The following is a 55,944-nucleotide window of genomic DNA, read 5'->3' on the forward strand; positions in this document are numbered from 1 at the left end:
CGATCTGGGCGCGGCAGGTGAACTGGACGGCGGTGTAATAGCTGGTGGGGACGCCGTCGGCGGGGGGAGTGCCAGGAGCGGCGCGCCAGGGGCCGGGGATGAAGGCGTAGTCACCGAGGACGGTGAACGTGACGTTCGGGTCCTGCTCGATCGCCTTCCAGACCGGGTTGGGCCGGGCGAGGTGGATCAGGAGATCGCCTCCATCGCTGGAGAAGTGGGTGGGCACGGCGACGGGCGGGTGGCCGGGCCCACCGTTGACGCTGAGCTGTCCGAAGTCATGTCCTTCGGCGATCCAGGCCTGCCATTCGGCTTCGTCGAGGCCGGCGTCCCAGGGCTGGATGAGCATGGTGGTCTCCTTGCGTCGTCTTTGGGGGTGGGTACTGGACCACGGGGGCCGCTCAGGTCAGGGCGAGGAGGCTGACGGCGACGACGGCGGTGCCGAGGCCGACGAGCTGGCCGCGGTGAATGCGTTCGGCGAGCACACCGCGGGCGAGCAGGACCGTGCCGACCGGGTACAGGGCGACGATCACGGCGACGACGGCGAGGTCCCCGCTGCGGGCGGCGAGCAGGAACAGCAGGTTCGCCACGGAGTCCAGCACACCCGCGGCTGCCGACATCGCGTACGCGGGCCGCTCCGGACCCAGCCTGCGATACATCACCCCGGCCGCGGCCAGAGTCATGGCCGAGGAGACGGCCCGGCCCACGATCAGCGGCGCCACCCCGCTGTCGGACGGCGCCTGGTGGAGGAAGACCAGCTGGAGGGCGATGGCGGCGCCCGCGCCGAAGGCCAGCAGCAGCGCCGTACGGGAGGGGCGCGCCGCCCCGGCGCCGTGTCCGGCGCTCACCAGGACGACCGCCACCAGCGCGAGCGGCAGACCCACCAGTCCGGCGATGGTCAGGTGCTCGCCCTGCACCAGGCCCACACCGACGGGCAGTGCGGCGGACATCAGCGCGGTCACGGGCGACAGCACGTTCATCGGGCCGATCGCCAGCGTCCGGTAGAGCAGAGTGAACGCGGCGGCGGAGGCGATTCCGGACGCGGCACCCCAGCCGAGGGCGCCGGCGCTGAACGAGGCGCCGAGCACCGGCCACAGCAACAGCTCGATCGCGAGAGAGGCCGGGGCCGCGATCATCACCGTACGCAGCACATGAGCCTTGCGTGCGCCGAGACCGCCGAGAAAGTCGGCGCAGCCATAGGCGAGTGAGCTGCCCAGAGCAAGCAGCAGAGCGATCACAGCACATCCCTTACAATCATCCGAACGACCGCACCGTACAACGCAACGACCGGTCTCTGTCAACAGAACGACCGCACGGTGCATTGCAGTGGTCGATGGAGAGGAGGGAGCTCAGATGGCCGAGACAGCCGCAGCTCTGCGGACGGTGGCGCACAACGTCCGGGCGGCCCGCACCCGGGCGGGCCTCTCCCTGGAGGAACTCAGCCGACGCTCACAGGTCAGCAAGGGAGCCCTGGTGGCGCTGGAGAAGGCCCAGGGAAATCCCAACCTGGCCACCCTGGTCCGGCTGGCCGACACCCTCGGCATCTCCGTGTCCGCCCTGATGCAAGGACCGCCCGAAGGCCGCGTCCGCGTCGTCGCCGCCGACACCGTGGCACCGCTGTGGACCGGCGACCGAGGCAGCGAGGCCCGGCTCATGCTGACGACCTCGGGCCCGGCCCCTGTCGAGGTCTGGCGCTGGCGGCTGGAACCGGGCGAGGAGTACCCCAGCCACCCCCACCAGGCCGGCGTCGTGGAAACCGTCAGTGTCATCTCCGGCCGGATGGCCTTGGTCGTCGACGGCACCGAACACACCGTGGAAGCCGGACAGACCGCCACGTTCGACGGCGACACCGCTCACACCTATCGCGGCTCCGGTACCGAGACCTGCCACCTGGTCATGACGGTCCACCTGCCGCCCGGTCCCGCTGCCACGACCTGACCCGCACGGCGCGGGCGCGCAGCGGCGCATCCGCCCGGTCATGCCCGCGGTGGCGGGTGTGCGCGGAGCGGCGGAGGAGAGGGGCCCGAACAGCCTTCCCGCACGCCCCCACCAGCCTGCGCATGGCATGGACCAGGATCCTCGATCGAGGCGGGTGCCGCGATCATCGAGGAGGGCGGGTGCGAGGCTTTCACCATCGCGGCTGTCTGCGAGCGCGCCAAGGTCGCCCCACGGGCCATCTACGACCGTACGACCAGCAAGGAGGCCCTCTTCCTGGCCGTCTAGGAGCATGGTCTCAGCCGTATCCGCGTCCACGAGGAGGTCCTGGACCGCGACACACCCGCGCAGACGCCCGTGCCTACACCCGCGCAGATGGCGGACCGGTTCACTGCCGTGGTGCTCGGCGCCGCTTCAGCGCGGTTCTCGCCTCGCTCATGATGCGGGTCGGCTACGGCCCCCGAGTTCGCCGCACCCGCCGCCGACACCGACGCCTTCGTGCGACACCTCATCCAGACAGCGGTGCGGTACCTGTTCGGCCGTGTGGGAGCCGCCTGGCGGCGCGTCTGCCCTGAGCGCGTCGAGCTCGCCGCGCTCTCGACGAGGGTACGGCCGCCTCCGGCGCCTCAGGCCGGGTTGCGGCCGGTGAAGAACTCGCGGAACGGGTCCATGCTCGGTTCGAGGCCGGCGTCGACGAGGCCCTTGCGCAGTGCGTTCATCTGGGCGTCGTGAATGCGCTGGGTGGGCATGCGCAGGGGGCCGCCGTTGTAGCCCTGGAGCCAGCCCTGGAACTTCCATGCCTGGCGGTTGATGAACGCACCGCCGTGCAGGGCCGGGGCGAGCCCTCCCTTGACCTTGCGAGCCGGGTGGAGCTGCCAGTAGATGTCGGCGGCGTCGTCGTACTTGCCCTCCCGCAGGAGCTGGAAGACGCGCGGGATCATCGGGCCGTAGTACTCGTGGTCGCTGGTGGCGGAGAACTGGAGCGGCATGATCTGCGACAGCGGGATCAGCTCGCCCTCGATGGGCATCGAGATGACGACCTCGTCACCGAAGTGACGGTGGCACTCGATGACGCTCTGGATGCTGGGGAAACCGCCCTCGGCCTTGATGGCGACGATGTTGGGGCAGTCGTCGAGCAGGCGCCGGATCAGGCGTACGGGGATGTCGGAGGGGTGGATGCGCGGGCTGAAGCCCCACAGGTACATCGGGAAGAGCATGACGCCGAGGTTCGTCGCGTCGCAGACGGCCTTGGTGTAGTCGTAGATCTCCTGCTCGGACTCTGGGTAGAAGTTCGGCGGGTACGACAGCAGCACCAACTCGGCGCCCGCCTCCTCCGCGCCCTTCACGGCCTCGATGTTCTGCTCCAGGTTGTTCCAGCTGGCGTGGTGGGTGAGCAGCAGCCGGTCGCCGGCCTCGTCCTTGATGACGCGCAGGAAGTCCAGGTACTCGGGGAGCTGGATGGAGACCTCCGAGACGCCGAGGGTGCCCATGAAGCCGTGCTCGATGGCGAGGCGGGTGTCGTGGCGGATCGCCTTCTCGTTGATCGCCTTCAGGTCGGCCGTGAAGGAGGGGATCGTGCAGTTGACGACGCCTACGAGGTTCTCGCGCGCCCAGTCGCGGGCTTCCGCGCGGGTGTAGCGGGCCATGGTGGTGTGCTCCTTGCGGTGTTGATCAGATGGGTTGGTGGGCGGAGGCGGGGGTCTTCGCGCCTTCCCAGGCGAGGTACTTGAGCTCCAGGAACTCGTCGAGGCCGTAGACCGAGCCCTCACGGCCGATGCCGGACTGCTTGACTCCGCCGAAGGGGGCTGTCTCGTTGGAGATCAGGCCGGTGTTGATGCCGACCATGCCCGCCTCCAGGGCGGCGGCGACGCGCCAGATGCGCTCGGCGTCCTTGGCGAACAGGTAGGCGGCGAGGCCGAATTCGGTGTCGTTGGCCATGCGGACCGCGTCGCTCTCGTCGGTGAACCGCACCAAGGGGGTCACCGGGCCGAAGGTCTCCTCGCGGGTGACGGCCATCTCGGCGGTGACACCGGTCAGCACGGTCGGCTCGTAGAAGAGTCCGCCGCGTGCGTGGCGCCTGCCGCCGTGCAGGACCACGGCCCCGTGGGCTACGGCGTCGGCGACGTGGGACTCCACCTTCGCCACCGCGTCCTCGTCGATGAGCGGGCCCTGCTGGACGCCCTCGTCGAAGCCGTCGCCGACGGCGAGGGTGCCGACCCGCTCGGCGAGCTTCCTCGCGAACGCGTCGTAGACGCTGTCCTGTACGTAGACGCGGTTGGCGCTGATACACGCCTGGCCGGTGTTGCGGTACTTGGTGGCGATCAGGCCCTCGACCGCCTCGTCGAGGTCGGCGTCGTCGAAGACGAGGACGGGCGCGTTGCCGCCCAGCTCCATCGATGTCTTCTTCACCGTCCGCGCCGACTGGGCCAGCAGTAGCCGGCCGACCTCGGTGGAGCCCGTGAAGGTGATCTTGCGAACCAGGGGATTGCCCGTCAGCTCGGGGCCGATCTCGCGCGGGTCACCGGTGACCACGTTGAACACGCCCGCCGGGATGCCAGCCCGGTCGGCGAGTTCGGCGAGTGCCAGGGCGGTCAGCGGGGTCTGCTCGGCGGGCTTGAGGACCATCGTGCAGCCCGCGGCCAGCGCGGGCCCCGCCTTGCGGGTGATCATCGCGGCGGGAAAGTTCCACGGGGTGATCGCCGCGCACACACCGACCGGCTCCTTCAGGACGACGATCCTGCGCGAGGCTTCCGGCGCCTCCATGACGTCACCGCGGATGCGCTTGGCCTCCTCGGCGAACCACTCCAGGAACGACGCCGCGTACGCGACCTCGCCGACGGCCTCCGCGTACGGCTTGCCCTCCTCCAGGACGATCAGCCGGGCGAGGTCCTGCGCATGCTCGGTGACCAGGTCGAACCAGCGCCGCAGGAGCCGGGACCGCTCCTTGGCCGGGCGTGCTCGCCAGGCCGGCAGCGCACGGTGCGCCGCGTCGATCGCGGCGGTGGTCCGCGCCCGGTCCAGGAGCGGCACTTCGGCCAGCAGGTCGCCGGTGGACGGGTTGTGTACGGCGAGGGTGGCGTCGGTGGTGATCCAGGTGCCGTCGACGTACGCGGCGGTCTTCAGCAGCAACGGGTCGTCGAGTTCGCTGCGCACGGCCTTGCTCACGGTGTTCCTCACGGGGGCGCTCACTTCGAGACCGGGGAGATGGTGACGGGCAGTTCGGTGCCCAGGGACAGTTCGGCGGCCCGTCGGACGCACATCGCGGCGACGGCGAGGTCCTGCGCCGCCGAGCCGACGGACTTGTAGATCACGACCGCGTCCGGGTCGTCCGCCGGCCTGCCGGGCGCGCGACCGGAGACGACATCGGCGAGCGGGACCACCTTTCCGGTGAGGTCGACGCCCGCCTTCCTCGCCGCGATCAGGTCTCCCGTGTCCTCGGCGACCTCGTCGGCCATGTCGGCGACGATCACCTCGGCGCGGGCGATCACCTCGGTCGCCAGTTCGCGCTGCTCGGGAAGGGTGGATCCGATCGACACGATGGTCACGCCGGCCGGAGTCTCCCGCAGGGTCGGCTGCTCGTCCCGGGAGCGGGCCGCGCAGATCACCAGGTCGGCATCGGCTACGGCCGCCTCGGGGCTCTGCGCGGTGGCGAGCGATAGACCGAGGTCGGCGAGTTCGCGGGTGAAGCGGGTGCGGCTGGCCGGGTTGGGGCTGAACACCGTGACGGAGGACAGCGTGCGCGTCGCCGCCAGGGCACGGACGTGGTTCTGCGCCTCGAAGCCGGATCCGATCACCCCGACGCGCAGGGCCCCGGCGGGGGCGAGCAGGTCGGCGGCGAGCGCCGAGGTGGCGGCGGTGCGGAAACCGGTGATGGAGTGGCCGTCCAGGAGTGCCGTCAGTTCCATGCTCTCCTGGTCGAACAAAGAGATCAGATACGAGGCGCGCCGGTGCCGGGGTGAGGCGGCGATCAGCTTGGCCCCCATGGGGCCGCCGTCGCCGGGCACGCCGCTGAGCGTGCGCAGCCACAGGCCCTCTCCGCGAGCCATCGTGCGCGACGGGAAGCGAGATTCGTCGGGCGGTGCGGCGTAGGCGCTGCGCAGTGCCGCGATGGCGTGGGTCCACTCGAAGGCGGCTCGGACGTCGGCGTCGGTGAGAAAGAGGGTCATCGTGGGGGCTCCCTGCGGGATGAAGGCGTGAAGGGGATCAGCAGGCGGCTGAGAGGGCGTCGGTGTTCAGCGGCGCGCCGGTGCGGGCACGGATGTCCTCGACGGTGACCCCCGGTGCCGTCTCGACGAGCGCGAGGCCGGTCGGCGTGACATCCAGGACGCTCGGTGATGATCCGGTGGACGCACTCGCCGGTTAGCGGCAGCGAGCATTCCCCGACGATCTTGCCGGTGCCGTCCTCGGCGGTGTGGTCCATCAGGCCGATGACGCGCCGGGTGCCGTGGACGAGGTCCGTGGCGCCGCGCATGGCCTTGACCAGGTGACGCGGATTCCACGCGGTCCGAGTTCCAGCGCGGCCGCCTTGGACCGCCTCCGCAGGGCCCATTAGCCGGCGGTGTACGCCACTGGGTAGTGGGCGATGAGCGCGGCGGAGGACCCGACGTTGACGATCGAGGCGCCGGGCGGCATCAGCGGGGCGAGGTGCTGGATGCCGAGCAGCGGGCCTGTGACGTCGACGGCGTGGACGCGGTCGAAGTCCTCGGGGCGTACGTCGCCGAGCCGGGCCCGCCCAGGTGATGCCCGCGTCGTTGACCAGGCCGTGGACCTGCCGGTACGCCTCCTTCACCTCGGCGACGAGACCGGCCCGGTCCTGCTCGCTGGTGACGTCGAGGCGACGGCAGCCAGGTGCCTCGGTCACATCGGTGGCGATCTCCCGGGCTCCTTCACGGGTCAGTGCCTCGGCTTCAGCGGCACCCTGGCCGCGCGCCGCGCCGGTGACCACGACCACCTTGGTGCTCAGGTCCGTCATGGCCGCTCCCGGCTGCGGCGCCGACCGGTCGGCAGGTGTACGGGATCGACGCCGGGGACCACGGCGTTGGTGAGCGTGCCGATGCCCTCGACGGTGAGCGAGACGGTGTCGCCGGGCGCCAGTGGCGGCGGCGTCCGCTCGCCCCGCAGTCCCCACAGCTCGGCGAGGCAGCCGCCGTTCCCGCACGTCCCGGAGCCCAGGACGTCACCCGGCACGACCCGGGTGCCACGGGAGGCGTAGGCGACCATCTCCTCGAAGGTCCAGCTCATGTTGGACAGCAGGTCCTCGCCGACCACCTGCCCGTTGACCTCGGCGGTCAGGGCCAGCCGCAGAAAGCCCTCCGCGTCCCGGTGCGGCTCCAGTTCGTCGGCGGTGACCAGGTACGGACCGAGGGTGGTGGCGGTGTCCTTGCCCTTGCAGGGGCCGAGGCCGACCTTCATCTCGGCGGACTGGAGGTCGCGCGCGGACCAGTCGTTGAAGACCGTGTAGCCGACGATGTGCTCACGGGCCCGCTCGGGGGTGAGGTCGCGGCCCTCGCGGCCGATGACGGCGGCGACTTCGAGTTCGAAGTCCAAGACCTGGGACCCCGGGGGCATGGGAATGTCGTCGTACGGCCCGAAGACGGCGTGGGGATTGGTGAAGTAGAAGGTCGGCGCGGCGTACCAGGCGTCCGGCACGCCACTCGCCCCGTCGACCGAGCGTCGTACGCCCTCGACGTGCTCCTCGAAGGTGACGAAGTCCCGTACGGAGGCCGGTCGCAGCGGCGCCAGCAGCCGCACTTCGGAGACATGCGGTCCGGCCGGGGCGTCGAGGGCCGTTGCCCCCGCTTCGGAGAGGGCGCCTGCTGTGATCAGTTCGGTGAGTGTGTGGTCGCCGGGGACCGGGTGGAGGCGGCCGTCCTCGCCGACGACGGCGACCTGACGCTGGTGCCGGTGCTCGTACGCGGCGAAACGCATGTGCGGCTCCAGGCTCTGGGATACGGGGTTCTCGGGGGCGGGAGGAACCGGGGGCACGGCGGGCAGTCGGCGCAGGACAGGACCTGCCGCGCCCCCGGAACCGAAGGGGAGTCAGACCGGCGGGGCGACGAACACGCCGGGGTCGACGTCGTTGAACGACTCCTTGGCGACGAGTTCGTTCATCGGGTTGGCCGTGCCCCACTGGTCGGCGACCTCGGGCTGGGAGAAGTCGTAGACGTGCGGGTGCCAGGTGTCCTCGTCGACGACCTCCAGCTCGGTCGTGTACTCGACGGTGTTGCCGTGCGGGTCGAGGAAGTAGGTGAAGGTGTTGTCACCCGCCGTGTGCCGGCCGGGGCCCCAGACCTTGTGGACTCCGGCCCGCAGCAGCCGTCCGGTGCCGCGCAGGTATTCGTCGATGCCGCGCATCTCGAAGGAGACGTGGTGCACGGAGGTGTGCGGGCCCTGTGCGACGGCCATCGAGTGGTGCTGATTGGAGATCCGCATGAAGTGCATGACCTCGCCCATGTGCGGCGAGCTGAGCGTGTCGGTCAGGCGGAAGCCGAGGTGGCGCTCGTACCACTCCCGGGTGCGGTTGAGATCCGGGGAATTGAGGACGACGTGGCTCAGCCTGACCGGGATCGACTCCTTCTCCTCGATCCTGCGGTGCTGTCGGGCCTCGACCTCCGCGGAGACCTCGATGGTGCGGCCGTCGACGTCGAAGAAGCGGAAGCCGTAGCCGCCGCCGGGAGTGTCGACCTTGCCCGGCTGGGAGACCAACCGCACACCGTCCGCGAGGAGTTGTTCGGCGAGGGTGTCCACGTCGGCCGGGCTCGCGGCGCCGTAGGAGACCAGGTCGAGGCGCTTCTCCTCGGCCTTGCGCAGCCGCACCACGTACTGCTCGGGGCTGCCCTCGGCGGCCAGGAAGGAGATGCCGGAGTCCTCGGCGACCTTGGTCAGGCCCCAGACGCCGGCATAGAAGGCGAGCTGTTTGTCGTAGTCCGGTACGGCGAGGTCGACGTGGCGGAGGTGGGTCAGCAGGCGTGCACTCATGAGGGGTTTCCTCCTGTGGGGGCAGGTGAGCGTGGGGGTCCGGCGAGCCGCAGCAGCGCTGCCGCGTTGCCCCCGCGTACGGCGTGGAAGTCGGCTTCGGGCAGGTGGGCGGCGCGCAGCGCCCCGAGAGGGTCTTCGGTGCCCATGTCGAAGGGGAAATCGGAGCCGAGCAGGACCCGGTCCGCGCCCGCGGCGGCGACGAGCGCGCGCAGGACGCGGGGGTCGTGGACGAGGGAGTCGAAGTGGAGCCGCTTGAGGTAACTGCTGGGCAGGTGGGCGCAGTCCGTGCCCGCGTCGGCGCGGACGGACCAGGCGTGGTCGGCGCGCCCGATATGGGTGGGGAGGTAGCCGCCGCCGTGCGCCGCGATCAGTTTCAGTCCCGGATGGCGGTCCAGGACCCCGGAGAAGACGAGGTGGGACAGCGCGACCGCGTTCTCGGTGGGCTGTCCGACGCTGTTGGACAGGTACCACCGGTCCAGCCGCTCGTCGAGGGTGCAGCCGAACGGGTGCAGGAACAGCACCGCGCCGGTTTCCGCGGCCCGCTGCCAGAAGGGCTCGTAGGCCGGGTCGGACAGTTCGCGGCCCGGCGCGTGACTGGAGATCTCCACACCCAACAGGCCCTGTTCCAAGGCGTGTTCGAGTGCCGGGACGGCCAGGTCGGGATGGTGCAAGGGGACCAGGCCCAGCCCTTTGAGCCGGTCCGGTGCGGCCGAGCAGTGGGCAGCGGTGCCTTCGTTCGCCAGCCGGCACACCTTGTCGGCGGTCGCCTCGTCCGTCCAGTGGTGGTAGTGCGACGGGGACGGGCTGACCAGCTGCACATCGACGCCCTGGGCGTCCATCGCGGCCAGCCGTACACGGGCGTCGATGAGCCGGGGGATCCGCTCGCGCACCATGGGCCCGTTGACGGCGAGCGCGGCCGGTCCGTTGCGGCGGGCGTCGAGCGCCCTTGCCTCGGCGAGACCCGGCGAGCCGTCCACCAGCGCCTCGACGGCGGGCAGCAGGACGTGGGCGTGTACATCGACCGTCGGCCAGGGGTATGGGTCGGTGCTCGTCGTGGGCTGCTGGCCGGGCGGCGCATGGGAGGTCACGGCAGGTCCCTGAGCATGGTCGACATGCGGTTGACCAGGCCGGGCAGATCGGCGTCGCGTACCCCGTCGAGCTGCCACTGCCCGATCTGCATGGAGGCGTCCACCACCGGGCGAACCCGCGCGATGCGGCGGTCGTAGTACGTCTGGAACAGTTGGTCGTCCCAGTCGTCGGTGCCGGTGAGCAGCTCGGCGAGGACCAGCGCGTCCTCCAGGGACATCGCGGCGCCCTGAGCCAGGGTGGGCGGGCAGCTGTGGGCCGCGTCGCCGATCAGCACGATCCGTCCGCGGTGCCAGGAGCCTTCCACCAGCAGCCGGTGGTACCACGTGTAGTTGACCTTCGCCGGATCGTCGATGTGTTTGACGATCTCGGTCCAGTGGCCGCCGTACCCCTGGACGAGGCTGCGCATCTCGTCGGCGTAGCTCTCGGGGCGGATGGACGCGCGAGCGCGGTTGGCCTCGACCGCGTAGGCGTAGATGGTGTCCCGGCTGGTGGGGCAGTAGCCGGCGATGTAGGCAGGGCCGCCGTAGGCGAGGTCGGTGCGCTCCAGGCCCTCGGGGCGAGGGGCGGCGATGCGCCAGATGGCCATCCCGGTCGGCACGGGTCGGTCGGCGATGCCGATCGCGGCTCGTGTGCTCGATCCCATGCCGTCCGCGGCGATCACCAGGTCGTAGCGGCCCTCGCTGCCGTCGGTGAAACGCACCCGCACGCCGTCGGCGTCCTGGTCGAAGCTCTCGGCGCGGGTGCCGAGCCGCACCGAGGCGCCGCTCGCCCGGACGGCGTCGATGAGGATGCACTGCAGCTGCGGGCGCTGTATGCCGATGGTGGCGGGCAGGTCGTCACCGCCGGTGCGGATGTCCTCGACGACGTGCAGGACGGTGCCGTCCGGGCCGGTGATGCCGAGCGATCCGAACCCGAACCCGGAGGCCCGCACCTGCTCCCACACGCCCAGCTCGCGAAGGACCCGCAGGGCGTTGCCCTGCACGGTGATGCCGGACCCCGCGGTGGCGTTCCAGTCCTCCTTGGCCTCGATGAGGTCGACGGTCAGTCCGGCCCTGCGCAGCAGGATGGTGACGGCGTTGCCGGCCGATCCGCCGCCGACGACCAGGACGGTGCGGGGTGTTCTCATGAGGGAAGTCCTTTGTTCCTGGGGTTGCTCCGCTGCGAGAGAGAGAAGCTGACGCCCCGGCGTATGAGGGCCGCGCCCTGGCGCCGCTCGGGCTCGTCGAGGGAATTGAGCGTGCCGAGCACGTCGACCTCACCCCAGCGACCCCGGTTCGAGTACGCCTTGGCGGCCTCGGCTATCGCGCCCTCGGGGGCGGGGCGGTTCACGTCCCCTCCCCGACACACCGGGTGCGCTGCACACCCAGACCGGTGATCGACCCCTCCATGACGTCGCCGTCGCGCAGCAGTCGCCCCCAGTGGATGCCGTTGCCAGCCGGGCTGCCGGTCAACACCAGGTCACCGGGCAGGAGTTGGGAGGTCTGCGAGATGTACGAGACCAGCCGAGCGATGTCGAAGAGCATGTCCTTGGTCGACTCGTCCTGCATGGTGTCGCCGTTCAGCTTCAACGTGACCCGCAGGTCGCCCGGGTCGGCGATCGACCCGGCGGGAACGATCCACGGCCCGAGCGGGGTGAAGCCGGGGGCGTTCTTGCAGCGCAGCCAGTCCGTGCCGATGGCCTTCATGTCGCGGCGGAAGACGGTGGCGCGGTCGGTGAGGTCGTTGGCGATCGTGTACCCGGCGACGTACTCCAGGGCCTCCTCGACGGACACCTGATGCGCGGGCCTGGCGATGACGGCCGCCAACTCCAGCTCCCAGTCCGGCTTTTCGGCCCAGGACGGGAGGACGACATCGTCGTACGGGCCGGTGATCGCGCTCGGCAGTCCGATGAAGACGTACGGCAGGTCCTCGGCGACCCGGCGGTCCATGACCGCGGCGATCTCCGCGCGCGCCTCCTCGGCCGTACGCGGGTCGTCGGGGGGGCGGTGGGCGACCTCCAGGTCGATCACGTGCTGCCGGTAGTTGGCGCCGGACTGAAAGATCTGGCGGGGTTCCACCGGAGCGTGCACCCGCAGGCCCTTAAGAGGCTGCCAGGCGGCCCTGTCGTCGCCGGCAAGGGCGTTCAGGCGGGGCGGGGCCTCGTCCCAGCGCTCCAGGAGCGTACGGGTGGTCAGCTCCCGCTCGCCGAGCGCGGCGCGCAGGTCGAGGGCGCGGCCGTCCGGCGTGATGAGAGCGGGAAACGGGATCCCGTCAGGGGCGGAGAGGGTGCCGAGGGCAAAAGGCCCGGCGAAAGGGGCGGCCATGGCTGCGGGTTTCACGAACGTGTCCTCCTGATTGCGACGGGACTAATGTGGCGGCAGCCCTTGGCATAGGGGAAATCGATTATTTGAATGCCGCTCATCCGTCTGACTTATCGCGCCACCGATGTCGCACGCTGGGAGTGCAGCCGTGAACCTGGCAAGCCTTGATCTCAATCTGGTCGTCGCCCTGCGCGCCCTGCTGGAGGAGCGCAACGTCACCAGGGCCGGCCGTCGCGTCGGTCTGAGCCAGCCCGCGATGAGCGGCGCGCTCGCCCGGCTGCGCCGACACTTCGACGACGACCTGCTCGCCCGCGTCGGCGGACACTACGAACTGACGGCCCTCGGCCAGGTACTGCTCGACCGCACCTCCACCGTCTGCGACCAGCTGGAACGCCTCTTCACCAGCCAGGCCGACTTCGATCCGGCGACGGAGTCCCGCGAATTCACCCTCGGGGTCAGCGACTACTCGGTGGCCGTCTTCGGGGCCGAGCTCACCCGGATCCTTGACCGTGAGGCGCCCCGCGTCCGGGTGCGCTTCGTCCAGATCCCGGCCGGCATCACCGAGATGGCCGGTGCCGTGCTGAGCACCCTGGACGGCGTGGTCATGCCGCACGGCATCATCAGCGACTTCCCCGCCACTGAGCTGTACGAGGACAGCTGGGTCTTCCTCGTCGCCGAGGACAACCCCGAGGTGGGCGACCGTCTCTCCCGCGACGACCTGGCGCGGCTGCCGTGGGTGACATACCTGCGCGCCTACGACAGCCCGGCGGTCCACCAGCTCGGCATGCTCGGGATCGAACCGCGGGTGAGCGTCTCCGTCGACAGCTTCACGGTGCTGCCCTTCCTGGTCGCCGGCACCCACCGGATCGCCCTCGTCCCGGCACTCCTCGCCGAACGCCTGCACGGCACCGCACCGGTGCGGGTCATGACGCCGCCCTACGAGACCGTCCCCCTGCGCGAGGCACTCTGGTGGCACCCCGTCCACATGCACGAAGCCGGACACATCTGGCTGCGGAACACGGCCGCCCGCGTGGCGTCGGCCGTGCAGGCACTCCCCATCCGCGGCACGGATGGCGAGGATCCGGCAGTGCGATCACGTGAGGGGTAGTCGCCGGGAACGGTCTGGCTCATAGTCGGGGCAGTCCCCGACGCCCGCTGTCCCAGGCGTGCTCCCTCCGGGTGCGCCGGTGCCCGCGCTGCGTGGCCAACCGCAGCGGTTCGGTGCCGCACCCCTGCCACCACAACGTGGAGTTCGGCATGTCCAGACCCCTTTCCCCGCCCACGCCCGTCGACAGCCTCCCCCCGAGCACCGAGAGCGGGGGAGGCTGCGCGCCCTGCTGCTGATGGCGGGCAGCTGTCTGCCGGTGCTGGGCGCCGTGCTGATCGCACCGGTCCTGCCGAAGATGCAGGAACACTTCGCGGCCGTTCCCGGCGCGAAGACCCTCGTCCCGGTCGTCCTCACCGTCCCCGCACTGGCACTGGTGCTGCTGGCCCCGTTCGCGGGGGTCATCGTGGACCGTCTCGGCCGGGTACGGCTGCTGATCGGGGCGACGCTTCTGTACGCGCTGCTCGGTACCGCCCCTCTGTGGCTGGACTCGCTCGGTGCCATCGTGATCAGCCGAGTGCTGCTCGGCATCGTCGAGGCGGCCATCATGATCTGCTGCACCACGTTGATCGGCGACTACTACAGCGGTCGGACGCGCGAACGCTACCTGGCCCTGCAGACCATGTGCGCGTCCATCTCCGCCACCGCTTTCTTCGTCATCGGTGGCGCCCTCGGTTCGGCGGGCTGGCGCGCGCCCTTCTGGATCTACGCCGTGGGCCTGCTGCTGGCCCCCGCCATGGCGCTCACCCTGTCCAAGCCCCGGCCGGCGGGCGACGCGGCACCCGAAGTTCCCGGAGGCGAGAAGAAGCAGTTCCCCGTGCGCCGGCTGGCGGGCATCTGCGCACTCACCGTGTTCGGCGCCATGGTCTTCTACCCCGTGCCCGCCGAAATGTCCTACCTGCTCGACGACCTGGGTGTGAAGTCCCCCGGCGTCATCGGCCTGGCCACCGCGATCGCCAGCGCCGCCACCGTGATCGGTTCCATCGCCTTCACCCGACTGTCCGGTGGCGCGGCCGGCAGGCTGCCCCTGGTCTTCGCCGTGTGCGCGGCCGGGTTCCTGGTGATCGCCCTGGCGAACAGCCGGTGCTCGTGATCGTCGGTGCTGTGCTCAACTGCCTGGGCACCGGGATGCTGTTGCCCTCGCTGCTCACCATCGCGATGTCCAGGCTCAGCTACGCCGACCGGGGACGCGGTACCGGTCTGTGGACGGCCGCCTTCTTCGCGGGCGAGTTCGTCTGTCCGCTGGTCGTGATCGGCCTGGAATCGGCCACCGGCAGTATGGCCCACGCCGTCGGCCTCCTCGGTCTCGCCTCGGCCCTGACGGCCGGCGGCCTGCTGCTCGCCCGTCGCCGACCGGCGCCCCGGCTCGGGACAGCGGCGTAGCGCACGCCCAGGACCGTGAGTCCTCCCGCCGTCCGGGCCTGCTCGCCGTTCCGAGGCGGCTCGCACGGTCACAGGGTCCGGTGGTGGCTGCGTCGATCAGCGCCTGAAGGTCGGAGGGTGGGGTCCTTGTCCGTCCAGGCTCGCCACCATCGGTTGAGGGTGACGGCGGGGGTGGGCCAGGAACGGACGGCCCGTAAGAGCCTGGGCCCGCGGGGCTGTTGGGGCTGGTGGTGTCCGGTTGGCCCCCTCTCCGGCCCCGCGTCGGGGCACGGGCCCGGCGCGCCGGCGTCCAGGGGACCGGGTCGCATCGACGGCCGGCTCGACGGCCCGCCCGACCCTCCCTCCCCGCAGCCAGGAAGGGGCGGGCCTCGCCCAGGCGGTTTCTGAAGGCCCCTTCGGCCCAGGGTCGCGAGTACCAGCGGTAGCGCCCAGATGGATGCTCGATGTCGTGAGGTCGTCGCGAGTCTGGTGACGCCGCGACTACCGGTCGTCCCGGTGTTCCCCGTCGAGAAGCAGGCGGACGAAGTCGCCCAGTGGTCCGATGATGTCGAGGTCCTGGTCGAGGACCCACTGCAGCTGGAGGCCGTTGAGCACCGCATGGAAGAGAGCCGCGGCGCTCTCGGGGCTGAGGCCCTCGCGCAGTCGGCCGCGGGCGGCCTCGTCGAGGAATCCTTCGGCGAACTGGGTGCGCCCGCGTTCGTAGCGCTCGACGAAGTAGCTGTGGGCGGGATGATCCGTGCGTGAGGCCGCGGCGGCGAGCTCGATCCACAGACGCATGAGCTCCGGGGACTTCTGGTGGTGACGGACGAGCTCACCGAGGTAGGGCGCGAGCTGATCGAGGCTGCCGACCTGGGCCACGCCGTGCTGCCATTCCTCGGAGTCCCGCTCGGCGAGCACCGCGGCGAGGAGCTCGTCCTTGTTGCGGAAGTGGTGGAGGAGTCCGGCGTGGGTGATTCCCGCCCGCTCCGCGATGTCCCGCAGGGAGGCCTTGGCGTAGCCGTTCTCGGCGAAACTGTCGCGCGCGGCCCGTACGATCTCTGCTCGACGGGCCGGCGTCTTGGCGTACGGCCCGCGCGGTGTTGCCTGACCCACGGTGCGCTCACTTTCCCGGCGAAGCCGGTTCGGACAGGTCGTGCGCAGCGATTGAACGCCAGAAATCTACCATATGGTTGGGATTCATTCGCCCTGCCCCGGCGCTGAGTGAAGGACGGCGCTCCGGTCGCGACGGCCTCCGGTCGCGACGGCCGGCCGAACCTCCGGTGTTCGCGGCAACCGGGCCACGGTGGTACGAACCTGCGGAGCGGACGCTGTCGGCGGTAGACATCTCCCGCCCGGCGCCGTGGCTTGCCCGGCCGGAACCGTCAGGCCCGACGCCGACGTGCACTCAGGCCCGACGCCGACGTGCACTCAGGCCCGACTCAGGCGCGTACATGGCTCAGTCGGTCGCTCCTTCGGAACGCACCAACGGCTCGTCTCCCGGGGCGCGGGCAGAGCGAGCCGACGAGGCACACGTGATACGGCGGGTGGCACGGAAGGTGCCTGTCGTGGCGGTCTCGGTCGTGCCGTCGGGGAAGACGACGCGTGCGGTGGTGGCCGGCGGAACGTCGACGGCCAGAGTCAGCTCGTCGCCGGTCGTCCGCCACTCGACGGCGATCGTGCCCTGCGGGGACTCGTGTGTGCCCCGGGCCCAGGTCAGCGACGGGTGGGGGACGGGCGCGACCTCGACGGACTCCCAGGCGACCGACCCCGGTGCCTGGCGCAGCCCCAGCGTGTGGGTGTGCAGGAAGCGGATCACCGCGCCCTTGCTGTAGTGGTTCAGGGAGTCGTGGGCGTCTCCGTTCTCGTCGATGCCCTCCCAGTCCTCCCAGATGGTCGTCGCGCCGTGGTCGAGCATGTAGAGCCAGGACGGTGCGGTGCGGCGCAGGAGCAGCTCGTAGGCCATGTCGGTGTGGCCGGTGTCGGCCAGGACGGGGAGCAGATCGCCGGTGGCGAGGAAGCCGGTGCCGAGGTGGGTGCCGGCGGACCGGATCAGTTCGACCAGTCGTGCGGCGGCGGCGGGGCGCAGCTCGGCGGGGACGAGCCCGAGGGAGAGCGCGCGCACATAGCCGGCCTGAGTGTCGCCGGTGGTGCGTCCGTCGGGGGTGAGGAACTCGGTGCGCCAGGCGTCGCGCACGTGCTCGGCGGTTTCGGCGTAGCGGGCCGCGTCTTCGGTGCGGCCCAGCACCCTTGCCACGTCGGCGAGGGTCGACGTCGAGCGGTACAGGAACGCCGTGCCTACCTCGCCCTTGTCTGCCATGAACCAGGCGACCGGATCGGTCTTGACCGGGTCGATGCGGGTGCCGTCGGCGGTCTTCGTCCTCGGCTCGGTCCACTCGCCCCAGTGGAAGGAGCCGTCCCACAGGTACCGCTCGTGCGGTCGCGGCTCGGCCGAGCGCTCGCGCCGGGAGTGGTGGCGGGCGGTGCGGGCAGTCCGCAGGGCCCACTCGACCCAGCGGACCATCGCCTCCCAGTTCTCGGCGAGAATCTCCTGGTCGCCGTAGGACTGGTACAGCTCCCAGGGCACGGCGACGATCGCGTCGCCCCAGCCGGCGGAGCCGGTCATCATGGCGAACTGGTCGTCGAGGTGATGCTTGATGCGGCGGCCGTCGGGCGAGAAGTTGGCGATCCGGCCGTCCGGCAGCTGGTCGTCGCGGACCGAGCGAAGCCATTTGCGGCTGAAGCCGAGGACGTCGTACAGGCGCGTGGCGGTCGGTGCGAAGACCTGGTAGTCGCCGGTCCAGGCGAGGCGTTCGCGAGTCGGGCAGTCCGTGGGGACATCGACGGCGTTGCCCCGGAAGCTCCAGTCGGCGATCTCGTGAAGGCGGTTGAGGTCGTCGTCGCTGCACGCGAAGCTTCCGGCGCGGCGCAGGTCGGTGTGGACGACGCGCATCGTGAGGCTCGCGGGGTCGAGAGGGGCGCCGTCGCGGCGGATGCGCGCGTACTGGAACCCGTGCACGGTGTGGCGTGGTTCGAACGTCTCCCCCCGCCCCATCGAGACGACCTCGTCGCGCTGGACGAAGGGGATCGGCTCCTCGCCGGGGCGGCTGGAATCCAGGTGAGCGGTCGTCAGATCGCCGTCAGGACCCACGTGTTCGCCGTAGTCGATGACGGTGCGGGTCCCGGCCGGGCCGAGGTCGCCGACGGCGAGCCGGCCGGAGGCGTTCTGCCCGAAGTCGGCGATCCAGAGCCCGTCCCGCAGCTGCTTGACCGACTGCGCCGGACGAGATGCGACGACGCGCACGGGCGGTGCCGGCGACCAGTCGATCGCGGCCGCCTCGACCCGGTCGACGAGGACCGGCTGTTCGGTGTCCCGTCCGGCACGGAAGTCGGTGCTCTGCCCGTCCATGAGGTCGGCCCGGGTGATGGCCGACCTGGTGCTCGTCCAGGTCTCGTCGCTGCGCACGACCTGGCGTGAGCCGTCCTCGTACGCGATGTGCAGTTCGGCACGCGCGCCGAGTACCGTGCCCCAGCCGGCCGGCAGGCGGAACGCGCCGACCTGGCCCCGGTACCAGCCGTCGGAGAGCACGATCTCGACGAGGTTGCCGCCTGCCCTGACGGCGGCCGTGACGTCCGATGCCTGGGCGTGGAGCGTACGGTCGTAGGAGGTGGATCCGGGCGACAGTTCGGCGGTGCCGGCCCGCTCGCCGTTCACGTACGCCTCGTACAGGCCGAGCGCCGTCGCGTACAGCCGCGCCGAGCGCACCCCGGCCCGTACCTCGAACCGGGCGGTCAGGGTGTGGGCCGGGCGCTTGCCGTAGCCGGGGTCGCCGGATTCGGCCGGTGAGATCCAGCGCGCCTGCCAGTCCTCGTCGAGGAGGCCGACCTCGAACGCGTTCCACTCCGACCACGGTGTGGGGCCCCCGGGGCCGTCAGCCCGGACACGCCACTCCACCTGCCTGCCGCTACCCAGCGCCGCCCATGGCCAGGGGAGGAACCGGTGCCGGCCGGGCGCGACCCGCAGCGCGGGCTGCGCGTCGCCGTCGACGGTGCACTCCAGCTCGTATCCCGCCGGGTGTCCGGTGTCCGACGGCGGCTTCCAGGACAGGCGGGGTGCGGGGCCCGACACGGCGAACTGGTCACCGCCGGTGTCGATGCGCAGATCGTACGGTGCGTTGTTCATGCTCTGCCTATTCGCGACTCGTGTTGCTGGGAACGTGGTGAACTCTGCTGGTTGCACGGTGGTCGGTTGTCCGTACGACGGTTCTCCCTGCGGTGCGTAGGGTGAAGGCGTCCCGCGGTGCGGGCGGGCGGTACGCGGGCTGTCGTTCGGTGTGCCGAGGACAGTTGGACGTGCGCGGGTGCTCCCGGAGCGCGTCGAAGCGATAGGGCCGCGATGCCGCCACAGGCGTGTCGCCGTCCTCCACCGTTCCCGGCACGGCGCCGTAGCCCGCCTGGATCCAGGGCATCGGACCCGGCCCCTTGCGCGCACCGGCGATTGCCGAGGTGCCCGCTACCGGACCGACTTGATCTTGAACTTGATGATCAGGCCGCCGGCGAACGCCAGAACCGCGCCGCTCAGGTAGAGCAGTGTGTAGTTCTTCTCCCCTCCGCTCGTGACACCGATGGTGATGACGAGCGGCGCGATGAGTGGAGCGAGGGCGCTGGGGATCTTCTGCGCGAAGGCGACGACGGCGAGATAGCGGCCGGCCTGGGCCCGGTCCGGGAGGACGGCGAACACGATCGCCTGGTCGACGGCGCTGAACATCGCGATGGCGAGCTGCATCAGCACCGCGCCGACGACGAGCTGGGGCAGCGAGTGTGCGAACGCCTCGGCGACGGCCCCGACGACGAAGATCGCGGATCCGATCACGGTGAACAGCTTGCGTCGGCCGAGCTTGTCGGAGAGGAAACCGCCCCCGATGGCGCCACCGGTCGCCGCGACCACCCCGATGATCCCGATCGCCGCGACGACGCCGGCGACCTCTTTGACGGGCATGTCGAGCCGCTGGGCGTAGAAGAAGGTCCCGAAGGTGGTGTTGAAGTACAGGCCCATGAAGAAGACGAAGCGGCCGAGCCAGTTCCAGCCGAAGTCGGGGTACTTCCGCGGATTGAAGCCGTAGCTGGCGACCAGGCCCTTGAGGCTCACCCCGCTGGTGTGCACGAGTGCGCGGGAGTCGCCCTCAGGCTTGAACAGGGGGAACAGCAACAGCATGACCGCCCCGATGACGCCCGGGACCAGGAACACCAGAAGCGTGCTGGACGCCACCGTGTACGCGATGCCGATGCCGACCACGGGAGCGATCTGGGTCATGACGCTGGTCACCGCCGAGACGCGTCCGCGCTGCTCCTCCGGCACGCGGTCGGCCTGGACGTTCTGGATCGCCTGCCCGACCGTGGACCAGCCGACCATGCCGACGACCCACGCGAGGCCCACCAGGAAGACGGTCGGTGCGACGGCGATCCCCAGGAGCCCGACCATGCCCACGGCCGTGCCGGCGAACATGAACGGTGTCCGGCGGCCCAGCCGGGAGCGCATCCGGTCGCTCCAGAAGCCGATCAGAGGGCTGAGGACCAGATAGACGACCTGGGCTGATCCGGTGACGTATCCGAGCAGTTCCTCGCGCCCGGGGACGAGGTCGTCGATCCGCACGGCCAGCGAGTAGGAGAGCGGAACCATCAGGGCCAGGGAGGCCCCGAAGCTGGCGATCATGATCCAGGCGAGGTAGCTCCTGCTGACCCTCTCCAGCGGCGGGGCCTCGATCCCGGGGGCGGGGGTCTCGGCCGGTTCCTCACCGAAGACCCCGGCCGGCCCGGAAGGCTCCCCACCGTCACCCGTCGTCGGCCCGGTCGGCGGGCCGGCCACACTGATGTCGCGGTCGTTCTGAGGCATGAGGACTCCTTCGTCTCACGAATGCCAGGTGGCGCGGCAGTCGACGGAAGTCGGCACGCGCGGTGGGGGAGGAACCGATGGGGCTGAACAGGGTGCAACGCGCGTGACCGGTCCCCTCGGTGACGGATCGCCACCGAGGGTCAGGTGCTACTGGACCGACCAGCCTCCGTCGGACGGGAGGACGGCGCCGTTGATGTTGATGCCGTCGTCACTGAGCAGAAAGGTGATGGATGCCGCCAGCTGTTCGGCGGTGGCCAGGCTAGGAATCGCCTGCTGGAAGGGGGCCAGCCGGGCGGAACCCGTCGGTGACACCTGCTCGGGCATCGGAATGCCGGTCGCCACGCCACCGGGTGCGACCGCGTTGACGCGGATGCCGTGCGGCCCGTACATGAAGGCGGTGGACCGGGTCAGGCCGATGACACCGTGCTTGGAGACGGTGTACGCGGTGCCCGAGGAGTTGCCGCGCAGCGCCGCTTCCGAGGCGACGTTGACGATCGAGCCCCTGCCGGCGGCGATCATGACCGGCAGGACGGCGCGGGACAGTTTGAAGGAGCCGGTGAGGTTGATGGCGATGACCCGGTCCCAGACCTCGTCGGAGGTCTCGTGGACCGGAGAGAAGTCGTCGTTCACCCCGGCCACGTTCGCCAGAGCGTCGATCCGGCCGTCGGCCGCATCGACGATCCGGTCGATGTCGTCCTGGCATGTGATGTCGCCGACCACGGCGGTGATCGCGCCGTCGGGGAAGGACGCGGCGAAGGCTGCGAGACGTTCGGCCGAGACGTCCACCGCGATCACACGGCCGCCTTCCCGCGCGATGCGTGAGGCGGTCGCCCGGCCGATGCCCGCGGCCGCGCCGGTGACGACGGCGGTCCTGCCGTCGAAACGTCCGGCCGTGACGCGCTCGGTCCACTGGTCGGGGTCACTGTCCTCGGCGGGCATCACGCCGTCGTTGGCCTGGAGCACCAGGTCGTCGACGACCGCCTGTGACAGCTGCCCCTGGCTGGCGGCGACGAGTTGCTGGAGGGGGAGCGTGCGGACGGGGGCGAGCATCTCCTGCGGAACCCCCGCCTGCCGCAGCAGCGCCTCGATGAGCGGTGCGCCCTTCGGGTGGGTCAGCCATGCGTCGATGGTGCTGTGTGCGGTGAGGGGACGTGGGGGAGGGGGAGTGGACATGTGGTTCGGCTCTTCTCGGGTTCTGGGCGTGCTGTCGACTGGAACGTTTCAATCACGGGTGTCGGTCAGTCGTCTGCGGTGGGACCGGGCTTACGCCCCTCCAGGCCGCTCCAGCGGCGACGCAGCGAGAACGCGGCCGTCTTCGGCCTGCGATCGCGGGTGAAGACGCCCTTCTTGTTGCCGTCGACGCGATGGATGCCGTTGGAGGTCTGGAAGTCGGCGAAGTTCCAGACGTGTTCGCCGACGAACTCGGGGATGCGGTCGAAGACGCGGTGGTATGTGGCGAGGTAGTCGCTCTGGTACTCCTCGCTCCACGGGGTGTCCCAGACGGAGTGCAGGCCGGGCTGGGTGTCGGCGCCGTACTCGGACATCATGACCGGCTTGCCGAAGCGCTGGACCCAGCCGCGGAGGTCCTGCTCCAGGTACTGCTCGGCGGTCGCCAGGTCGCCGGTGAACAGGTACCAGCCGTAGTAGCGATTGATGCTCAGCACGTCGAACAGGTCGCCGATACGGTCGTTCTGCGGGGTGGCGAACATGACGGCGGAGTAGGTGAGAGGGCGGGTCGGGTCGAGTTTGCGGGCCAGGTCGACCAGCGGCTCGAAGTACTCGCGGGCGCCGTCCTCGTTGGAGGCGGGCTCGTTGGCGAGGGACCACATCACCACGCTCGGGTGGTTCTTGTCCCGCTCGATCAGCTCCCGCAGGTGCTGGGCGTGGACGTCGCCGGTGACTCCGCCGAAGTTCTCCGGCGCGAAGGTCGGAGTCGGCGCCTGGCCGGTGAGACCGCCCATGACGCCCAGGTTGAGGCCGACGGCGGCGGTCTCGTCGATGACGACGATGCCGTGCCGGTCGGCGAAGTCGAGCACCTCCTCCGCGTACGGGTAGTGCGAGGTGCGGAAGGAGTTGGCGCCGGTCCACTCCATGAGCTGGAAGTCGTGGACGAGGTAGGCGTCGTCATGGCCCTTGCCCCGTACGGGGGTGTCCTCGTGCTTGCCGAAACCGGTGAAGTAGAACGGTTCGCCGTTGACGAGGAACTGGGTGCCCCGCACCTCGACGGTACGGACGCCGAAGGGCTGGGTGTAGCTGTCGACCACTTCTTGCGCACCGGTCTCGCTGTCGCCGACCAGCTCCACCACGAGGCCGTAGAGGTAGGCGGCGCCAGGCTGCCAGAGGGTGACGTCCTCGATGCGGAACAAGCCCTCGGGTCCGTGGGCCTCGGCCACGATCCGGCCGGTCTCGTCGACCGCGCGCACCCGGACCACGATCGCGTCGGCGGCCTCACCGGCGATCTCCACCCGGTACTCGACGACGCCGGCCGTGCCGTCCCGCCCGGTGACGACCGTGACGTCCTCGACGAAGGTCCGTGGCGTGCTGCACAGGCGTACCGGGCGGGCGATGCCCGCGTAGTTGTAGAAGTCGTGGAGATACGACTGGCGTTCGCGGCCGTCCGGGCCGGTGGTGAGGGTGCCCGGCGGGATCGTCTCGTTCGTCAGCCGGTTGTCGACGCCGACTGTCAGCCGGAACTCGGCGCCGGGGCGCACGATCCCGGTCAGGTCCGCGTCGAACGGCGTGTAGCCGCCGGTGTGTCGGGCCACCAGCCGGTCGTCCACGTAGACCTGCGCGGCGTGGGTCACGGAGCCGAAGCGCAGGACCACCCGCTCGTCCGTCCAGCCGCGCGGTACCCGCGCGTCGCGCTGGTACCAGGCGACGCCGACGTGGTCACGGATCTCCGCGTCCACGAACAGGTCGTTGTAGCTGGCGGGGACGGGGGCTTCGAGGGGCGGGGTGAGCCGTGACGTCCACGGAGTGGCGCCGGCCCGGGTGTCGAGGGCGAATCGCCAGAGGCCGTCGAGACTGACGATGTCGCGGGTCGGGCTGGTGCGGGGCGAGAGCATGGGGCTCCTACGCGTTGTTGCGGGCAGTGGCCCGAGGGGGACCGGGCGTTGGCGGGGGAGAGGGGGATCAGATCGTTTCGCCGGCGTCGGCGAGGAGCGTGCTCCCCGTCATGAAGGCCGCGAGATCGCTCGCGCAGAAGAGCACCACGCGGGCGATGTCGTCGGGGACACCGAGTCGGCCCAGCATGCTCGGCTGCATGACGGACATGAGCGCCTCGGAGTCCAGCGGGACACCGGCAGCGGTGGCGGCGGCCATGTTCCCCTCGGTCGGCACGTACGTCGGTGCGACGCCCAGGACGCGAATGCCGAGCGGTGCGAATTCGAGGGCGAGTTGCCGGGTGAGGCCGCGCGCCGCGTGCTTGGAGCCGACGTAGGCGGCGAGCCCGGGGGCCGTCCCCCGGAACCCGGCCGTGGAGACGACGTTGACGATGACGCCCCCGCTCCCGGCCTCGCGCATCCGGCGTGCGGCCTCCCGGGACCCGAGGAAGACGCCGCGCGTGTTCACGGCGAACACCTCGTCCCAGGTCTTCTCGGACATCTCCAGCGCGGGGACGCTGGGGAAGATCCCGGCGTTGTTGACCCAGATGTCGACCCCGCCGAGCTCCCGGACCGCGAGGTCGGCGGCCGCGACGACGCTTCCTGCGTCGGTGACGTCCACGTGGGCGGCCATCGCGCAGCCCGGGCGGCGGGCGTTGAGGTCCTTGGCGACGGTGATGGCGAGCTCGTGTTCGATGTCGGCGACGAGCACGTCCGCGCCTGCTTCGGCCATGCGTGCGGCGATGGCCCGGCCCAGTCCCCGGCCCGCGCCGGTCACGACGGCGCGTCGCCCGGACAGCGAGATGAGGTCGGTCAGGGATCGGGACGAGACGTCGGGTACGGATACCTGCACGGTGTGTCCTTCCGGTGGGGGTGAGGTCAGTTGAGCCCGCGACGGGCGGTCTCGCCCAGCCAGGCGAGGCTGGGCTTGGGGCGGCGCTCGAAGGTCTCGCGGTCGACCTCGACCAGCCCGAACGTCGGCGCCCAGTGGCCCCACTCGTAGTTGTCGAGGAGGCTCCAGTGCAGGTAACCGCGTACATCGACGCCGTCACCGTCGGCGATCGCCGCCTGAAGGTGCCGCAACGCCTCGTCGGTGTAGGCGATCCGGCGGGTGTCGTCGCGAGTGGCGATGCCGTTCTCGGTGACGAGGATCGGCATGCCGCCGGTGACCTCGGCGGTGTGCCGTACGGCGATGGCCAGGGCGTCGGGCCGGTAGGCGGTTCCGACGAGTGTGTTGTCGGGGTCCCGCGGGTGGGGCTCGACACCCTCCGGGCCGACCCACTGGCTGGAGTACGACTGCACGCCCACGAAGTCGTCGCCGCGTGACCCCTCCAGGTAGAGGTCCTCCCAGATGTACTCCAACTCCCGCTTCCTCTCCTCGGCCCCCGGGCGGGCGACGAAGGCGCGGTTGGCGACCGTCCAGCCGACCTTGGCGCCGGTGCGCTCGCGCAGCACCTCCCGGACGGCATGGTGCGCCTCGACCAGCCGTTCGCCGATCTTCACGTCGGGGGCCGGCGTCCTCGGCCGCGGGCCTTCCTCGTCGACGGTGGGGCTCAGCCACGGGTCGGCCGCGTGCGGGTCGTCCTGCAACGCCCGTGCCATGCCGACCATGATCGCCAGCATGTTCGGCTCGTTCATCGTGACAACCCACTCGACGCCGTCGAGGATCGGGGAGACAGCCTCGGCATACGCCCGGAACCGCTCCACGGCGCGGTCGCCGAGCCAGCCGCCCTCCTGAGCGAACCAGAGCGGGCTGGTGAAGTGGTGCAGGGTCACGACCGGGGTCAGGCCGAGCTCGAAGGCCGTCTCGATCATGCGCCGGTAGTGGGCTAGTTCCGCCCGCGAGATCATCCCGGGGACCGGCTCGATCCGGGCCCACTCGATGCCGAACCGGTAGGCGTTGAGGCCGGCGTCGGCCAGCAGTCGCATGTCCTCGCGATACCGGTGGTAGCTGTCGCAGGCGTCACCACTGCGCTCCATGCCCGGCATGTGCCCCTCGTTCGCCCAGAAGTCGCTGTTGAGGTTGTTGCCTTCGATCTGGTGCGGCGCGGTGGAGGCTCCCCAGAGGAATCCGGGGGCGAATTCGGTCATCGTCATCGTTGACTGCCTTCCTGAATGCGGGTGGTGACCCTCCGGACGGCGCCGGCGCGGGCGGCGCGGGTCGCACGGCGCGGTGGTCGGCGGCCGCCGCCCGATGAGCGTGCCGGGCACACCGCCCGGGAAGCGGAGTGCACGCGAGGGCGCTGGGTCGGGCGCCAACTATTACCAGGTGGTTGGTTTTCGGTGGGAACATAGACCCGGCGTGCAAGGGCGCGAAAGGCTGCCCTTCGACTTCGTTACCGAAGCGTTATCCGAAGCCGGCGGGTGTGTGTGCCGAACGGTCGGCGAGGCAGGGGCCCGGCGTCATCGGCTCACTCCGCGGCCCTGCCCTGCGGTCTCGGTGCTCCCGACCCCCTCGCCGGCGGGGTCTGGCCGACCGCGGGGCCGCTCGGGCGACGGGGGTGCGTCGACCTCTTCCGTCGCCGCGCCGATGGCGCCGTTCCGCTCGCCGGATGCGGAGGGTCTACGTCGCGGGCCGAACCCTGTCCGAACCCTGTCCGGCGTGAGTCATCGACTCCAGGCCATTGTGTTTCGGCCGAAGTTGTTCATAAGCTTTCCACTTGGAAGGTATTGAAACGATTCAATACCCATGGCGGGGAGGACCCCCTGCTGCAGCGCGGAGCGCTGACACGAAAGGAATCTGAGCCGTGGCCGAGGAGAACAGAACCGCGTTGACCCGCAGACACGTGATCGGCATCATGACGGCCGCAGCAGCCGGGGCCTCGCTCCCGCTCGCGGCCGCGCCGTGCGCAGTGGCGGCGAGCGGGGTGGCATCGGGCGGGAACGGTTCATCACCCACGGACCTTGAGGTCAACTCCCGGGTCGCACCGCTGGGCACGGAGACCGCGCCGACGTTCAGCTGGGTGCCTCCGGTGGCCAGGCAGACCGCGTACGAGATCCAGGTCGGCACCGGGCCGGGCAGAGCCGACGTCTGGCGCAGCGGCAGAGTGGCACGCTCCAGCAGCACGGAAGTCACGTACGGGGGCGGTGCGTTGCGGTCGGAGCAGACGTACTTCTGGCGGGTGCGGACCTGGGACGAGCAAGGTGCACCCGGGCCCTGGAGCGAGCCCGCGACCTGGGAGACCGGCCTGCTGAAGGGCGAGAAGGACTGGTCGGGCGCACAGTGGATCGGCGGCCGCGAGACGCAGGACCATGACTGGCAGGACCTGACCGCCACCGTCGTCTTCCGTGGCGGCCCCGACGCCGCCGGCGGGCTGTCCCTGCTGCTGCGCGCCGAACCCATCGGCAAGACCTGGGGCGAGGGACTCAACTGGACCGTCCGCCAGAGCGGCGACGACATGCAGCTGGCCATGAGGACCAGCCACTACGCCGGCAACACCTGGGTGGACGACGGCACCTCCGAGCCCGACTGGGGGATCAACCACCACGACCCGCAGAGCGAGACCAACCCCACCACCGCGGGCACCCGCAGCGTCCCGGTCGGCACGGTCCCCCTGCCCGCCTCGACCGGGCTGACCAAGAGCACTTGGTCGACGAGCGACCACACGGTGGTGGTCACGGTGAGCGGGCTCACCGTGACCACCACCGTCAACGGCGTCGAGGTCGACAGCCGTACGCTCACCGGGGACCAGATCCGCCGCCACGGCAGCTTCGGCTTCGCCGGCGGCACCTCCGCCACCGTCCGCAGTGTCGAGGTGACCGGCACCGGGGCACCCGACTTCTCCGCCGACCTGACGACGGGCGCCAACCCGTTCGAGAACGGCATCGGCACCCTCGCCGGCCTGACCTTCCCGCCCAAGAACCCGTACATCCCGTCGAAGAACAGCGTGCTGCCGATCGCCAACCCGGCCCCCGTGCTGCGCCGTGCGTTCACCCTGCCCCGCGAGCGCCGCATCGCCAAGGCCCGCCTGCACCTGAGCGCCGCGGGCACCGTCACCTTCACCGTCAACGGCGACCCGATCACCGTCGACGGCAGGCGGGCGAACCGCGGCCGGACCAACGTGGCCCGGCTGCTCACCGACCAGAGCACCTACGACCGCACGGTGCTCTACGACACCTTCGACGTGACCGAACTGCTGCACGTCGGCCGCGAGAACGTCGTCGCCGCCGAACTCGGGCGCGGCTGGTACGGCGTGACCACGCCCCAGGAGTGGTACTGGCAGCTCGCGCCCTACGTGGGACAGCCCCGTCTGCGCGCGAAGCTCATCGTGACGTACAGCGACGGCTCCCGCACCACGCTCGTGACGGACGAGGACTGGCTCGTCGCGGACGGGCCCACGACCTTCGACTCGGTGTACTCGGGAGAGAAGTACGATGCCCGGCGTGCGGACCAGCTGGGGGAGTGGCGCTCGGTCGGCTACCGCACCGGCCGAGACTGGCGCCCGGCCACCGTGCTGATCCCGCCGGGCAGTTGCTCCGGCCCCTCGCCCAAGTACCACGGTGCGCTGCCCGCCACGACGATTCCCGACGGCTTCAAGCCTGCCGTCCTGCGCTCCCACGAGGCGGAGCCGGTGCTGGTCGACCAGACGCTGCGCCCGGTCTCGATCACTGAGACGGCCCCCGGCTCGGGGAACTGGGTCCTGGACTACGGCCAGATCCTCACCGGCCTTGTCCGTCTGCAGCTCACTGGCATACGCCCGGACAGGGCGGGCCTCACCCTGCGGATCCGCGGGGGCAACCGGATCGTCGGCGGAGACGGCACGACCGCCTCCCCGCTCTCCGTCGAAGAGGAGAACTTCCAGCACGACGCCAACCTTCAGACGCACTACTACACCCTCGGCAGAGCGTCGACGCAGACCTGGGAGCAGCGGTTCAGCCACTTCGGCTTCCGCTACCTGGAAGTCATGAACCTGGAGGCGGTCCTCGGACGCGCCCCCGACCTGAAGCGGGACGCGGACCTGCTCACCGTCGGCGTCGCCCGCACCGGCTTCGCCCGCACGGGCAGCTTCACCACCGACAACGCCCTGCTCAACCGCCTCCAGCGGAACCTGGAGTGGGCCGAGCAGAACAACCTCGTCCAGAAGCCCACCGACACCCCCTCACGCGAGAAGAACGGCTGGACCGGCGACGCCATGGCCAGCTCCGAGTCCGAATCCCTCACCTGGGACGTCAACGCCGTCCTCACCAACTGGCTGCGCCACTTCCCAGACAACCAGATCTCGACCGGCCAGCTGCCCATGTTCGTTCCCATCGCCAAGGGCGGCTACGGCTACGACCGCACCCCCGGCTGGAACGCCGCGTGGAAGGCGGTCCCCGCCTGGGACTCGGCGTACTTCGTCATCCCGATGGAGCTGTACACGTATTACGGCAACAGCAGCCTGTTCGCCGAGCTGTACGACCACCAGGACACGCTCCTGAAGTACTACGAGACCCTCTTCACCCCCGAGAACGACTACCGGTTCGAAGCCTCTCTCGGCGCCTACTCCGGCGCCGAGAGTCCCGGCAGCAACGCCGTCATCAGCCTCGCCTTCTACATCCACTTCTGCGACTACATGGACGAGGTGGGCCGCAAGGTCGGCCGCTCCCGACGTGCCGCCCACTACGCACGGTTGGCGAGCACCCTGCGCAAGGCGTTCATCGCGAACTATTGGGACGCGTCCAAGGGATACTTCACCCAGGGCAGCATCTCCAGCGAGAACACCCTGGCCATCGCCTTCGACCTGGTGCCCGGTTCGGACCTGGAGCCGGACGATCCCCGCCACCTCGCCGGCACGAGAACGGTCGAGGAGAACAAGAAGGCCCTCGCGAAGCTCCTCGCCGACCGGATAGTCGCCGCGGACCAGCACATCCAGAACGACATGTACGGCTCTCGCTACGAGTTCAACATCCTCAGCGAATACGGCTACACGGACATCGCGCTGAAGGCTGTCACCCAGACCGGCGTGCCCGGCTACGTGCACCAGATCGCCAGGGGTGCCACCTCGCTGTGGGAGCAATGGACCGACCGCCTCTCGGTGAACCACCACTACCGCTCCAACGTGGCCACCTGGTTCTATCAGAGCCTGGCCGGCATCAGGCCGACCTCGACCGCCTACGAGACGCTGCGGATCCGGCCGTACATCCCCTCGGTCGCGGTCAACAGCCGTATCCCGAAGGACACTCAGGACACCGCACTGTCACCCGCGACCCTCGACCACGTCGGCGCCGTCATCGACACCGTGCGCGGCAGGGTGACCTCGCGGTGGCGGCGCCGCGCGGACGGCAGGATCGCTCTCGCGGTGACCGTGCCGTACAACACCGACGCGGAGATCTGGGTCCCGACTCAGGGCAAGTCCGTCACCGCACCGCGAGGTGTCACCTTCGTGCGCGACGACACCTCGGGCGGCGCGGCCTACAAGGTCTACCGGGCCCGGGCGGGCCGGTACCGCTTCAACGCCGGGTGACCCGAACCTGAGGGAGGCGCGCTCGCCGATGGGTCCCGGCGATGCGAGCCGCCGTACGGCACGGTGATCCTCGGCCGGCAAACGAACCGGTTCGTTACGCTGGAGGCATGGCATATGACTCGGCAGCGACCAGAGAACGCATCCTCGCGGCGGCGACTGCGGAGTTCGCCGCGCACGGGGTCGCCGGTGCCCGGGTGGATCGTATCGCTGCCCAGGCCAAGGCCAACAAGCGTGCCCTCTATGACTACTTCGGAGACAAGAACAAGCTGTTCGCCGTCGTCGTCGAACGGGTGCTGGCCGACCTGGCCGAGGCCGTTCCGCCCAGCGGCGATCTGCCCGGCTACGCCGAGCGGCTCTTCGACTACCACCGCGCCCACCCCGAGGCACTCCGGCTGGTCATGTGGGAGGCCTTGGAGATCGGTGAACAGCCCGTCCCGGCCGAGGAGGCCCGCACGCGCCACTACCAGGACAAGGTCGACTCAGCCGCGTCCGGCGGACAGGGCGGCGACGCCCGTACCCGCGTGTTCTTCACCCTCGCCCTGGCCGGCTGGAGCATCGCCATGCCCCAGCTGCGGCGCATGGTCCTCGGGCCCGGCCACAGCCTGGAGGACCTTCGCGGGGAGGTCGCCCGAGCTGTAGCGAGCCTGCCCCGCGAGTGAGGGAATCGCCGGGCCCGCGACAGGGGCGCCGACGCCGTCGGTAGGGCAGGTTCCGGTCCGCCGGGGCTGGAGGCAGGGAACGAACTGGTTCGCTTGACCGCTTTCGCGCACCGTGCCACGGTAGAGCGAACCATCCAGTTCGTTCGATTGGAGTCGTGGCATGGACCGCACCTCTGAGCCCGCCTCGTCGACCCCAGCGGAACTGAGCGGTCGGCTGTCTCTGGTGATGGCACTGGCCTGCGGCGTCGGTGTGGCCAACGTGTACTTCCCGCAGGCGATCACGCCGCTGATCGCCCACGGTTTCGGCGTCGGCCAGGGGGCGGCGACCGTGTTGGCCACCGTCACCCAGTTCGGTTACGCCGTCGGTATCTTCCTGCTGGTGCCGCTCGGCGATCGGCTGCCCCGCCGTCCGCTGATCTCAGCGTTGCTGGCCGTGACCGCGCTCGCTCTCCTGGCAGCCGGTCTGGCCCCCGCCATCGGCCCACTCCTCGCCGCCGGTGCCGTGGTCGGTGTCGCCACGGTGGTGCCGCAGATCCTGTTGCCCATGGCCGCGGGCCTGGTGGGGCCCGAGCGGCGGGGCGCTGTCACCGGCACCCTCCAGGCCGGGCTGATCGGTGGCATTCTGCTGGCCCGCGCCTTCGGCGGTGTACTGGGCCAACACCTCGGCTGGCGCGCCCCGTACCTGGTGGCGGCCCTGGTCACCGGACTGCTGGCTCTCGCCCTCGGCTTCGCTCTGCCGCGCAGTGTTCCGACCGTGCGCGACCGCTATCCCACCCTGCTGGCCGACACGCTGCGGCTCTTGAGCCGCGAGCCGCTGCTGCGGCGCTCGATCTACTTCCAGATCACCGTCTTCGGTGCGTTCAGCGCCGCCTGGACCGCGGTCGCTCTGCTGATCACGGGCCCGCGCTACGACATGGGAACCCAGGCGGTGGGCCTGCTCGCGCTGATCGGCGCGGCCAGCATGTTCCTGGCGCCCGCGGCCGGCCGCCGGGTCGACCGGTATGGCGCCGATCGCGTCAACCTGTGGTGCATTCTGCTCGCCCTCGCCTCCGGCGCCGTGCTGCTGACCGGCCTCGCGGGCGGCCTCGCCGGATTCGTCGGCCTCGCCGCGGGACTGCTCCTGATCGACGTGGCCGTACAGTGCGGCCAGGTGGCCAACCAGGCCCGCATCTTCGCCCTGCGTCCCGAGGTGCGAAGCCGCCTCAACACGGGGTACATGACCTGCGGCTTCGTCGGTGCCGGCGCCGGCTCCTGGCTCGGCACGCGCGCCTACACCCAACTGGGCTGGGGTGCCGTCTGCGCCCTCGTCGGCGTGGCCGCGTTCCTCGCCCTCGGCGCCTACGCGGCCGGCCGTGAGGAAGGCCGCGCCGCTTCTCCGACCGCCGCGCCGAGCCGGGGCCGGCAGACGACGACAACGCCGTAGGCGCGGCGCGCACGAGGCGGCCCCGCCACCATCCCGCGCCCATTCCCGGGAGGACTCTCATGAACGAGCGGACACTTCTCCGACTTGGGACTCGCCGTGGTGGACACCCTGCGAAACGTCGCAGAAGACCATGGCGCCGAGGCCGCCACCGTCGCCCTCGCCCGGCTGCGCTCCCGCTCCGGGAGTGCGGCAGCCGTCGCCGGTGGCCGGATCGAGGCACAGGTGCCGGCGCTGATGGCCTCAGCCGAGCTGACCCTCACGCCGCAGGAGATCGCCACGCTCGACGATCATCCGTTCCCCTGGTCGCGTCCGGGCGCGGTGTCCGATGCGGTCAGGTCCAGGAAGCCGCCGCGCAGGAAGATCAGCGGGGGATCGGTGGCACGCAGTTCCAGCGACTCGACTCGGCCTACCACCTGGTAGTGATCGCCGATGAGGTCGACCTTGAACCTCGTGCATTCCATGGTGACGATCGCCTCGTCCAGGAGGGGCAGGCCGCGAGCCGACAGGTGCCAGTCCACGTCGAGGAAGCGGTCCTCGCTGCGCCGGGAGAACGCCTTGCACAGCTCGCCGTGACCGTGGCCGAGGACGTTGACACCGAAGTGGCTCGCCTCGTACAGGCGCGGCCAGGTCTTGGAGGACCGGTCGACGAAGAAGGCGATGAGGGGCGGGTCCAGCGACACCGAGGTGAAAGAGCCGACGGTCATCCCGACGGGACCGGACCTGGCGCTCGCGGTGACCACCGCCACACTGGTAGGGACATGCCCGAGAGCACGCCGGTAGTCCACGGGGTTGTCGGTGGCGGCAGGGCTGCCTTGCTGCGCGGTGAGGGCAGGTGTGTTCTCCATGGTCGCTGTCCTCACAGGGCGATCGTCGGTTCTTCGTTGCCCAGCAGCAGTCGGCCGTAGGCCTCCCTGCCGATCTCGGGGGTGACGAGGGCATGTCGGGCGGCGGTCTCGGAGTCCCGCCAGATGCGGTTCAGCACGTTGACCTCGGCGAAGGAACCGGCGCCGTTGGCGGTCAGCAGTGTGCGGATCGCGTCTGTGACCAGTTCGGCCACCACGCCGGTGTCATTGCGGATCCGGGCGCGGGTCTCCAGGTCGGGCAGCCGGCGCTCGTCGGCGGCCCGGTCGAGGTCGAGGCATATGCGGCTCAGTGTCAGCTCGGCCAGGTGCAGCCTGGTGGCCGCGTGGGCGACGCCGATCTGGTGGGTGGGGGAGAGCCTGGCCTCCTGGTAGCTGGTGTAGGCCACTGGCTTGAGGGGGAGCTTGGCCCGGGTGATCTCCAGCGCGTGCCGGCCCAGACCGATCTGCGGTGCGACGAGAATGGCGGCGGCGACCGCGTTGAAGGACATCGACGCCATGCGCTCATCGGTGTGCGGCGTGAGATAGCGCCCTTCGAACATGTCCTTGACCGGCTGAATCCGGTGATCGGGCACGAAGTGGTCTTCGATCACGATGGTGTCGCTGCCTGTGCCCTGCATCCCGGCGACGAACCAGGTCGGCTCGATCGTCCAGGCCTCCGCCGGGATCAGCGCCAGCGCCAGCTCGCCGCCCTCGATGGGTATGCCCAGAGACCCCCAGTCGGCGGTGAAGGAACCCGAGGCGTACGGCCAGCGGCCACTGACCCGGTAGCCGCCGTCAACCCGCTCCGCCTTGCTGCCGGGGGAGAAGACGCCGCATACCTTCGCTTTGGCGTTAGTACCGAAGATGTCCTCCTGAGCCTGGGCGGAGGAAGTCGAGGCGAAGCCCGTGCCGACGGTCATCAGCGCGGCGATCCACCCTGTCGAGCCGTCACCACGGGCCACCTCCGCCACGGCCTCGACCGCGGTGCGCAGCGTCGCCCCCTGGCCGCCGTACCGGTGGGGCACGAGCAGACGGAAGACGTCCGCGTCCTCCAGCGCCTTGATCACCTCGGGGGCCACCCGACGCGCCTCGGAACCTTGTGTGGCGTATTCACGGATCACCGGGACCAGGCCGGTGGCGCGGCCCACCAGTTCGGCGTCAGGCGTTTCGAGCTGCGGCACTGCGGCGCTGGACGACATTGTCATGGTGCCTCTCCCAGAGAGCGACGTGGGCCGATGAAGGTCATGACCGACGTAACGGAGTGATGTCAGCCAGCATGCGTATCCGTTTCGGGGGGCGTAAAGACCAGGGACTCCACCCGAAGTTCGGGCCTGTGATGCATCAGACGCATGACGCCGCTCCCGCGCGCCTGGGTACCGAACCCGGCGTGACCTCGACGCCGACCAGCTGGAGGCGATCGCCGTCTCAGGCAGGGTCCGGCTCGTGCGGCCGTCGCGTGCGGCAGGCATGACGGCCAAGGGAACGCCTGTTGCCCTGGACGACGCCTGCCGACACCTCCGCAGGGCGGGCGCAGGACCACATCGACGCCGGGGCCCGTCCGGGCACGACGAGCGAGGAGTCGGCCGAGCTGAAGCGGCTCAAGAAGGAGAACGCCGAGCTGATACGGAGCCCGGAAGACCTGGCGGCACCTCAACCGCCGGGACGTCTATGTGGCCCGCTGCACCGTCGAACGCCTGATGCGTGAACTGGGCATCACCGGGGCGGTCCGCGGCAAGAAGGTGATCACCACCATCACCGACCCGAGCGCGGAACGGGCCCCGGACCTCATGGACCGCAGCTTCGTCGCCCCCGCCCCGAACCGGTGCTGGGTCGCCGACTTCACCCACGTCGCCACGTTTGCCGGCGTTGTCTACGTGGCCTTCGTCGTGGACACCTTCTCCCGCCGCATCGTCGGCTGGTCGGCAGCCACATCGAAGGAGACCCGGCTTCACGAGATCGTCTGGCGCGGGTGTTCTCGCGGGTTCTGGAGGGTGAGTCCGCCGTCGACGGCGACCTCGCCTGAGGTGCGCTGCCGCCGGGCGGCTCACTCACCGCCGAACAGGTACCGCACCGCTGTCTGGGTGAGGTGTCGCACGAAGGCGTCGGTGTCGGCGGCGGGAGTGGCGAATTCCGGGCCATAGCCGACCCGCATCATGAGCGAGGCGAAGACCGTGCTGAAGCAGAGGCGTACGGCGGTTTCGGGATCGGGGTGTGTGATCTCGTGCGCGGCGCCGAGCACCACGGCGGTGAACCGGTCCGCCATCTGCGCGGTGTAGGTACTGGCCCGGCGGTAGACCTCCGAGTGAGCTCCGCTGAGCAGCACCATCGGTTTGAGGAACGCCGCGTGGCGCTCGAAGATCCCGGCGAATTCGGTGACGGCCTCGGCCACCAGCGTGCGCGCGTCGAGGCCGGCCCAGCGCTCGTCGCGGTCGAAAACCTCCTCGTCCGCGCGGATACGGCTGAGACCGTGCTCGTAGACGGCCAGGAAGAGGGCCTCCTTGCTGGTCGTACGGTCGTAGATGGCCCGTGGTGCGACCTTGGCGCGCTCGCAGACAGCCGCGATGGTGAAAGCCTCGTACCCGCCCTCCTCGATGATCGCGGCGCCCGCCTCGAGGATCCGGGTCCATGCCTGCCGGGTCCGTTCCTGCAGCGGCGGACGTATCGCAAGCTCGCTGTTCCTGTCCATGGCTGTCACGCCGCCATTCTCCCCGTGAATCGCCGGCATCCGGCTTGCCGATACGCCGTGGAATGCACGCCGCCGCCATTGACAGAGCCCCACCGCGAGTCGGATGCTTCCCGCTAATCGTAGTGCACACTACGGTTTCTTCTGGGGTCGCGAGAACCACGGGGTGCCTCGGCGGGCCGCAGACGCAACAACACTCAAAGGAGAGTCCGCCGTGACGCATGCGACCTTGCCTGTGCCCACCTCCGACGTCGACCTGTTCGCCGACGAGGTGTTGCACGACCCGTACCCGGCTCTCCGCCGGCTCCGGGAAGCCGGCCCCGCGGTACGGCTGACCACCTACGACGCGTGGGTCCTTCCCCGCTACGACCACGTCCGCGCGGCCCTGGCCGACCACGAACGGTTCTCGTCCGCCCAGGGTGTGGCCTACGAGGACCAGTTCAACGCCCAGATGAAGGGAAGCGTGCTGGCCAGCGACCCGCCGGACCACACCCGGCTTCGGGCGGTGCTGTCCGACAAGCTTGCCCCCAAGGCCCTGGCCAAGCTCCGCACCCGGATTGCCGACCTCGCGGACGGCCTGGTCGCCGACGCCGTGGCCAAGGGCGATTTCGACGCCGTGGCGGATCTTGCCGCGGTGTTCCCGGTGACCGTGGTCGCCGACCTGATCGGGCTCACCGAGGAAGCCAGGGGCCCGCTGCTGTCGTTCGCGGACGCGGCGTTCAACACCTTCGGCCCGTTCAATGCCCGCGCCCAGGCATCCCTTCCTTTTGTCGGTCAGATGTTCGAGTATTTGAACACGGTGATGGTGCCGGAGAACCTCCGCCCTGACGGCTGGGCCGCCGCCGTCTACCAGGCCGCGGACCGGGGAGACATCGAGTCGGCCTCCGTGGTGCCCCTGTTGTCCGCGTACGTGGTCGCGAGCATGGACACCACCATCAACGGCATCGGCAACACCATCCTCGTCTTCGCCCGGCATCCCGAGGCATACCAGGAGGTGCGCGCGGAACCGGCGCTCCTCGGACCCGCGTTCGAAGAGTCACTGCGGCTGGAGTCCCCCGCACAGGGCTTCTTCCGGCGCACCACCCAGCCGGTGGACATCGAGGGCATCACCATCCCCGCCGACGCCAAAGTCCTGCTGTCCTGGGCCTCGGCCAACCGGGACGAACGCAAGTGGGAGCGCCCCGAGGAGTTCCTCGTCCGCCGCAACCCGGTCGACCACGTCGGCTTCGGCTACGGCGTCCACGGCTGCGCCGGCCAGGGGCTGGCCCGTATGGAGGCACAGGCGATGCTCGGCGCGCTGGTGCGGCGCGCATCGTCGATCGAACTCGCGGGCGAGCCGGTCCGCAAGCTCAACAACGTGATCAGGGGCCTGGCCTCGCTCCCCGTCACGGTACGCGCGGAAGGGAAGTGAGATGTCGAGGATCGTGGTGGACTTCGACCGTTGCGAGGGCCACGGACTGTGTGAGCAGACCGCGCCCGACGTGTTCCGGCTCGATGACGAGGGCGAACTGCACCTGACCCACGAGGAGGTGGCTGCGGAGCGCGAGAGCGCCGTCGCCGCCGCAGTGCGGGTCTGCCCCGTCGCGGCCCTGAAGGTCCAGTCGTGAAGCGGATCGTCGTGGTCGGCGGGTCCATTGCCGCGCTGATGGCAGCGGAGAGCCTGCGGACGGAGGGGTTCGACGGACAGGTGACCGTCCTTTCCGATGAGCTTCACCAGCCCTACTCGCGGGTCCCGCTGTCCAAGAGTGTCCTCGCCGGCCGGGAACCCGTGGGATCGGCCCTGCTTCCTCCTCCGGGCGAGGGCATCGAGTTCCGCACCGGGGCACGGGCCGTACAACTGGACGCTTTCGGCCGTGTGGTGACGCTGGCCGACGGCACGCAGGTGCCGTACGACGGGCTGGTCGTCGCGACCGGTGCCAGGGCCCGTCGCCTGACCGGCCGCGACGATCTGGCGCTGCGCACCCTCGATGACGCCTCGGCCCTCGCTTCCCGGCTTGCCGTCGCCCGGAGCGCGGTCGTGCTGGGTGGCGGCTTCCTCGGCATGGAGATCGCCACGACCTGCCGCGCCCTGGGTGTGGACGTCACAGTGGTCGACCTCGCCCCACCGTTGCTCAGGCTCCTCGGACCATGGCTGGCCGATCTCGCCGTCGCGGCCGCGCGGGATCACGGCATACGTGTCCGGGTCGCGCCGGACGGCGTCGACGTCCTGGGCGAACACCGTGTGCGCTGTGGCAAGCAGGTCCTCGAAGCCGACGTGATCGTGTGCGCGGTGGGAGACATACCGAACACCGACTGGCTGAAGGACTCCGGCCTGCCACTGGACGCCGCCGGCGGCCTCATCGCCGACACGTGCTGCCGCGTCGCTCCCGGCGTGGTCGCCGCCGGGGACGTCGTGTCCCGGCAGGGACGCCGGACTCCGCACTGGACCAACGCGGTCGAGCAGGGCCGGGCGGCTGCGGCCGGCCTGCTGCACGGGGATTCGGCCCGGCCCTACCGACCGGACCCGTATTTCTGGACCGAGCAGTCCGGACTCGACATCAAGATCAGCGGCGAGCTGCCGCTCACCGGGACCCCCGAAGTCCTGGCCGGCTCGGTGGACGACCGCAGTGCGCTGCTGAGGTGGCGGAACGACGCAGGCACTGCCACAGCCGTCGCCGTCAATCACCGCCTCCCCGTCATCAAACTCAAGCGGCTCGGCGCCGGAGTGCCCGCCGCTCGCCCGACCCGGCCGCGCCCCGTGTTCGGACACACCTCCTGATTCGTCTACCCGCCGGATCACCACCGTCGTGTTCTTGATCTGCGGGAGCGGCTGATCATCGCTCCAGCCGCTGACCGTCGCTCACCGCACCACCGCACCACCGCACCACCGCAGCGACGTCAGCCCCGGGCTCTACCCACCCGGGTACTTCAGCCGGTGGTCCGTACGCCTTTCCAGTCGTAGCAGGAGAACGATGTATCGCCCAACGCGCACAGGGAACAGCGCTGCACCGTCGGCTGCGGTGCTCGGGCAGCTGCGGGCTGCGCGTGGTGGAGATCGGCCGGGCAACCCGGCGACCGGTCAGTGCGGGGGAACGAGCCGTCGCTGTCTTTCGGTGAGCGGCTGGGGCTGATGCCGGGAGACTTTGGCGAGCAGGCGGGCGAGGGTGAGTTCCTCGTCGGGGGTCAGGTGCTCCAGCCAGCTCTTCTGGCGATGCACGGTCCACCAGTGCAGGAACTCGTCGATGACGGTCTTGCCCTGCTCGGTGAGGGCGATGACGAGCATGCGTCCGTCGTCGGGCTGGGGCGTCCGGGTGAGCAGGCCGGCCCGTTCCAGGGTGTGCAGTGCCGATGTGACGCTCGCGGTGGAGATGCTCAGCAGATCGGCGAGTCTGCGCGGGGACATCGGACCCTCGTACTTGAGCGTGGTCATCAGCCGGAAGCCGGCGAAGGTCAGCCCGGCGGGGCGGGCGAAGTTGGTTTCGATGTCGCGTTCGATCTTCTTCGCGACCCGCACCAGGTTGAAACCCACCGACGTGGATGCCAGGTGCGGATCGACGTCGGGCAGGTCGAAGCCGGAGGCGGCTGCCAGACGCTCGCCGTGGCGCTGCGCGGCCGGATCTTGTGTCACGGGCACCACTCTGCCTTCCTCACCAGCACCCTCACAAGAGACTCACACTTCATTTCCTGCCCGCCAGTGTCTTGACATATCGGTTTCGGGAGCCTTCTACTGCACTTCAAGTCGCTAGAAGTCTAGCAATCTCCCGGAGGCCTTCCATGACAGCGTCGTCCACGCCCTCCCCCAGCCGCACGGGCATGCGGTTCCCCGACCAGCCGGTGTACTCGGGCTGGTCGACCCCCTCGCGCATCGAGGCCGACATCTTCGAGATCGAGGCCGACGGGGATATCCCCCGCGACTTGGGCGGCCGCTACTACCAGATCGCTCCCGACCCGGCCTTCCCCAACCGCACCGGCGACGACCTCCCCTTCAACGGCGACGGCATGTTGCGCATGTTCACCTTCGCCGACGGCCACGTCGACTTCCGCAGCCGCTATGTGCAGACCGACAAGCTGAAGCTGGAACGCGCCGCCCGCCGTTCGCTGTTCGGCGCCTACCGCAACCCCTACACCGACCATGTCACCGTGGCGGGCAAGAACCGCGGGGCGGCGAACACCAGCGTCACCTTCCACGCCGGGAAGCTCCTGGTCCTGAAGGAGGACGCCCGTCCCACGCGGATCGACACCGACTCCCTGGAGACCTACGGGGAATGGGACTTCGGCGGTGGGGTCAGCAGCCCGACCTTCACCGCCCATCCCCGCGTCGACCCCGTGACAGGTGAGATGTTCGCCTTCGGATACGAGGCGAAGGGCCTGGCCAGCCGGGACATCGCGTACTACGTCCTCGACGCCCACGGCAAGGTCCTGCACGAGGTGTGGTTGGTGGCCCCGTACACCAGCATGATCCACGACTTCGTCGTCACCCAGGACTATGTGATCTTCCCGGTGATGCCCACCACCGCCGACCTCGACCGGCTCAAGGCGTGCGGACCGCACTGGCAGTGGGACCCGTCCAAGGAAACCTGCCTCGGAGTGATGCCCCGCTACGGCGCCGCGGACCAGATCCGCTGGTACCGCGGCCCGGCCCGGTTCGCCTACCACTTTTTCAACGCCTACAACGAAGGCACCGTGATCCACATCGACGGCTGTGTCGCAGAGGCTCAGCCGGCCCCGTTCCTGTATCCCGACACGCTCGTGTATGACGTCACCAAGGGGGTATCCAGGATCACCCGCTGGACGGCCGACTACGCGGCCGACGACGGCAAGGGCTTCGAAGAGCAGGTACTCCAGCCGGAGTTCGCCGAATTCCCGCTCATCGACGACCGGGTGGAAACGGGTCGGCACCGCATCGGGTTCACGGGGGCGCGTGTCATCGGTGACGAGCACAAGAACGCTGACGGCATACAGGCCCTCAACACGATCATCCGCTATGACTTCGACAAGCAGCAGGCCACCGGCCAGTACGTCCTGCCCGAACACTTCACCTTCCAGGAGCCGGTGTTCGTGCCCCGCAGCGACGACGCCCCCGAGGGCGACGGCTATCTCCTGGCCCTGGCCAACAACTGGACCACGATGCTGAACGACCTGCTCATCCTCGACACCGCCGATCTGGCCGCCGGTCCTGTGGCCACTCTCCACCTACCCCTCCGCCTGCGCAGCGGCATCCACGGGACCTGGGTCCCCGAGCACCTCGTCCAGGCCGGCTGACCTCCAGCAGGAGGCACCAACGCGAGCTGACAGCCAGGTTTGTCGTCCGCGTACGTCCGGAGCGGCCGTCGGCCGGTGTTCACGGCCGCGTCCCGGACACCTCATGCGCCCCGGCAGGACGGCGCAACCGTCTCTGTGCGGTCCAGGACCCGGCCGCATCCGAGCACTACCTGCGGGGCCGCTTGCGCACATGTGAGGAGCCGGTTCCGCGTTCTTGGCCGTGCATTTCAATCCCGCGTGACGGGCCGGTCGGCAGGACGCCGACCGCTACGGGTGCGCCGGCGGTGGCGGCCCGCCCTGATCCACGGGGAAGCCGGGGAAGTTCTCGACCTCGGTCGTCGTGGTGAGGGCGCCGCCGGCGAAGATCGCGCCGCCGAAGACGAGCGGCCTGAGTTCGGCGAGGGCGGTGTAGAGGGCGGCGGTGTATACGGCCGGACCGGAGCCGATGATGACCACGTCCCGCACGCCGTCGGCGGTCGTACCGCTCACGTCTCCTGCTTGGCGTCGATCTCGGCGAGCAGGGCCTCGATGCGGGTCTTGATCTCGTCGCGGATCGGGCGGACGGACTCGACGCCCTTGCCGGCCGGGTCCTCGAGGGCCCAGTCGAGGTACTTCTTGCCGGGGAAGATGGGGCAGGCGTCGCCGCAGCCCATGGTGATGACGTAGTCGGATGCCTGGACGGCCTCGGTGGTGAGGATCTTCGGCTTGGCGCCGGCGATGTCGACGCCGACTTCCTTCATCGCTTCGACGGCGGCCGGGTTGACCTGGTCGCCCGGGAGGGAGCCGGCGGAGCGGACCTCGATCCGGTCGCCCGCGAGGTGGGTGAGGAATCCGGCGGCCATCTGCGAACGGCCCGCGTTGTGGACGCAGACGAAGAGCACGGAGGCGAGCGGGGCGGTGGACATGGGTTCTTCCTTCAGGATCAGCGGGCGGTTCAGGCGGGAAGGGAGGACAGAAGTTCGGTGATGTGGGCGTCGATCGCGTCGCGGATGGCGCGGACTACGGCTAGCTCGGCGCCGTCGGGGTCGGCGACGGGCCAGTCCAGGTAGCGGCGGCCGGGCACGATCGGGCAGGCGTCGCCGCAGCCCATGGTGATGACGATGTCGGCAGCCCGCACGATCTCATCGGTCAGCGGCTTGGGAAACGCCCCGGCGGCGTCGGCACCGGCCTCGGTGAGGACCTGCTCGATGAACGGCTCCACCTCAGGGGCGGGGTGTGTGCCGGCCGAAGAGACGGTGACCCGGCCTACGGCGCGGTGCGTGAGGAGGGCGGCGGCGAGTTGGGAGCGGCCCGCGTTGTGGCTGCAGACGAACAGCACGCGCGGCAGCCCGCTGCCGGGGGCGCCCTGGACGTGGGCGAGAGCGTCCAGGCGTTCCGCGGTGAAGCGTTCGGCCAGCACGACCAGGTGCGTGCGCACTTGCGCGGTGGCGGCCAGCAGGCTGTAGGAGTCGGTGAGCAGTGCCTGGACGGTCTCGGCGGAGAAGCGGCCGGCGTGCCGGGTGGCGAGGCGGGCGACTCCGGCGGCCAGGCGCTGGTCGGGCAGGAGGGGTAGAGCGGAGGCGGACACGGGAACTCCTTCGACGCGCCCAACAAGTCATCCCACGCTGGTATCAGCGCGAGGTGATGTGACAGTATCAGGGCATGCTGACTTCAGTCGATCCTGATGTGATCCGGGTGTTGGGTGATCCGCTCCGCCTGAAGATCGTGACCCTGCTGGCGCGCGAGACGCTCTGCATGACGCATTTGGTGGAGGAGACCGGAGCCAGGCAGACCAACCTGTCCAACCACATGAAGGTGCTGCGCGAGGCCGGGATCGTGGAGACCGAGCCCTGCGGCCGGTTCACCTACTTCAAGCTCAGGTCCGAGGTCCTGGCCGGGCTGTCGGAGCAGTTCGCCGCGCTGGCCGCCTCCGCCCGTACCGCTGCCGAGAACAAGAGGGCCTGCCCATGACCCCCGCCGAAGCCGCCGCGACCGCGGAGTCCGCGAGACCCGCCGCCGAACCCGGCTCCGTCGCGCCCGCGCCCGGTGCCACCCCGCCGCGCAGGCCGCTGGTCGCCCGTGCCGCCGCCGAACTCATAGGCACGGCGCTGCTGGTGGCGGTCGTGGTCGGTTCCGGCATCCAGGCCACCGAACTGACCAAGGACGTCGGCCTGCAGCTGCTGGCCAACTCCACGGCCACCGTCTTCGGCCTCGGCATCCTCATCCTGCTGCTCGGCCCGGTCTCCGGCGCGCACTTCAACCCGGTCGTCACCCTGGCCGAGTGGTGGACGGCGCGCCGCGGGGGCGCCGGGGTCACCCTGCGCGAGGTGGCGGTGTACGTGCCCGCGCAGATCGTCGGCGCGATCGCGGGCGCGATCCTGGCGGACGCGATGTTCGGCAGGCCGCTGGTGGAGTGGTCCACGCACGACCGCTCCGCCGGGCACCTGCTGCTCGGTGAAGTCGTCGCGACGGCCGGTCTGATCCTGCTGATCTTCGGCCTGGCCCGAGCCGACCGATTGCAGTACGCGCCTGTGGCCGTCGCCTCCTACATCGGCGCCGCGTACTGGTTCACCTCCTCCACGTCGTTCGCCAACCCGGCGGTGACCATCGGCCGCGCCTTCACCGACACCTTCGCGGGCATCGCGCCCGGCTCGCTCCTGGGCTTCATCGGCATGCAAATCATCGGCGGCGTAGTCGGACTGGCCCTGGTGGCCCTCATCTTCATGCCCCCACGACCGGCCGAATGAGCTCCAGCACGCAGGTGGTGGTGATCGGCGGCGGCCAGGCCGGACTCGCCGCCGGCTACCACCTGCGCCGCCTGGGCGTGGACTTCGTCGTCCTGGACGCCCAGTCCACGCCGGGCGGCGCCTGGCAGCACACCTGGGCCTCCCTGCACCTGTTCTCCCCGGCCGCCTACTCCTCCCTGCCCGGCCGCCTCATGCCGCTCCAGCCCGGCGAGACCTTCCCGGACGCCGGGCACGTGGTGGCCTACCTCGCCGACTACGAGAAGCGCTATGAGCTGCCGATCCAGAGAGGCGTCCGGGCTGAGGCCGTACACCGGGACGGTCCGCTGCTGCGTGTCGAGACCGACTCCGGTATGTGGCGGGCGCGGGCGGTGATCAGCGCCACCGGGACCTGGTCGCGGCCCTTTCTCCCCGCCGTTTCCGGCGCCAGGGCGTTCACCGGCCGCCAGCTGCACACCGTCGGCTACCGCCGCCCGGCCGACTTCGCCGGCCGGCGCGTCGTCGTGGTCGGCGGCGGCAACTCCGGCGCGCAGATCGCCGCCGACCTCGCCCTCAACGGGGCGGAGCCGATGTGGGTCACGCAGCGCCCACCGCGTTACCTCGCCGACGACATCGACGGCCGGGTGCTGTTCGACGTCGCCACCGCCCGCCGCCGCGCCCTGGACGCGGGCCGCACCGATACCGGCGGCGTTGCCTCACTCGGGGACATCGTCGCCGTTCCTCCTGTACGCGCCGCCCGCGATGCCGGTCTGCTGCAGCCGCGGCCGATGTTCACCCGGCTCACCGAGAGGGGCATCGAATGGGCCGACGGCTCACGCGCTGACGCGGACGCCGTCATCTGGTGCACCGGCTTTCGCCCGGCGCTGTCCCACCTGAACCCGCTGGGCCTTCGGCAGGCACGGGGCCACATCCTGACCGAGGGCACGCGCGCCGTGCACGAGCCGCGTCTGCACCTGCTCGGCTACGGCGACTGGACCGGACCGGCCTCCGCCACGCTGATCGGGGTGGGCCGCCCCGCCCGCGACGCGGCACGCCGGATCACCGAACTGCTGTAGGTCCCGCTCCGCTCCCGAAGGCCAGGTCCGCCCCGCCGCCGAGGTCAGGCTGTGACCGCCGTGGTCAGCAGCTTGCCCATGGCGGCGAGCACGGACGGCTCGACGCGGTAGTAGACCCAGGTGCCGCGCCGCTCGGAGGTGAGCAGGCCGGCTTCTTTGAGCTTTTTCAGGTGGTGGGAGACGGTCGGCTGCGAGACGCCGACGTCGGAGATGTCGCACACGCACGCCTCGCCGCCCTCGTGCGAGGCGACCGCGGAGAACAGACGCAGTCGGACGGGGTCACCGAGCGCCTTGAACATCCGGGCGGCCGTCTCCGCCTCCTGGGCGGTGAACGGTCGCTCGGTGAGCGGCGGGCAGCACGGCGCCGCGCTCTGGTCGGCGGGCTCGAGCAGCGGCAGCACCTTGGCATTCGACATGCGCCTATGTTGACATACGTCGAACCAGTGGGGCGAGGGTCGCGGCTGGCCCCGACTGTCCGCCGCCGATCACCGTGACGTCGACATGCCCCATACAGACCGATGAATTCGATGTATGTCTATGTTGACGGACATCGAATCAGGTGTAATGCTGGCCGCGCAAGCCATCGACAGACGTCGAAACACGCAAGGAGTCGCCGTGAACGCGCCCGCCCCAACCGAGCTGCCCGTCGTCGTCATCGGAGCCGGACCGGCCGGTCTGGCCGCCGCCGCCCATCTGACCGAACGCGGCATCGACCCCTTGGTCCTGGAGGCCGGAGCAGCCGCAGGCGCCGCAGTGCGCGAGTGGTCGCACGTGCGCCTGTTCTCGACCTGGGGTGAACTCACCGACCCGGCGGCCGAGAAGCTGCTCGCCCCGACCGGCTGGACCAAGCCGGACGCGACCACGTATCCCACCGGCGGCGACTGGGCCGAGCAGTACCTCCAGCCGCTTGCCGACGTCCTCGGAGAGCGAGTGCGCTTCGGCGCCACCGTCACCGGCGTCTCCCGGGCCGGACGCGACCGGATCGTCGACGCCGACCGCGAGAGTCAGCCCTTCGTCGTCCACGTCACCTACGCCGACGGCCAGGAGGAGCGCCTGTTCGCCCGCGCGGTCATCGACGCCTCCGGCACCTGGACCACCCCCGGCCCGGCCGGCGCCAGCGGCCTGCCCGCGCTCGGCGAGCGCGCGGCCGCCGACCGCATCACCTACCGCGTCCCCGACCTCAAGGACCCGGCCGTACGCGCCCGGTACGCAGGCAAACGCACCGCCGTCATCGGCTCCGGCGCCTCCGCCTTCACCGCGCTGGCCACCCTCGCCGACGTCGCCAAGGACGAACCGGGCACCCGCGCTGTGTGGATCCTGCGCCGCGGCCTCTCCGGCTCCACGTTCGGCGGCGGCGAAGCCGACCAGCTGCCCGCCCGCGGCGCCCTCGGGCTCGCGGCGAAGACGGCTGTCGGCAGCGGATACGCGGACGCGGTCACCGGCTTCCGGACCGAAGCGATCGAACGCGACGGCGAGGGCCGCCTGGTGCTGGCCGGTGAGGACGGCCGCCGCCTGAACCCGGTCGATGAGGTCATCGTGCTCACTGGCCTCCGCCCCGACCTGTCCTTCCTGTCCGAACTCCGCCTCGGCCTGGACGAACGGCTCCAGGCACCCACCGAACTGGCGCCGCTGATCGACCCCAACCAGCACTCCTGCGGCACCGTCTACCCGCACGGCCACCGCGAGCTGTCCCACCCCGAACAGGGCGTGTACCTGGTCGGCATGAAGTCCTACGGCCGCGCCCCGACCTTCCTCGCCATGACCGGCTACGAGCAGGTCCGCTCCGTCACCGCCGCCATCGCAGGCGACCTCGAGTCCGCCGACCGCGTCGAACTCACCCTCCCCGAGACCGGAGTGTGCGGCGGCGCCGGACTGTTCGACGACCCGGCCGCCGGGCAGGCCGACGGCGGCGGCTGCTGCGCGCCCGCGCCCGCGCCCGCGCTTGTGCAGATCGGCGTCGGCGCGCCCGCCGCCACCGTGGCCGAGGAAGCGCCGACGGGCGGCTGCGGCGGCTCGTGACCACTCTCGATACCCCTGGGCGCGGGGCCGCGACCGGATCGGGGGACCGGTCGCCGCCCCGCGCCGTCCTGCCCGCTCTGTGCGCCACTCAGATCACGAGCTGGGGCATCGTCTACTACGCGTTCCCGGTGTTGAACCCGCAGATCACCTCCGCTACGGGATGGCCGGCCGGAGCGACGATGGCCGCCTTCTCCCTCGGCCTGGTCGTCTCCGCACTCGCCGGAATCCGCGTAGGCCGGATCCTGGACCATCGCGGCCCGCGCGCGGTGATGACCGCTGGATCCGTCCTCGGCACCGTGAGCCTGCTGATCGTGGCCACCGCCCAGAACCTGCTGGTGTTCTTCACCGGCTGGGCCCTCGCCGGCCTCGCGATGGCAGCGACCTTCTACCAACCCGCCTTCGCCGCACTGACCCGCTGGTGGGCCCCGAACCACGTCCGCGCGCTGACCATCGTCACCCTCGCCGGCGGCCTCGCCTCCACCGTCTTCGCACCGCTGACCGCCCTGCTCGCCGACCACCTGTCCTGGCGCGCCACCTATCTCGTGCTCGCGGCGATCCTCGCCGTCATCACGGTTCCTGCCCATGCCCTGGCGCTGAACGCTCCTTGGCCAACGGCCACGCCCTCGCCGCAGCACACCCATGTCCAAGCCGCAGCGGTGGCACGAAGCCGGCCCTTCTGGGTGCTCGCGGCAGTGTTCACCCTGTCAGCGTTCGCCATGTACGCCGTCGTCGTCGCCCTGGTTCCGCTCCTGCTCGAACGCGGCTACTCCACCGCGCAGGCCGCGTGGGTACTCGGCATCGGCGGCGCCGGACAAACTCTCGGCCGCACCCTGTACGCCACCCTCGCCCGCCGCACCACCGCCACGGCCCGCACGACCAGTCTCATCGCCCTCGGTGGATTGACCACCGCCGCCTTCGCCGCCGTCCCTGGCCCGTACGCCCTGCTCATCGCCGTGTCGGTCATGGCCGGCCTGGTCCGCGGCAACCTCACCCTCCTTCAGGCCACCGCCATCACCGACCGCTGGGGCACAGCCCACTACGGCCGTCTCTCCGGACTCCTCGCCGCACCCGCCCACACAGCGGCAGCACTCGCGCCGTTCGCCGGCGCTGCCCTGGCCGTCCCTCTCGGCGGCTACGGACCGCTGTTCTTCCTCCTGGCCACCATCTCCGTCGCCGCCGCGCTCATCGCACCGTGGACAGCTACCGGCGCCGTACGCCACCGATTCCCCCGGCTGTGACAACCGCAGCATCCCCTGCAGGCGCACCCGGCGGCTTCGACGACTTCCTGGTAGGGCCCTGCGCGGCCCGGCCGCGCAGGGCCGGGCCGGTATCGAAACGGCACCACAGCGTCAGTAGATGATGATCACCTCCCCATCGCCGCCGTCTGCACCGGCGCCACCGCTCTGGCCGGCGTCGCCGGCCAGACCGAAGTGTCCGCCGCTTCCCCCGGTGCCGCCGTTTCCGCCGGCGCCTCCGGCCCCGGCCGAGCCCACGGCCGTGCTCCCGCCCGACCCGCCTGACCCGCCGTAACCTCCGGACTCGCCCACCCATTCGCTGCCGTCGTGTCCCGGGGCGCCGCCGGCCGCATTGCCTCCCGCGTGGCCTTGATAGAACGCCAGGCCCCGGCCGACACACATGGCGCCGGTCGAGGCTCCGCCGGTCCCGCCGCTCGATACGAAGCCGGCGCTTCCGCCACCACCGGGAGCGCCGTTCTCGAACACACCGGCGTTCCCGCCTGTGCCCCCGCCCCCGCCGCCCCCGTCGCTACCGCCCATCCCACCGCCGGCCTCGGTCACGATTCTCGATTCCGCGGAGACGAAGCTGGCGTCGCCGGCCGCTCCGGCCCCACCGATCGCTCCGCCACCGCCGTTCCCGCCGCCGGACGGGATCGCCCCCGTGTTCCCCTCGGCACCGCCGCCTCCGCCGCCGGTCCCGCGTCCGCCCGCCCCGCCGGCCCCGACCTGCACGGTAAGCACCTGCCCCGGGGTCACTTGAACCTGACACTTCGTCCAGCCACCCGCACCCCCGCCCCCGCCGCCGCTTCCGCCCGCGCCGCCCCCGCCACCGCCTCCCTTGATGTTCAGAACGAGCGACGACGCGCCGCCCCCACCGCCGCCTCCTCCTCCGCCAGCGGCGCCGGCTCCGCCGCCGCCCGCCCCCGCCGCGATGACCGAGATCTGCGTGACACCATCGGGTACCGTCCACGCGGCCTGCCCGGGCGTGGAGAAGTCGGCCCTGCCCTGGACGGCGGCCGACGCCGGCGATGCCACCACGGCACCGGCCACGAGGAACCCGGCGGCCACGACGGCCGACAAAGCCCGGGCACGGCGCCCGGTCCACGGCGCCCCTGTTGCCGGGCGTGTACGGAAGTGACTCACTGACAGCTCCCATCAGGAATAAGGCTTGATCGATACCGACTTGTGGCTCTGTCCGGCGATCACCTGCCAGCCCGGAAACGCGCCGCACGGCGCGTTGCACCCCGGACCTCCAGGCAATCGATCAACACGACTGCCGAATCACGTTCTCGCCGGCCTGCAGAGCGACCAGGACTGTCTGTCCGTCCGCCTCGCCCTCGCAGCCATGACGGAAACAGTAGCTTTGCTCACCGAGCGTGAGGCATGTGCTGCTGGCAAACCCATCCTTCGAGTGGACAGGGAGCACAGCCGGTTCAGAAACCGGCACTCACGGGGGCGCGACCTGTTGGCCGCTCAGCCCGCCGCGGGCTGCACAGGCTCCCCCTGGCGCAGGCAGCACACGGCGACCGGCGGCGCTCACCGACCTGCGCAACGATCTGGGAAACCCACGCCTGGCAGTCCGATGAGCACGAGCACGACAGGGCGACACCGATGCGTGCGGAAGGCGGAGCCGGCGCCCACGCCGTACGCGTCGGGCTGCGCGCGGCCAGCCCCGAGGTCTCCCACGGGCGGCTCGCCCGGTCGCAGCGCGGGGTGCCGCGATCCTGGACTTGCCGAAATCGCGTCCCAGCAGACCATCACGCAGTACAAGTACGCCCACACCGCCCCGTACGGCGGCGCCGGCCTCCCAGGCGGCCGCGTGGCCTGCCTGTTCCTCGGTGATGCGAAGGTCCAGGCAAGCGTGGAGGTCTCCAAGGACCAACTCCCCGAGCAGGGGAACTTCATCCACGCGATCAGCGGGAAGCGAGTATCGGTGACCAGGCCGGGCCGACCTGATCAGGCCTTATCAACAGGTCAAGTCCCTGCTGGAGTCCGACGGCGGTCTTGGCCGTCATGTCCGGCGCGGCCGCCTCGAACAGGTCGGCTAGAGGACGCTTCCTGACAGCTCTCCCGGAGCACGCCCTGTTGACGGGTGCTTGAACAGTTGCTCCGGACCGCGCGCCTACACGTACCGGGTGGGTGGCGCAGGATGTCCGTGGCGATCTCCGGCAATGACCTACCGGTGCGGAAGGCCTGGGCACGCATGAGTGCGAGGGCGTCCTCAGGGTGATCCGCCGTCGGGCTGCCAGGGCTGCGGCGGCACTCGAGGTGTCGAACCCGTGGGCACGGACCACCTGCTCCGCCTCCCAGGCCGCAGCGTCGTTCCCGGTGAGCAGCATCTCGCGGGTGGGCGTGAGGGGTCGTCGTCAGGGCTGCTGGTTCGCCTGCTTCTGGGCGGCCTGCAGATCGGTGAGCAGTTCGGCCTGCCCGGCCAGCACCCCGGAGAGGATGGTGCGCGCGACCCTCAGGAGTTCGGCGATGTGCGCGCTGGTCAGCGAGTAGTACACGGTGGAGCCCTCCTTGCGGGTCACCACCAGGTTCGCCCGCCGCAGCACAGCGAGTTGCTGTGAGAGGTTGGCTGGCTCGATGCCCACCTCCGGCAGCATCTCCGCGACCGCGTGTTCCCGCTCGCTGAGCAGTTCCAGGACCCGGATGCGCGCCGGGTGGCCGAGCGTCTTGAAGAACTCTGCCTTCAGTTGATAGAGCGGCGTGCTCAACGTGCCGTCGCCTTCCCCATATAGCACCACGGCCGCACCGGCCGGCCCTCGGTGCATCGCATCCATCTGCTCATCAACAACATGGGTCCCATCCTCACGTACGTCGACGGCCACGCCGAATCCGCGCACGAGAACCGAGCCACCCAACCAGCGGTGACGATCTGACAATTGCTTGCATCGGTAAGTCCATAGGAGGCACGGGGAGGCTCGCGTGATCATGCGCCCGCGTCGTCTTCGCTCGGCCAGCCCGTCGTCCGCCACTCGTGGCGGCCCTGCGGCGGCTCGCCGTGGCATGCGCTGTGTGCGGCGAGCGCGTCGGCCAGGCCGCGATGCACAGGGATGAACGGGCAGGCCCCGGCGAGCACGAGGGGGTCGTCCGCTGGGGTCGCGGCCAGTTCCAGACTACGGCCCGCTGCGGCGAGACGGCGCGCGGACTCGATGATCGCCTCCTGTCCCTCGGCCGACCAGCTGCGCAGTCCGGTCAAGTCGGCGATGATCGGACCACTCCCACGTCCTACGGCCCAGCCGATGGCACCGATGAAGCGGTGGGCGGCGTCCGGGCCCAGGTGGCCGGAGACGGAGAGGATGCCGACGTCCTGCTCGACGGTGTAGCGCCACTCGATGGTCATCGTCGTCAACTTCCTTGCTCGGTCGGCCTGTCGATTCACAGGGGGAGGGTGATCCAGATGCTCTTGCCCTTGAGGTCGGCGTCGCCCCGGACGACCGCGGTGCCACCCAGACCGAGGGTGAGCTCCATGACGGTGGCCAGGCCACCAGTGCCATCGGTGACGGGGTCGTACAACGGCGGCTGGTAGGGGTGGCGGTCGTGCACGGCGAAGGCCAGACAGTCCACGCCTGCCGCGTAGACGACGGTCAGCTGCGGGGAGAGGACGGCGGCGTGCCGGACGCTGTTGGTGACCAGCTCGCTCAGGATCAGCAAGGCCGGTCCGACGGCGGGGTGGCGCAGGTCTATGCCCCACTCCGCGAGGGCCTGCTCGGCGGTCTCCCGAGCCGTTCGGACCGCGGACGGCATGGTCGCCAGGGTCAGCACGTGCCGGTGGGGCAGGGCTTCGATCTGGGTGCTCATCCGACGGTCTTCTCCGCTTCCTCGCTGACGGGCCGGGACGTCCGGGCGGGCAGCGACCGCATGACGCCGGTGCGCTCCAGGTGGGTGCGGGCGCCCTGGATCGCCTCGGGCGTGGTGGCGTACTCGCGTCCCTCCGGGCGCAGGACTTCCAGCGTGCCGACGGAGTCCAGGACCTGGCGTTGGCCGGGGCGTATCCCGGAGGTCATGACGACGATGCCGCGCCGGTTCAGCTTCTCCACCACGTCCTTCAGGACGAGGGCGCCGGTGGCGTCGATGGTCGTCACACGGGACATACGCAGGATGATCACGCGTACGTCGGCGACCTCGGTCAGTTCCAGCAGGAAGCGGTGGCCGGCGGCGAAGAACAGCGGCCCGTCGATCCGGTACGCCACGATGTGCTCGGCCAGCAGCGCATGCTCCTCGGCGCTGTGGTCACCACGGTCGAGGGGGACCTCTTCGAGGCGGGCCTGTTCGGCGACCGCGCGCAGGGCGAGGGCGCCCGCGGCGACGAGGCCGATGATCACGGCGTACACCAGGTCGAGGGCGAGCGTCGCGACGGCGGTGAGGACGAGGATCAGCGCATCGGCACGGGTGGCCTTCGCCATCGCTCTCAGTGAGCCGACCTCGATCATGCGGATCGCGGTGGCCAGCAGCACGCCGGCCAGTGCCGCGAGCGGGATCCTGGAGACGAGGGGCGCGGCCGCGAAGACGATCACGGCGAGAACCACGGCGTGGACGAGGGAGGCCAGCCGGGAACTCGCGCCGGTACGGACGTTGACCGCGGTGCGCGCGATCGCGCCGGTCGCGGGCACGCCTCCGAACAGCGGGGCCGCGATGTTGGCCAGTCCCTGGCCGAACAACTCCCGGTCCGGATCGTGTTTCTGACCGACCGTCATGCCGTCGGCGACCGAGGCGGACAGCAGTGACTCCAGGGCTGCCAGCGCTGCTACCGCGACCGCCGGGGCGAGCAGCGAGCCGAGCGCGCCCGGATCGAGGAAGGACAGCGAGGGCACGGACAGACCGGACGGCAGGTCACCGATCGGCTTGACCGCGTCCAGGCCGGCCACCTGGCTCACGAGGGTGGCCGCTATCACCGCGAGGATGGAGAAGGGGATCGTGGGCCGCCGACGGGCGCCGACCAGCATCACGGCGGCTACCGCCAGGGCGAAGGCGACGGTGGTCCAGTTCGGGTTCTTCGCGAACTCCGCCAGCGCGTTCCAGGTCACCACGAGAACCCGGTCGCCCTCGGGCTTGGGCACGCCCAGGGCGTTCGGGATCTGCTGCAGTGCGATGACACAGGCGATACCGAGAGTGAAGCCCTCCACGACCGGCGCGGGCACGTACTGCATGTACTTGCCGGTCCGCAGCACCGCCAGCGCCACGAGCATGACGCCGGCCATCAGCCCGACGGTCAGCACCCCGCCCGGCCCGTGCTCGGCGACGATCGGCACCAGCACCACCGTCATCGCACCGGTCGGCCCGGACACCTGCAGGTTCGATCCGCCGAACACCGCGGCGAGCGCACCGGCGACCACCGCGGTCGCCAGCCCCGCCTCCGCGCCGAGCCCGGAGGAGACGCCGAATCCGAGCGCGAGCGGCAGCGCGACGATCGCCACGGTGAGGCCGGCCAGCAGGTCCCGGCGCGGATCCCGGCGCATCTCCGCGAGATCACTACGGTCGGGCAGCAACGCGGTGAGCCGAGCCCCGACCCGGCCGAAGGAGATCCTCATCGCGCGGCGACCTCGGCATCCCGCAGCAGCTCGGCCGGAAGCTCGTTCCGCCCGGCCGACGCCCTCGTCCGGATCCGACGCGCCGCCCCCGTCAGGTCGGTGATGTCCCCGCTCGTGAGCGCGTTGACCGCCGTCGGTCCCTCGCGCCGGGAGGTGACGACGCCAGAGCGTCGCAGCACCACCAACTGCTGCGACAGGCTGGAGGGCCCCACCTCGATCGCGGCCGGCAGCTCCCGTGCGGGCATCGGCCCGTCCTGGAGCAGTTCGAGCACGCGTGCCCGTACGGGATGCCCCAGCATCCGGAAGAACTCGGCCCTGGCCTGGTACAGCGGAACGGACACAACCCCTCGACTTCCCCGACAGTGCCCCACCACGGAGGCCGCGAAGGCTCTGTCTCGCGGTTATCTACGAGAACAGCAAACTTAGCATCTAACCAATTGCGAAATTTTGCAATTACGCATCTCGGGAGATGAGTCGTCAGCCCCTACGACTCCACAGGTTCGACCTCAGTAACCCGTCCCGGGCGCCGTGGGCCGGACGGGCCGGCACGGCGTCCCGGAAGATCCCGGCGAGCAGCCAGGTGCGCTGGTCCTCGAGACTCGTACCCGAGGAGAAGTGGTGCACCGGGCGGCCAAGCCGTTGCGGCCCGGGCCGCAATGCGTGGGTCACGTCCGACTCGGCGGCCGGGCGGCTGCCCCGGGTGACGCCGAGTTCCGCGCCGTTGAGCCAGACCCGCGCGCAGGACCGAACCGGCTCACCTTCACCGCCGAGGAGCTCCCGGGCCGCTCGGCTGTCTTCGGGAGTCCGGTCGTGTCCACGATGTGTTCCCTGTCGGCTGACGCAAGCGGCCTGGGACGCATGAACTGGCGGTGATGCCGCGGTTCGGCTGTCGGCGAGAGGCGAGGCGCGAGAGGCGAGTGGCGAGTGGCCTTGTCCGGTCACCCTGCCAGCGGGACCGCCGACACCGGGTCGTGCCTACGCGGACCCGCCCGGCGCGGCTACGCGTGACCGAGCGGTGCGTCGCGTTCGTCGTGGATGGGGTCTGTCGGGGCTTTGCTGCGGTGGAAGTCGCGGCAACGCTGCGCTGTGCCGAAGCCGCCGTAGTGGTGACCGCCGTACCGCGGCGCGCTGACGGTGTCGCTGGCGGCGGTGGTGTCGGCGTCGAGTTCGGCTCGGCAGGGGCTCAGAGCAGCAGGGAGCCATGGTGTCCGGGCTGATCGGTTCGGTGGTGTTCTCTCCGCCGCTGGTCTCGGGCGCGGGGAGGCAGCCGTCGATGCCCTTGTGGCACCAGGGCGGCTCGGATCCCGGTGGGTGGGCGCAGCATCGCACCGGGGGTTCGCTCGCCCGCTACCGGGCCGCGATGGACGGCCAGGCCGCCGGGCGGATGGTGCCGAGCCTCCCGTGCATCGACGGCATCCCGGGTCGACGGCGGTCTGCGGGTGCGGCTGACGACCGCTCGCGTGGTGCTGGAGGTCGGCGAGGAGGCGGTGACGCTCTCCGCCGCCTGGAGCATATGAATCACCGATCACGGTTTTCCTGAGGCGAGGTTCACATCTGGGCGGCCTGGCTCTCCAGGTGTGCGTGCACTTTGCGCGACGGCGGGCCCGGGGGTTCAGTCGCCCTGCTGGGCGCCGAGGAGGTAGGAGACGACCGCCGTCTGAAGGTGGCTGCGCAGTTCGCTCCAGGGCAGCGGGCGGTCGGACTCCAGGAATTCGCCCTGCGTGACGCGGTGCGCGATCGAGGCGTAGATCAGGCGGTAGGCGAAGTCGAGCGCGGCCTCGGGGTCCGGATGTGCGATGGGGGTGTGGCGCAGTGTATCGGCGAAGTGGCGGTTGCCCTCGACGCTGACGCGGGAACCCTCGGTCCGTACCGCTTCCTGCCGGGTGCCGAGCAGCAGGAAGACGCGCAACAGAGCTTCATGCGCCTGGAAGGAGTCGGTGAGCGCGCCGACCGCCTCGGCGATCGCCACGGCCGGATCGCGCAGGATGCGCAGCCGCTCCGCCGACATGCGTTCCGCGATCTCGGCCTGGAGGTTTTCGGTGAAGGCGTGCTGGATGGCCAGCAGGAGCCCTTCCTTGTCGCCGAACCGGCGGTAGATGCTGCCGACCGCCATACCGGCCCGCTCGGCGACCGCGGCCACGGTCAGCGCGTCCACTCCACCTTCTTCGAGCAGTGCGTACCCGGCCCGCATGAGGTCCTGCTGGGAACGGCGACTGCTTTCCCGGAGGGCGGCGGGCCTGCGGGCGGGGGACTCGGTCATCTGCGCAGTTTATCGACCGGAGTCTTGACGTCCACGTTGCCTTCGTGTGAATCTCGATTCACGCGAACTG

The 55,944-nt window shown here is 70.5% G+C and carries 50 protein-coding genes and 6 pseudogenes (1 of these 56 running past the window's edge); 19 read left to right on the plus strand and 37 right to left on the minus strand.

What is annotated here, in order from left to right:
• Both STRBO_RS0122580 and STRBO_RS0122585 read right to left on the minus strand, forming a co-directional pair.
• Positions 1-346, minus strand: the 5' portion of a protein-coding gene (locus STRBO_RS0122580; RefSeq protein WP_005473466.1) for an FMN-binding negative transcriptional regulator. The gene continues 302 nt to the left of window position 1, outside the view; only the first 346 of its 648 coding nucleotides appear in the window; its start codon is at positions 344-346; its stop codon lies off the left edge, out of view.
• Positions 347-398: 52 nt separating this feature from the next.
• The gene (locus STRBO_RS0122585) at positions 399-1,235 is read right to left on the minus strand and encodes a DMT family transporter (RefSeq protein WP_005473460.1); all 837 of its coding nucleotides are present in this window, start codon (positions 1,233-1,235) and stop codon (positions 399-401) included.
• Between the two features lie 115 nt (positions 1,236-1,350).
• On the opposite strand from STRBO_RS0122585, the gene STRBO_RS0122590 reads away from it, so the two are divergent.
• Together STRBO_RS0122590 and STRBO_RS44765 are read left to right on the plus strand one after the other, a co-directional pair.
• On the plus strand, positions 1,351-1,935 hold the full coding sequence (locus STRBO_RS0122590; RefSeq protein ID WP_020114805.1) for a helix-turn-helix domain-containing protein: 585 nt from the start codon (positions 1,351-1,353) through the stop codon (positions 1,933-1,935).
• Positions 1,936-2,130: 195 nt separating this feature from the next.
• Positions 2,131-2,220: a TetR family transcriptional regulator gene (locus STRBO_RS44765; protein ID WP_245170663.1), complete on the plus strand. Its 90-nt coding sequence runs from the start codon at positions 2,131-2,133 to the stop codon at positions 2,218-2,220.
• A gap of 338 nt (positions 2,221-2,558) precedes the next feature.
• Here STRBO_RS44765 and STRBO_RS0122595 read toward each other — a convergent pair whose 3' ends face one another.
• The 11 genes and pseudogenes from STRBO_RS0122595 to STRBO_RS0122650 form a co-directional block, all read right to left on the minus strand.
• A complete protein-coding gene (locus STRBO_RS0122595; protein WP_005473458.1) occupies positions 2,559-3,578 on the minus strand; it encodes a dihydrodipicolinate synthase family protein in 1,020 nt (339 codons plus the stop codon).
• Positions 3,579-3,603: 25 nt separating this feature from the next.
• Positions 3,604-5,097, minus strand: a complete 1,494-nt coding sequence (locus STRBO_RS0122600; protein WP_020114806.1) for an NAD-dependent succinate-semialdehyde dehydrogenase — start codon at positions 5,095-5,097, stop codon at positions 3,604-3,606.
• A gap of 20 nt (positions 5,098-5,117) precedes the next feature.
• The gene (locus STRBO_RS0122605; RefSeq protein ID WP_005473456.1) at positions 5,118-6,098 is read right to left on the minus strand and encodes an ornithine cyclodeaminase family protein; all 981 of its coding nucleotides are present in this window, start codon (positions 6,096-6,098) and stop codon (positions 5,118-5,120) included.
• Between the two features lie 37 nt (positions 6,099-6,135).
• Positions 6,136-6,397: pseudogene (locus STRBO_RS44770) on the minus strand (CoA-transferase); the annotation flags it as partial.
• A pseudogene (locus STRBO_RS40355) lies at positions 6,355-6,904 on the minus strand (SDR family NAD(P)-dependent oxidoreductase); the annotation flags it as partial. The pseudogenes STRBO_RS40355 and STRBO_RS44770, both read right to left, overlap by 43 nt.
• Positions 6,901-7,860: a fumarylacetoacetate hydrolase family protein gene (locus tag STRBO_RS0122625; RefSeq protein ID WP_005473454.1), complete on the minus strand. Its 960-nt coding sequence runs from the start codon at positions 7,858-7,860 to the stop codon at positions 6,901-6,903. The gene STRBO_RS0122625 and the pseudogene STRBO_RS40355, both read right to left, overlap by 4 nt.
• 111 nt (positions 7,861-7,971) lie before the next feature.
• Complete coding sequence (locus STRBO_RS0122630; protein WP_005473453.1) at positions 7,972-8,910, minus strand: VOC family protein; 939 nt, start codon at positions 8,908-8,910, stop codon at positions 7,972-7,974.
• Positions 8,907-9,998: an amidohydrolase family protein gene (locus tag STRBO_RS0122635; protein ID WP_005473452.1), complete on the minus strand. Its 1,092-nt coding sequence runs from the start codon at positions 9,996-9,998 to the stop codon at positions 8,907-8,909. The genes STRBO_RS0122630 and STRBO_RS0122635 overlap by 4 nt, the downstream gene beginning before the upstream one ends.
• Entirely contained in the window at positions 9,995-11,125 is a 1,131-nt protein-coding gene (locus STRBO_RS0122640) for an FAD-dependent oxidoreductase (RefSeq protein ID WP_005473451.1), read from the minus strand. The genes STRBO_RS0122635 and STRBO_RS0122640 overlap by 4 nt, the downstream gene beginning before the upstream one ends.
• Positions 11,126-11,154: 29 nt before the next feature.
• A pseudogene (locus tag STRBO_RS0122645) lies at positions 11,155-11,328 on the minus strand (cyclase); the annotation flags it as partial.
• Positions 11,325-12,302, minus strand: a complete 978-nt coding sequence (locus tag STRBO_RS0122650; protein WP_005473447.1) for a fumarylacetoacetate hydrolase family protein — start codon at positions 12,300-12,302, stop codon at positions 11,325-11,327. The gene STRBO_RS0122650 and the pseudogene STRBO_RS0122645, both read right to left, overlap by 4 nt.
• A 145-nt stretch (positions 12,303-12,447) precedes the next feature.
• Here STRBO_RS0122650 and STRBO_RS0122655 point away from each other — a divergent pair, with 145 nt between their 5' ends.
• From STRBO_RS0122655 to STRBO_RS45980, 3 genes are all read left to right on the plus strand, one after another.
• On the plus strand, positions 12,448-13,407 hold the full coding sequence (locus STRBO_RS0122655) for a LysR family transcriptional regulator (protein WP_005473445.1): 960 nt from the start codon (positions 12,448-12,450) through the stop codon (positions 13,405-13,407).
• A gap of 235 nt (positions 13,408-13,642) precedes the next feature.
• On the plus strand, positions 13,643-14,497 hold the full coding sequence (locus STRBO_RS40360) for an MFS transporter (RefSeq protein ID WP_425336023.1): 855 nt from the start codon (positions 13,643-13,645) through the stop codon (positions 14,495-14,497).
• Positions 14,494-14,787: an LPXTG cell wall anchor domain-containing protein gene (locus STRBO_RS45980; RefSeq protein ID WP_005473438.1), complete on the plus strand. Its 294-nt coding sequence runs from the start codon at positions 14,494-14,496 to the stop codon at positions 14,785-14,787. Before STRBO_RS40360 ends, STRBO_RS45980 begins: the two co-directional genes overlap by 4 nt.
• Before the next feature lie 68 nt (positions 14,788-14,855).
• Here the strand turns inward: STRBO_RS45980 and STRBO_RS45985 are convergent.
• The 8 genes and pseudogenes from STRBO_RS45985 to STRBO_RS0122695 form a co-directional block, all read right to left on the minus strand.
• A pseudogene (locus tag STRBO_RS45985) lies at positions 14,856-15,089 on the minus strand (IS701 family transposase); the annotation flags it as partial.
• 178 nt (positions 15,090-15,267) lie between these two features.
• Positions 15,268-15,879: a TetR/AcrR family transcriptional regulator gene (locus STRBO_RS0122665; RefSeq protein WP_005473437.1), complete on the minus strand. Its 612-nt coding sequence runs from the start codon at positions 15,877-15,879 to the stop codon at positions 15,268-15,270.
• 343 nt (positions 15,880-16,222) lie between these two features.
• Positions 16,223-18,946 (minus strand): family 78 glycoside hydrolase catalytic domain, encoded by a 2,724-nt coding sequence (locus tag STRBO_RS0122670; RefSeq protein WP_005473435.1) that lies wholly within the window; start codon positions 18,944-18,946, stop codon positions 16,223-16,225.
• A gap of 330 nt (positions 18,947-19,276) precedes the next feature.
• A complete protein-coding gene (locus STRBO_RS0122675) occupies positions 19,277-20,656 on the minus strand; it encodes an MFS transporter (protein WP_005473433.1) in 1,380 nt (459 codons plus the stop codon).
• 147 nt (positions 20,657-20,803) lie between these two features.
• Positions 20,804-21,829 carry an SDR family NAD(P)-dependent oxidoreductase gene (locus STRBO_RS0122680; protein WP_005473430.1) on the minus strand — a complete coding sequence of 342 codons (1,026 nt, stop codon included), beginning with the start codon at positions 21,827-21,829 and terminating at the stop codon, positions 20,804-20,806.
• 65 nt (positions 21,830-21,894) lie between these two features.
• On the minus strand, positions 21,895-23,721 hold the full coding sequence (gene uidA, locus STRBO_RS0122685; protein ID WP_005473428.1) for a beta-glucuronidase: 1,827 nt from the start codon (positions 23,719-23,721) through the stop codon (positions 21,895-21,897).
• A 67-nt stretch (positions 23,722-23,788) separates the two neighbouring features.
• A complete protein-coding gene (locus STRBO_RS0122690; protein WP_005473425.1) occupies positions 23,789-24,610 on the minus strand; it encodes an SDR family NAD(P)-dependent oxidoreductase in 822 nt (273 codons plus the stop codon).
• A gap of 26 nt (positions 24,611-24,636) precedes the next feature.
• The gene (locus tag STRBO_RS0122695; RefSeq protein ID WP_005473423.1) at positions 24,637-25,854 is read right to left on the minus strand and encodes a glycoside hydrolase family 1 protein; all 1,218 of its coding nucleotides are present in this window, start codon (positions 25,852-25,854) and stop codon (positions 24,637-24,639) included.
• Positions 25,855-26,504: 650 nt separating this feature from the next.
• On the opposite strand from STRBO_RS0122695, the gene STRBO_RS0122700 reads away from it, so the two are divergent.
• The 3 genes from STRBO_RS0122700 to STRBO_RS0122710 all read left to right on the plus strand — a co-directional run bounded on the left by STRBO_RS0122700 (position 26,505) and on the right by STRBO_RS0122710 (position 32,282).
• Entirely contained in the window at positions 26,505-30,200 is a 3,696-nt protein-coding gene (locus STRBO_RS0122700; protein WP_020114809.1) for a family 78 glycoside hydrolase catalytic domain, read from the plus strand.
• Between the two features lie 107 nt (positions 30,201-30,307).
• Entirely contained in the window at positions 30,308-30,859 is a 552-nt protein-coding gene (locus STRBO_RS0122705; protein ID WP_020114810.1) for a TetR/AcrR family transcriptional regulator, read from the plus strand.
• 160 nt (positions 30,860-31,019) lie between these two features.
• Positions 31,020-32,282: an MFS transporter gene (locus STRBO_RS0122710; protein ID WP_005473417.1), complete on the plus strand. Its 1,263-nt coding sequence runs from the start codon at positions 31,020-31,022 to the stop codon at positions 32,280-32,282.
• A 287-nt stretch (positions 32,283-32,569) separates the two neighbouring features.
• Here the strand turns inward: STRBO_RS0122710 and STRBO_RS0122715 are convergent, their stop codons facing one another.
• Positions 32,570-33,127: a flavin reductase family protein gene (locus STRBO_RS0122715; RefSeq protein ID WP_020114812.1), complete on the minus strand. Its 558-nt coding sequence runs from the start codon at positions 33,125-33,127 to the stop codon at positions 32,570-32,572.
• 11 nt (positions 33,128-33,138) lie between these two features.
• Positions 33,139-34,329, minus strand: a complete 1,191-nt coding sequence (locus STRBO_RS0122720; protein ID WP_028796804.1) for an acyl-CoA dehydrogenase family protein — start codon at positions 34,327-34,329, stop codon at positions 33,139-33,141.
• Between the two features lie 429 nt (positions 34,330-34,758).
• On the opposite strand from STRBO_RS0122720, the pseudogene STRBO_RS45995 reads away from it, so the two are divergent.
• Positions 34,759-34,851 (plus strand): annotated as a pseudogene (locus STRBO_RS45995) (IS3 family transposase); the annotation flags it as partial.
• Positions 34,837-35,265 carry a DDE-type integrase/transposase/recombinase gene (locus STRBO_RS46000; protein WP_483414625.1) on the plus strand — a complete coding sequence of 143 codons (429 nt, stop codon included), beginning with the start codon at positions 34,837-34,839 and terminating at the stop codon, positions 35,263-35,265. The pseudogene STRBO_RS45995 and the gene STRBO_RS46000, both read left to right, overlap by 15 nt.
• Here STRBO_RS46000 and STRBO_RS0122730 read toward each other — a convergent pair.
• Positions 35,169-35,810 carry a TetR/AcrR family transcriptional regulator gene (locus STRBO_RS0122730; protein WP_005473412.1) on the minus strand — a complete coding sequence of 214 codons (642 nt, stop codon included), beginning with the start codon at positions 35,808-35,810 and terminating at the stop codon, positions 35,169-35,171. The two genes, STRBO_RS46000 and STRBO_RS0122730, sit on opposite strands and share 97 nt — an antisense overlap.
• A 211-nt stretch (positions 35,811-36,021) precedes the next feature.
• On the opposite strand from STRBO_RS0122730, the gene STRBO_RS0122735 reads away from it, so the two are divergent.
• Genes STRBO_RS0122735 through STRBO_RS0122745 form a run of 3 tightly spaced genes read left to right on the plus strand, consistent with a single transcriptional unit; the run spans position 36,022 to position 38,565 of the window.
• Entirely contained in the window at positions 36,022-37,218 is a 1,197-nt protein-coding gene (locus tag STRBO_RS0122735) for a cytochrome P450 (RefSeq protein ID WP_037627491.1), read from the plus strand.
• 1 nt (position 37,219) lies between these two features.
• The gene (locus STRBO_RS0122740) at positions 37,220-37,414 is read left to right on the plus strand and encodes a ferredoxin (protein ID WP_005473408.1); all 195 of its coding nucleotides are present in this window, start codon (positions 37,220-37,222) and stop codon (positions 37,412-37,414) included.
• A complete protein-coding gene (locus STRBO_RS0122745; protein WP_005473407.1) occupies positions 37,411-38,565 on the plus strand; it encodes an NAD(P)/FAD-dependent oxidoreductase in 1,155 nt (384 codons plus the stop codon). Before STRBO_RS0122740 ends, STRBO_RS0122745 begins: the two co-directional genes overlap by 4 nt.
• A 300-nt stretch (positions 38,566-38,865) precedes the next feature.
• On the opposite strand, the gene STRBO_RS0122750 is transcribed toward STRBO_RS0122745, so the two are convergent.
• Positions 38,866-39,414 carry a MarR family winged helix-turn-helix transcriptional regulator gene (locus tag STRBO_RS0122750; protein WP_245170601.1) on the minus strand — a complete coding sequence of 183 codons (549 nt, stop codon included), beginning with the start codon at positions 39,412-39,414 and terminating at the stop codon, positions 38,866-38,868.
• 146 nt (positions 39,415-39,560) lie between these two features.
• Between STRBO_RS0122750 and STRBO_RS0122755 the strand changes: the two genes are divergently transcribed.
• On the plus strand, positions 39,561-41,048 hold the full coding sequence (locus tag STRBO_RS0122755; RefSeq protein WP_005473405.1) for a carotenoid oxygenase family protein: 1,488 nt from the start codon (positions 39,561-39,563) through the stop codon (positions 41,046-41,048).
• Positions 41,049-41,336: 288 nt separating this feature from the next.
• On the opposite strand, the pseudogene STRBO_RS0122760 reads toward STRBO_RS0122755, so the two are convergent.
• The 3 genes and pseudogenes from STRBO_RS0122760 to STRBO_RS0122770 all read right to left on the minus strand — a co-directional run.
• A pseudogene (locus tag STRBO_RS0122760) lies at positions 41,337-41,537 on the minus strand (thioredoxin reductase); the annotation flags it as partial.
• Positions 41,534-41,953 carry an arsenate reductase ArsC gene (locus STRBO_RS0122765; protein ID WP_005473403.1) on the minus strand — a complete coding sequence of 140 codons (420 nt, stop codon included), beginning with the start codon at positions 41,951-41,953 and terminating at the stop codon, positions 41,534-41,536. The pseudogene STRBO_RS0122760 and the gene STRBO_RS0122765, both read right to left, overlap by 4 nt.
• A gap of 29 nt (positions 41,954-41,982) precedes the next feature.
• The gene (locus tag STRBO_RS0122770; protein ID WP_005473401.1) at positions 41,983-42,615 is read right to left on the minus strand and encodes an arsenate reductase ArsC; all 633 of its coding nucleotides are present in this window, start codon (positions 42,613-42,615) and stop codon (positions 41,983-41,985) included.
• A 74-nt stretch (positions 42,616-42,689) separates the two neighbouring features.
• Here STRBO_RS0122770 and STRBO_RS0122775 point away from each other — a divergent pair, with 74 nt between their 5' ends.
• The 3 genes from STRBO_RS0122775 to STRBO_RS0122785 are packed head-to-tail and all read left to right on the plus strand — an operon-like array spanning position 42,690 to position 44,826.
• Positions 42,690-42,998, plus strand: coding sequence for an ArsR/SmtB family transcription factor (locus STRBO_RS0122775; RefSeq protein ID WP_005473400.1), 309 nt, complete (start codon positions 42,690-42,692; stop codon positions 42,996-42,998).
• Positions 42,995-43,774, plus strand: coding sequence for an aquaporin (locus STRBO_RS0122780; protein ID WP_005473398.1), 780 nt, complete (start codon positions 42,995-42,997; stop codon positions 43,772-43,774). The genes STRBO_RS0122775 and STRBO_RS0122780 overlap by 4 nt, the downstream gene beginning before the upstream one ends.
• On the plus strand, positions 43,771-44,826 hold the full coding sequence (locus tag STRBO_RS0122785) for an ArsO family NAD(P)H-dependent flavin-containing monooxygenase (RefSeq protein WP_005473397.1): 1,056 nt from the start codon (positions 43,771-43,773) through the stop codon (positions 44,824-44,826). Before STRBO_RS0122780 ends, STRBO_RS0122785 begins: the two co-directional genes overlap by 4 nt.
• 44 nt (positions 44,827-44,870) lie before the next feature.
• Here the strand turns inward: STRBO_RS0122785 and STRBO_RS0122790 are convergent, their stop codons facing one another.
• On the minus strand, positions 44,871-45,242 hold the full coding sequence (locus tag STRBO_RS0122790) for an ArsR/SmtB family transcription factor (RefSeq protein ID WP_005473395.1): 372 nt from the start codon (positions 45,240-45,242) through the stop codon (positions 44,871-44,873).
• A gap of 199 nt (positions 45,243-45,441) precedes the next feature.
• Between STRBO_RS0122790 and STRBO_RS0122795 the strand changes: the two genes are divergently transcribed.
• On the plus strand, positions 45,442-46,845 hold the full coding sequence (locus tag STRBO_RS0122795; RefSeq protein WP_005473392.1) for an NAD(P)-binding domain-containing protein: 1,404 nt from the start codon (positions 45,442-45,444) through the stop codon (positions 46,843-46,845).
• Entirely contained in the window at positions 46,842-48,083 is a 1,242-nt protein-coding gene (locus tag STRBO_RS0122800; RefSeq protein WP_020114818.1) for an MFS transporter, read from the plus strand. The genes STRBO_RS0122795 and STRBO_RS0122800 overlap by 4 nt, the downstream gene beginning before the upstream one ends.
• Before the next feature lie 111 nt (positions 48,084-48,194).
• Here the strand turns inward: STRBO_RS0122800 and STRBO_RS45475 are convergent, their stop codons facing one another.
• The 8 genes from STRBO_RS45475 to STRBO_RS0122835 all read right to left on the minus strand — a co-directional run bounded on the left by STRBO_RS45475 (position 48,195) and on the right by STRBO_RS0122835 (position 55,874).
• The gene (locus STRBO_RS45475) at positions 48,195-48,566 is read right to left on the minus strand and encodes a hypothetical protein (RefSeq protein WP_158690930.1); all 372 of its coding nucleotides are present in this window, start codon (positions 48,564-48,566) and stop codon (positions 48,195-48,197) included.
• Positions 48,567-50,446: 1,880 nt separating this feature from the next.
• A complete protein-coding gene (locus STRBO_RS0122810; protein WP_020114819.1) occupies positions 50,447-50,797 on the minus strand; it encodes an ArsR/SmtB family transcription factor in 351 nt (116 codons plus the stop codon).
• A gap of 215 nt (positions 50,798-51,012) precedes the next feature.
• Complete coding sequence (locus tag STRBO_RS0122815) at positions 51,013-51,426, minus strand: STAS domain-containing protein (RefSeq protein WP_020114820.1); 414 nt, start codon at positions 51,424-51,426, stop codon at positions 51,013-51,015.
• Between the two features lie 35 nt (positions 51,427-51,461).
• Positions 51,462-51,884 carry an ATP-binding protein gene (locus STRBO_RS0122820; protein ID WP_005473382.1) on the minus strand — a complete coding sequence of 141 codons (423 nt, stop codon included), beginning with the start codon at positions 51,882-51,884 and terminating at the stop codon, positions 51,462-51,464.
• Positions 51,881-53,614, minus strand: a complete 1,734-nt coding sequence (locus tag STRBO_RS0122825; protein ID WP_005473381.1) for a SulP family inorganic anion transporter — start codon at positions 53,612-53,614, stop codon at positions 51,881-51,883. The genes STRBO_RS0122820 and STRBO_RS0122825 overlap by 4 nt, the downstream gene beginning before the upstream one ends.
• The gene (locus STRBO_RS0122830) at positions 53,611-53,955 is read right to left on the minus strand and encodes an ArsR/SmtB family transcription factor (protein ID WP_005473380.1); all 345 of its coding nucleotides are present in this window, start codon (positions 53,953-53,955) and stop codon (positions 53,611-53,613) included. Before STRBO_RS0122830 ends, STRBO_RS0122825 begins: the two co-directional genes overlap by 4 nt.
• 136 nt (positions 53,956-54,091) lie before the next feature.
• Positions 54,092-54,556, minus strand: a complete 465-nt coding sequence (locus STRBO_RS41895) for a sugar-binding domain-containing protein (RefSeq protein ID WP_078531337.1) — start codon at positions 54,554-54,556, stop codon at positions 54,092-54,094.
• 670 nt (positions 54,557-55,226) lie between these two features.
• Positions 55,227-55,874, minus strand: coding sequence for a TetR/AcrR family transcriptional regulator (locus tag STRBO_RS0122835; RefSeq protein ID WP_005473377.1), 648 nt, complete (start codon positions 55,872-55,874; stop codon positions 55,227-55,229).
• Between the last annotated feature and the right edge of the window lie 70 nt (positions 55,875-55,944).

It is taken from the genome of Streptomyces bottropensis ATCC 25435 (assembly GCF_000383595.1).
Classification (GTDB): domain Bacteria; phylum Actinomycetota; class Actinomycetes; order Streptomycetales; family Streptomycetaceae; genus Streptomyces; species Streptomyces bottropensis.

What these genes read in the sequence shown, in the direction of transcription:
- STRBO_RS0122650 (WP_005473447.1), bottom strand. Translation starts at nt 12,302, where the DNA reads ATGGCCGCCCCTTTCGCCGGGCCTTTTGCCCTCGGCACCCTCTCCGCC.
- STRBO_RS0122680 (WP_005473430.1), bottom strand. Translation starts at nt 21,829, where the DNA reads ATGTCCACTCCCCCTCCCCCACGTCCCCTCACCGCACACAGCACCATC.
- STRBO_RS0122715 (WP_020114812.1), bottom strand. Translation starts at nt 33,127, where the DNA reads ATGGAGAACACACCTGCCCTCACCGCGCAGCAAGGCAGCCCTGCCGCC.
- STRBO_RS0122710 (WP_005473417.1), top strand. Translation starts at nt 31,020, where the DNA reads ATGGACCGCACCTCTGAGCCCGCCTCGTCGACCCCAGCGGAACTGAGC.
- STRBO_RS0122630 (WP_005473453.1), bottom strand. Translation starts at nt 8,910, where the DNA reads ATGAGTGCACGCCTGCTGACCCACCTCCGCCACGTCGACCTCGCCGTA.
- STRBO_RS0122730 (WP_005473412.1), bottom strand. Translation starts at nt 35,810, where the DNA reads ATGGACAGGAACAGCGAGCTTGCGATACGTCCGCCGCTGCAGGAACGG.
- STRBO_RS0122755 (WP_005473405.1), top strand. Translation starts at nt 39,561, where the DNA reads ATGACAGCGTCGTCCACGCCCTCCCCCAGCCGCACGGGCATGCGGTTC.
- STRBO_RS0122785 (WP_005473397.1), top strand. Translation starts at nt 43,771, where the DNA reads ATGAGCTCCAGCACGCAGGTGGTGGTGATCGGCGGCGGCCAGGCCGGA.
- STRBO_RS0122595 (WP_005473458.1), bottom strand. Translation starts at nt 3,578, where the DNA reads ATGGCCCGCTACACCCGCGCGGAAGCCCGCGACTGGGCGCGCGAGAAC.
- STRBO_RS0122675 (WP_005473433.1), bottom strand. Translation starts at nt 20,656, where the DNA reads ATGCCTCAGAACGACCGCGACATCAGTGTGGCCGGCCCGCCGACCGGG.
- STRBO_RS0122640 (WP_005473451.1), bottom strand. Translation starts at nt 11,125, where the DNA reads ATGAGAACACCCCGCACCGTCCTGGTCGTCGGCGGCGGATCGGCCGGC.
- STRBO_RS0122835 (WP_005473377.1), bottom strand. Translation starts at nt 55,874, where the DNA reads ATGACCGAGTCCCCCGCCCGCAGGCCCGCCGCCCTCCGGGAAAGCAGT.
- STRBO_RS0122820 (WP_005473382.1), bottom strand. Translation starts at nt 51,884, where the DNA reads ATGAGCACCCAGATCGAAGCCCTGCCCCACCGGCACGTGCTGACCCTG.
- STRBO_RS0122670 (WP_005473435.1), bottom strand. Translation starts at nt 18,946, where the DNA reads ATGAACAACGCACCGTACGATCTGCGCATCGACACCGGCGGTGACCAG.
- STRBO_RS0122695 (WP_005473423.1), bottom strand. Translation starts at nt 25,854, where the DNA reads ATGACGATGACCGAATTCGCCCCCGGATTCCTCTGGGGAGCCTCCACC.
- STRBO_RS0122590 (WP_020114805.1), top strand. Translation starts at nt 1,351, where the DNA reads ATGGCCGAGACAGCCGCAGCTCTGCGGACGGTGGCGCACAACGTCCGG.
- STRBO_RS0122790 (WP_005473395.1), bottom strand. Translation starts at nt 45,242, where the DNA reads ATGTCGAATGCCAAGGTGCTGCCGCTGCTCGAGCCCGCCGACCAGAGC.
- STRBO_RS0122825 (WP_005473381.1), bottom strand. Translation starts at nt 53,614, where the DNA reads ATGAGGATCTCCTTCGGCCGGGTCGGGGCTCGGCTCACCGCGTTGCTG.
- STRBO_RS0122720 (WP_028796804.1), bottom strand. Translation starts at nt 34,329, where the DNA reads ATGACAATGTCGTCCAGCGCCGCAGTGCCGCAGCTCGAAACGCCTGAC.
- STRBO_RS0122780 (WP_005473398.1), top strand. Translation starts at nt 42,995, where the DNA reads ATGACCCCCGCCGAAGCCGCCGCGACCGCGGAGTCCGCGAGACCCGCC.
- STRBO_RS0122705 (WP_020114810.1), top strand. Translation starts at nt 30,308, where the DNA reads ATGGCATATGACTCGGCAGCGACCAGAGAACGCATCCTCGCGGCGGCG.
- uidA (WP_005473428.1), bottom strand. Translation starts at nt 23,721, where the DNA reads ATGCTCTCGCCCCGCACCAGCCCGACCCGCGACATCGTCAGTCTCGAC.
- STRBO_RS0122605 (WP_005473456.1), bottom strand. Translation starts at nt 6,098, where the DNA reads ATGACCCTCTTTCTCACCGACGCCGACGTCCGAGCCGCCTTCGAGTGG.
- STRBO_RS40360 (WP_425336023.1), top strand. Translation starts at nt 13,643, where the DNA reads ATGGCGGGCAGCTGTCTGCCGGTGCTGGGCGCCGTGCTGATCGCACCG.
- STRBO_RS0122815 (WP_020114820.1), bottom strand. Translation starts at nt 51,426, where the DNA reads ATGACCATCGAGTGGCGCTACACCGTCGAGCAGGACGTCGGCATCCTC.
- STRBO_RS0122775 (WP_005473400.1), top strand. Translation starts at nt 42,690, where the DNA reads ATGCTGACTTCAGTCGATCCTGATGTGATCCGGGTGTTGGGTGATCCG.
- STRBO_RS0122625 (WP_005473454.1), bottom strand. Translation starts at nt 7,860, where the DNA reads ATGCGTTTCGCCGCGTACGAGCACCGGCACCAGCGTCAGGTCGCCGTC.
- STRBO_RS0122740 (WP_005473408.1), top strand. Translation starts at nt 37,220, where the DNA reads ATGTCGAGGATCGTGGTGGACTTCGACCGTTGCGAGGGCCACGGACTG.
- STRBO_RS0122765 (WP_005473403.1), bottom strand. Translation starts at nt 41,953, where the DNA reads ATGTCCACCGCCCCGCTCGCCTCCGTGCTCTTCGTCTGCGTCCACAAC.